The organism is Hymenobacter sp. APR13 (assembly GCF_000737515.1).
Classification (GTDB): domain Bacteria; phylum Bacteroidota; class Bacteroidia; order Cytophagales; family Hymenobacteraceae; genus Hymenobacter.
Map to the genome: position 1 here is coordinate 3,200,538 of NZ_CP006587.1, position 57,234 is coordinate 3,257,771.

Sequence of the window (57,234 nt, forward strand, 5' to 3'; positions counted from 1 at the left end):
TGAGCTGCTCGTTTTCGCGCGAAGGCGCAATGCTGCCCGCCACGCGCACCACGCGGCTGCCGTCGCGCAGCACGTCCAGGTCCACGAGGGCCTGCTTGGCGCGGTTGTCCCAATTGCTTTTGCCGGCCACGTTGCCAATCAGCACCTTATCCAGCGTCAGCGAATCGACGGTGAGCGTGGAGCTGATGGAGAGCGGGCCGTACACGCCGCTCACGGTGCCGGCGGCATTCACGCGGCCGGTCATGTTCTGGGAGGTGAGGGCCGTGAGGGTAGCCAGCTCCAGGTCGCGCACCGTGAGCTGCAGCTCCTTGGCCGGGTTCTGCGAGATGAAGCCCTGCGCACTCACGCTCTGGGCGCCGTTGCTGAGGCTCAGATTCTGGATGTCAAACTCTTTGCCCTGCTTGGAGATGATAACGGAGTTGTCCTGCGCAATCGTCCAGTCCTTGCCCAGCAAATTCACGCCCGACTGCCGGAACACCACCTGCACCGCGTCGGGCAGGAAGCTGAGCGCGCCGTTGATCTGGGCCTTATTGGTGGTGTTGGTCTGGGCCAGGGCCGTGGAGAAGTTGATGCGCTCCTGGTCCCAGACGCCTTCCACGTAGAAGCCCTCGGTGCGGCCCAGCCCCGGCAGCACCTGCCGCTCCGACGTTACGTTGGCCTGGGCCAGCACTTCGGGCCGGTAGGGCAGCTTGGAGGTGTTGAATTCGAAGGCCGTGCGGTAGGTGCGCACGCTGTCCACGATGAGCGTGTCGAAGCTGCCGCCCAGCTGCAGAATCGAGGTCTGCCCGTTGCGAAACGAGCCGTCGATGCGCGAATAGTTGGCCACCTGCAGGCCCGGCATAAACAGGCGCAGCAGCGGGTTGGGCTTCTTCAGGTACAGATCCAGGTCGATGGCGTACTCCGGAATGGCACGCTGGCGCTTGCGGCGGTAGTAGTCGGCAATGGCGGCGTCGTTGCTCTCGAAGTTGAGGCGGTACTCGGTCAGCAGCACCTCCGTGCTCCGGATAACCTCCGTGAAATCGAAGTTGCCGGTGGCCGTCAGGTTGAGTGCCTCCGAGCGAACCGCCAGGCGGCGCTGGGTTGCCGTGCGGGAGCTCACCACGTCCAGCGTGTCCACGGCCACGGTGCGGCCGGCGTAGCCCACGCGCGAGCTGCGCAGCTGAATCCGCCCAATCAACTCATCGAGGCGCAAACCCCGGAACTTTACGTCGGCGGTGGTGGCCACCACCACGCTTTGCTTGGTGAGGCCCAGGGCGCGCAGGTCGGCGCGGCGCACGCGGGCCCGCACGTCAAAGGCCTGGCGCTGCCGGTTCAGGTCGATGCTGCCGTCGGCGTCGAACTGCAGGTTGGGGTCGTTGGCGGCAATCTTGCCCGTAAACGACTCGCGGCTGAAGCGGCCGTTGGTGGTGATGTTGCGGTAGCGGTAGCCGTTCAGCCAGATGCTTTGCACGGTGGCGTTGGCCGTGAGGCGGGCGCCTTCGGGCGTGAAGCCCACGCCTTCCACCCGGCCGCTGAAGGTCACGTCGCGCACTACGTTTTCCTGCCCCAGCAGCTTGCCCAGCTGAAAGCCCGTAGTCCGGATGTCGCCTTCATAAGACGAAAACCGCGGGTCATCCTTGAACTTCAGGTTGACGTCGCTCACCACCGAGCCCAGCGCCGTCTGGAACGAGCCGTTGGCCACAAAGTCGTTGTAGAAGCCCAGAAACTGGCCTTTCAGCTTCACGACGCCCAGCCGCTGGACGTAAGGCCAGCCCGAGGCCGGAATGAACTTGCGGATGTCGCGCCCGTCCACCACCGAAGGCTGCAGGCGCATCTCCACGAAGCTCTCCTTCAGGTTGGGCAGCCCCTCGACGTTGATATTGCCCACCACCCGCGTGTTGCGGCCGTAGGTGATGTCGAGGTTTTTGGTTGTGAAGTTGCGCACGTAGCCTTTGGCCTCGCCCGCAATCAGCACCGTTTCCTTCAGCTCGCGCATGAAGGGCTGGGGCGCAAACAGGGCAATGTCGTCAGAGTAAATGCGCGAGGGCTGCAGGCGGGCCACCACCCGCACCGAGTCGTTGAAGCTGGTGAAAGCCAGGAAGCGCGGGTACTCAAACCGCAGGTAGTCGTGCAGCTGGCTGTTGCCCACGCGCAGGTTCAGGCCGCCGAATTCCCAGAACTTGCCGGCGTAGGTCATGTTGGCCGTCAGCTCGCGCAGGCGGGTTTTCGACGGCAGATCTACGGCCCGCAGCCCGTCAATCTGGGAATGGATGGTGTCGCCGCGCAACCAGATCTGCGAAAAGTCGCCGTAGATGCTGTCCACGCGCATATGGCCGTAGTCCATCGAGCGGCCGTAGTACGGCTCGCGGGGCTTGTCCTGGCGGTCCAGCACAAAGCGCCCGTTGCGCAGGCTGATGGCTTCAATCTTGAAGTCGAAGGGCTTACCGGCCTTGGTGGTGTCGGAGGGGTCCACCAGCCGTTTGATGGCGGCCAGAAACTCGGAGAGGTTGGTGGTGTCGGGCCGGTCTTTGTAGGTGACGAGGGCAAAGCGCGGCTCCTCCAGCGTGAGCTTGCCCACGTGCAGGCGGTCGGGGCTCAGCACGCTGAACAGCGTAATGTCAGCGTCGGCGCGGCCCACGCTGAACAGCTCGTCGCCGCGGCGGTCCAGCACCCGGATGCCTTCCAGCAGCACCCGCGAAAACGGGCGGATGTCCACCCGGCCCACGGTCACGCGCTGGCCTAGCTTGTCGGTGAGCACCTGGGCGGCCTTCTGGGCCAGGCGCGTTTGCACGCTGGGCACGCGCAGGGCCACCAGCGCCCCTACCACGGCCAGCACCACCACCAGCACGAGGCCCAGCAGCACTTTCAGCAGAACGGAGACGAAACGGGGCACGGCGGGCAGAGATGAAAGAGAATATCCGAGCGAAGATACAGGGTTGGCAGTTGCCCGACAGACGCCGGCGGCCGGGCAACCGTTGCCGCAACAACGAAGCAGCGCGGGTGCAGGTTAGCAGTTTTAACGAACTTTGTAGCCGGTTACGTCTGCCGAAGCGCCCGGTATCCGCTTCCGGTTGCGGCCGTACCGCCTAGTTTCTTCGTCCAACGCTTCGCTCAGCCGGCGCCTTGCGCTACCTTGTCTATATGCAGCAGCCTACCATCCTCGCCATCGAATCTTCCTGCGACGACACTTCCGCAGCCGTGCTGGTGGCCGGCGAAATCCGGGCCAACGTGGTGGCCACCCAGCAGGTACACGAGCAATACGGCGGCGTAGTGCCCGAGCTGGCCTCACGCGCCCACCAGCAGCACCTCATTCCGGTGGTGAATGCCGCTCTGCAAAAGGCCGGCATCCGCAAGCAGGACCTCGACGCCGTGGCCTTCACCCAGGGGCCGGGCCTGCTGGGCTCCTTATTAGTAGGCGGCATGTTCGCCAAAACCCTGGCCCTGGCCCTGAACAAGCCGCTGATTGCCGTCAACCACATGCGGGCCCACATTCTGGCGCACTTCATCGAGGAGCCGCGGCCGGTGTTTCCGTTTCTGTGCCTTACCGTGAGCGGCGGCCACACCCAGCTGGTGGTGGTGAAGTCGGCGCTGGAAATGGACATCATCGGCCAGACCATCGACGACGCGGCCGGCGAAGCCTTCGACAAAACCGCCAAGCTGCTGGGGCTGCCGTACCCCGGCGGCCCGCACCTCGATAAGCTGGCGCGCGAAGGCAACCCCACGCGCTTCCCGTTTCCGGTGGGCGCCATGCCCGCCTACGACTTCAGCTTCAGCGGCCTGAAAACCTCGGTGCTGTACTTCCTGCGCAAGGAAACCGCCCAGAACCCCGATTTCGTGCAGCAGAATCTGCCCGACCTCTGCGCCAGCATTCAGTACACCATCATCCAGACGCTGCTACGCCAGCTGCGCCGCGCCGCCGCCGACCAGGGCCTGACCCAGATTGCGCTGGCCGGCGGGGTGGCCGCCAACTCGGGTCTGCGCCAGGCGCTGCAGGACGAGGCCGCCGCCCAGGGCTGGCAGGTGTTCATCCCGGCCTTCCAGTTCTGCACCGACAACGCCGGCATGGTGGCCAAAACCGCCGAGTTCCAGTACCAGGCCGGCGACTTCGCCGACCAGCTTGTCAGCTCCGACCCGCGCCTGAAGCTCATGTAGCAGCCGTTCATGTAGCATACGCTTTAGCTTGTGCCGACTCAAGCTACGCGGCTTGGTACTCGCGCCAGCCTGCTGGCCCGGGCCATTCGGGTCAGCCGCTCGCCGGCTACTTTGCGTACCAGTGCGAGAAACACCTTATTCCTTTCCGGCACAGGCTAAAGCCTATGCTACATTTGCCGTTCTATGGCTTCCAAAAAAGACGACGCGCCCAAGCGCATTAACATCCAGAACCGCCGCGCCAGCCACGAATACGCTTTCCTGGTGAAGTATGATGCCGGCATCATGCTGCAGGGCACCGAAATCAAGAGCATCCGCGAGGGCAGCGTGCAGCTGCAGGACGGCTTCTGCACCTTCCACACCGACGGCAGCCTGTGGCTCAACCAGGTCACCATCGCCAAGTACACCGAGGGCACCTACAACAACCACGAGCCCATGCGCGCCCGCAAGCTGCTGCTTAACAAGCGCGAGCTGAAGCAGCTGGCCCACAAAAACCAGGAGCAGGGCCTCACCATCATCCCGCTGCGCATGTACGTCAGCGACCGGGGATTTGCCAAGGTGGAAATTGCGCTGGCCAAGGGCAAAAAGCTCTACGACAAGCGCGACGACCTCAAGGCCAAAGACCAGAAGCGCGAAATGGACCGCGCCCGCGACTACTAGCGCTGGGTATATAGAGTGTTATGCCTGATCTGACGTCCGCGAAGCCGAAGCATCTCTACTGTGAGCTAATCAAAAATTAGTTTGGCAGTAGAGATGCTTCGGCTTCGCTCAGCATGACGTTCTTTGTATTATCAAGCCACGAATCCATTAACCCACCAATCCACCACTTTGGAACACGGAATCTGCGCGCTGAGCGTTGTGCCGGTGCGCGCTGAGGCCACCGATAAAGCCGAAATCGTCACCCAGCTCATCTTCGGCGAGTGCTACTCCATTCAGCTCACCCAGGGCATGTGGATCCAGATCCGGACCGCCGCCGACCAGTACGTGGGCTGGATGGACCTCAAGCAGCACACGCCCGTGAGCCCCGAGTATCTGGCGGCGTGGCAAGCCCAGGACCACCCGCGCACGCTCGACGTGGTGCAGATGGTGAGCTGCCCCAACACGCGCATTCCGGTGCAGCTGGGCTCAAGGCTGCCGTTTTTTGATGGCATGACCCTGCGCGTGGGCGACCGGCAGATGTTTTACAACGGAGCCGCCACCAATCCGCAGAACGGCCACGGCCCGCACGGCCCCATCGACCAGCGGCTGCGGCTGCTGCAGAAAATGGCCCTCACGTACCTGAAAGCGCCCTACCTGTGGGGCGGTAAAAGCCTGTTCGGCATCGACTGCTCGGGGCTGATGCAGCAGCTCTACGGCCTGATTGGGGTGCAGCTTCCGCGCGACGCCCGCCAGCAGATCCACCTCGGCCAGCCCGTGCATTTCGTGGCCCAGACCCAGCCCGGCGACCTGGCCTTCTTCGACAACGCCGACGGCAACATCGTGCACGTAGGCCTGCTGCTGGAGGATCAGCAGATTCTGCACGCCAGCGGCGAAGTCCGCATCGACCCGCTCGACCACAACGGCATCTTCCACCGCGACCGGCAGAAGTATACTCACAAGCTGCGCCTGATTAAGCGCCTGCTGGCCGAGTAAGTGGCAAAGAGCTAAGGCATGCTTCGGAGCCAGTCTACGGCTACGTCATACTCTTCGAAGGTCAGCGTCAGCGGCCAAATATTTTTCGTCATGGCTCCATCGGCCATAGCACGTGCATGCATGTCGGGGGCATAAATCCAGGCTACGTAATGCAGGCCGTTGGTATAAAGCTGTTTAAGGCCGTTGCTACGATACCAGTCGGCGGGTGTTACGCGTAGCGCAGTGAGGTAGCGGTTGTCGTTGAGCAGCTTGGAAAGGCCGTTTTCCTGCGCGATGCGCACTATCACTTCTACCCCTTTGTATAAATCAGCTTGCGCTATTTCGCCCAGCCAACAAGCGTACAGCCACGAGTTCTGCACGTCGATGGCCACTTGCAGGTAGTGGCTGTCATACAATAGTCGAGCCGTGGCCGGCATGACGTAAGGCAAGGTTTCAGGCAAAAGAGGCATATGGCATAGTAAAGGATGGCTGCCAGTGCAAGTGCTCAACGCAGCATAAACGGGTAGTAATATCTGCCTTCGCCGGAATATTTACTAGCTCAACAGTATCCGTAGCCACTCGGGCCAGTAGGTGGCGGCTAGCTGGAGTGCCTAGCTCAGGAGTGTTGCCTGCCTGCCAATGCCGGCCGAAAACCAGTCCGTAGTGTCGGAAACTAAACTTCCGGGCTGTTGTTAATGCGCTAAGAATCATCTAGCTTTCGCTGTACCCGATGATTCCACCCCAAGCGCGTATGGATCAAAAAGTCTTAGTCCTGAATGGCGACTATACCGCCATAACGCTGTGCAGCGTACAGAAAGCCTTCGTCCTGCTGTTTCTCGACAAAGCCGAGATGATAGCCCGGTCGGAGAGTGGCGTATTGCGCACCGTGAGCACCTCGTATCCCAAGCCCAGCATCATCCGGTTGCAGCGCTACGTGCGGGTGCCTTATAAAGGTATTGCCCTGAGCCGCCACAATATTATGAAGCGCGACCATTTCGAGTGTCAGTATTGCGGTTCTACCAAAAACCTCACCCTCGACCACGTGTTGCCCCGCTCCCGAGGCGGCGACAGCAGCTGGGGCAACCTGCTTACGGCCTGCGCCCGCTGCAACCATGCCAAAGGGCACCGTACGCCGCAGGAGGCCGGCCTCACTATCAGGCAGCAGCCCAAAAAGCCCACCTTATCGGGGTTCCTCAGGCTCAGTGCCGGTACCATCGACCAGAACTGGCACGCCTATCTCACCCATTAAGCCGGTAGCAGTTGCTACCGGCTTTTTTGTGCGTTTGTGCCAGCTCATTAGTGGCCGATAGCCAGCGTACTTGCAACCGTTTTTCAGCGTGTGGGCTCCCCTGAGCGTACCTACACTATACCTAATATGAAAAACCCGTTGCTGTTTCTGAGTTTGATGCTGAGTTGCGTGGCCTGCCAAAAAGACGACGATGCCAGCCCGAAAGGCGTAACCATCCGGGTACGCAATGCCAGTCCTTACGCCTTCGAAAGCGTGCTTGTGAATACCAACGACGGAGAGCAAACCTATGGAGCGCTGGCCATGGGGCAGAGCACCACCTACAAGTCTTTCACCAGCGCCTACAGATATGCTTATGTGAAGGTGGTGACCAACGGCCAGACGGTAGAGTGGCAACCGATAGACTATGTAGGTGAGAAGAAGCTGGAAGACGGCAAATACACCTACGTACTGAACATCGAAGACCTGGCCAACCGGCGCATCAGTCTGCAGCTTGAGAAAAACTAGTGTATTGTCAACAGAAAGGCCCGGTTTCTTCGGAAACCGGGCCTTTCTGTTGACAATACGCATTTACGTAATTACTAGCTGTTCTCGCCGCTACGAACGTTGCCGCTAATGGCAAAATCAACCAAGTCGCGGTTCAGCTTGTCTTTTTCGGTGATGAACAGACCGTGTGGGGCGCCATCGTAGGTGATGTACGTAGCGTGCTTGAGGTGCTGGTTCATCCGGTCGCCGCTGTTCTTGATTGGCACCGTTTTGTCGTCGTCGCCGTGGATGACCAATGCGGGCACGCTGATGGTTTCCAGGTCGCGGCGGAAGTCGGTTTCGGCAAAGGCTTTGGCACAGCCCAGCGTGGCCTGCTGCGAACCCAAAGTCGCCATTCCAAACGACCAGTCAAGGACAGCCTGACTTACCGGGTGACTAATGGCACTTACGCCGTAGAAGTCTTTACCAAACGACTGCAGGAAGCCGAAACGGTCGTCCTTCATCTGCTTGGTCATATCCTCGAACACCGACTTGTCTACGCCGTCAGGGTTATCGTCGGTTTTGAGCAGGTAGGGCGTTACGGCCGATACGAACACTACTTTAGCCACGCGGGCACCGCCGTGGCGGCTCATATAGCGGGCTACTTCGCCGCCACCCATCGAGAAGCCCACCAGCGTTACGTTTTGCAGGTCCAGCTCGTCGAGCACGGCTTTCAGGTCGTCGGCCAGGGTGTCGTAGTCGTAGCCTTCAAACGGCTTGCTGGAGTTGCCGAAGCCGCGGCGGGTGTAGGCCACCACGCGCAGGCCGTGCTTGGGCAGCTCGCCCAGCTGGTAGTTCCAGGCTTCGTGGTTTTGGGGCCAGCCATGAATCAGCACTACCGGCTGGCCGGTGCCCTGGTCGGTGTAATGCAGTTTGATGTCGTTGCCGTTGGCATCCTGGCCGGCTTTGATGTAGCTCATAAGAGTAAGATTGAACGTGGTTGGGAGAGTAATGCTCGTACATACGCCTGATTGAGCTATTGGATAGAGGGGCGCCAAGATTTTGTACGCTGCCGCCGAATGTGTTTCCTTTGGCCCGATGCGCTATTCTTTCTCCTCTGTTTTGTCGGCTTCCCGCCTGGCGGGCCTGCTATTTGGGGCCAGTCTGGCCGCCTGCCAGTCCAACTCCTCCGACAAGGCCACTACCGCCGATAAACCCGCTGCCGAGGTTTCTGCCGCCACTACCGCTCCACCCGATTCGCCGGGCACCTGGTACCGGCAGTACCGTGGTGTGCTGCCCGGCAGCCCCACCGATACCATCACGCTGCACCTGCAGGTGTGGCCCGCCGGAACCGAGTTTGGCGGCCTGGCCGCCAGCTACGCCGGCCCCGACGGCCACCCGTTCGACCTAAGTGGCTCGGCCGGCCCCGCCGACAGCCTCATGTTGCAGGACTACGCGCCCGAGCACGGCGCTAGTGGCAGCCAGCCAATCGTGTGGCGGCTTCGGCAGCAGGGCAGCCTGCTCACGGGCACCGTCGGCGGCCGCCCCATACAGCTCCGGCAGGCCCAGCCCGTTGGGAGTATCTCGCTAGGGTCGACCTATTTTCAGGATTCTGTAGCCGCTTTTCCTGAACTACCGGGCACGCCCTACGCCCAGCAGCGCCTGCTGGCTTTGCTGCCCACTTCGGTACCCGCCTACCGAACTCTGCACGACAACCTGCTACGCGGCCTGCGCGCCGATACCGTGGATGCTCAGCCGGCCCCGACACTGCCGAAACTCTGGCAGCAGCGCCTCCGGCAATTCACCGACGACTACCGCCAGGACGCCGCCGGCAGCCGCCCCGAGCCCGGCGACACTTCCTCACCGGCCTTCGGCATCGGCCTCCGCTACGACGAGCAGCAGCTGATGCACGTACTCTGGAACCAGGCCCCGCTGCTCAGCATCGGGTATTTTGGCTACAGCTACACCGGCGGCGCCCACGGCATGTATGGCACCAGCGCCGCCACCTTCGACACCCGCACCGGCCGCCGCCTCCGCTACGACGACATCTTCCGGGCCGGCACCCAGCCCCAACTGGTGGCCCTGCTCGACCAGGCCGCCCGCCGCATGCTGGGTTTGGCGCCCGGCGCTTCGCTGGAAGGCCCGCTGTTTGTAAAACACCTGCCCGCCACCCGCAATGTCTTCCTGACCAGCGGTGGGGCCGTGTTCATCTACTCTCCTTATGAAATAGCCTCGTATGCGCAGGGCGAAATCCGGGTGTTCGTGCCGTTGGCGGAGCTGCGGCCGTTGCTGCGGCCGGGGCTGCCGGTAGCGGGTGGGGGCGAGGTGACCCGGCCGTAGTTGCCAAGCTCCAGCGTACATAATCCCGGGATATGGACCGTTCGTCGGTCGGCTCGGGTTATGAAGCGGTATATTTACCGCATTCCTATTCTCTGCTCTTCATGCACGCACCCAAATTTGCCGCTTCCCGCTCCTTTCATAAAGAGCTGAAGCTTCGCACCAACGCCTACTTCGCCGAAGCCGGCAAAGACACCACCGGCGACGCCCGCCTGTTCGCCAAAGCCATCATCCTCACGGTGGCTTTCGTGGCCGTGTATCTGCACCTCGTGTTCCTGACGCCGCCCACGTGGCTGGCGCTGGCTGAGTGCGCCTTGCTGGGCCTCATCGGCTCGGCCATTGGCTTCAACGTCATGCACGACGGCGCCCACGGCTCGTTCAGCAAGTCCAAGTGGATCAACCAGTTTGCCTCCTTCACCCTGAACGTGCTGGGCGGCAACAGCTTCATGTGGAACGTGAAGCACAACCTCATCCACCACATGTACACCAACGTCGACGGCGTAGATGACGACCTCGACGCCCAGCCCTGGCTGCGTTTGAGCAGCACCCAGACGCGCCACCGTTTCCACCGGTTCCAGCATCTGTACTTCTGGTTTTTCTACGCCCTGCTCTTCATTGCCTGGATCTTCTTCATGGACTACCAGAAGTACTTCAAAGGCAAAATCGGGGAGATGCCCATCAAGAAAATGACCGCCACCGACCAGGGCGTATTCTGGGGCTTCAAGGCGTTGCACCTGTTCCTGTTCGTGGCCCTACCCATCTACACCGTGGGCTTCGTGGCCTGGATTCTGGGCTTCCTGGTGTTTGCCACGGTAGTCGGTTTCACCATGAGCATCGTGTTCCAGCTGGCGCACACTGTCGAGCACGCGGCCTTCCCCATGCCCCACGAAATCACCAACAAGTTGGAAGACGAGTGGGCCATCCATCAGATCAAGACCACCGCCAACTTCGCTACCGATAGCAAAGTCATCAGCTGGCTGGTCGGCGGCCTCAACTTCCAGGTAGAGCACCACCTGTTCCCCACCATCTCGCACGTCCATTACCCCGCCCTCAACAAAATCATCCGCCAGGCCTGCCTGGAGTTCGGCGTGGAGTACAACGAGTACCCCAAGATGCGCTACGCTGTAGCCTCCCACGTGGCGCATTTGCGCGAGATGGGTCGGGCGTAGAGTTGACCACCTACAGCATAATCATAACAGAAAAGGCCTACTTCTATAGTAGGCCTTTTCTGTTTATTACTGAGTCGGATGAGTCCTTTTTTGCCAAGGCGCCACAAGGCCAGTCGTACCGTCTTGGATGGCTAATGTTAGCTCAGGGTGCAAAGCGTATGATTTGCCCATCAGGGTATTAAAATGACTTTCACCTATTAGTTGCTTCTCCGGAATTTTGAATATCTGAAGTCTTGTCCACGCATTATAACGCGGCGTTCCTCGTAGCGTGCCATAGCTTTTAAGCATTAGTTCGGCATGTACTATAGCTTGGTATCTACTATTTTGAAAGAACTCGTTCGCATTTTTCAAGACAGCTTCTGCTTCGCCAATGTATGTGACGCGCCAGCCAGTTGCCGTGGCGAGCTTGGTGGCTAGCTCCTTTACGAATACGGAATCAGCTTGCTGAGCAGAGACACCAGTAGGCAGCGATACCGAAGAAGTGGTCAGCGCAACGTCGGTAATACCGGTAATCGGAACAGATGCGTTGAACTTGGATTTCGAGCCTAGCGCGGCGCATCCCGACAATGTAGCAATAACAATAGGAGTGAGTAGAAAAGAGAACTTCATTTTGGAAGACAGACTGTTTTAACTAGGATTTGGTATTCAATATAGGTGGTGTTCAGTACAAACTCACTCCAAACTCCGTATCTTTGCCGCCCCGCCAGGGTGGTGGGCCGGCGCGTTTGCGCTGTGTATCAAACAAAAACGCGTTCCGGAGGCGGGCCCTGCGCCGGACGTGTACATGAGGGCCACTGCACAACACTATGGCAGAAGTAGTAGACAATTTCGACTGGGACAACGTTGGAGCCAGCGGCTTCGGTGGTAACTATACCGCTGAGCAGCGCGCCGAAATGGAGCAGATGTACAGCGACACGCTGACCACTGTCCAGGAGGAAGAAGTAATCAAAGGCACCGTGGTAGGCATCACCGACCGCGACGTAATCCTGAACATCGGCTTCAAATCCGATGGTTTGGTGCCCCTGTCGGAATTCCGCGACCTGACCGACCTCAAAATCGGTGACGAGGTAGAGGTGTTCATCGAAGACCAGGAGGATGCTAACGGCCAGCTGATCCTGAGCCGTAAGAAAGCCAAAATCAAGCAGGCCTGGAAGTCCATCTACGACGCCCTGGAGAACGACACCGTTCTGGAAGGCGTAGTAAAGCGTCGCACGAAAGGCGGCCTGATCATGGACCTGGACGGCGTAGAAGCCTTCCTGCCCGGCTCGCAGATCGACGTGAAGCCAATCCGTGACTTCGACATCTATGTGGGTCGTCGCATGGAAGTGAAAGTGGTGAAAATCAACGCCGCTTTCGACAACGTGGTAGTTTCGCACAAAGTCCTGATCGAGAAAGACCTCGAGAAGCAGCGCGAAGCCATCCTCAACAACCTGGAGAAAGGCCAGATCCTGGAGGGCGTTATCAAGAACATGACCAACTTCGGCGTGTTCATCGACCTCGGCGGCGTAGACGGCCTGCTGCACATCACCGACATTTCGTGGGGCCGTATCGCTCACCCGAGCGAAGTACTGCAACTCGATCAGAAGCTGAACATCGTAGTTCTGGACTTCGACGAAGCCAAGAAGCGTATCAGCCTCGGCCTGAAGCAGCTGACTCCTCACCCATGGGATTCGCTCGGCGCCGACATGGGCGTTGGCTCGAAAGTGAAAGGCCGCATCGTGAACGTAGCTGACTATGGCGCGTTCATGGAAATCATCCCCGGCGTAGAAGGCCTGATCCACGTTTCGGAGATGTCCTGGAGCCAGCACCTGCGCAACCCGCAGGACTTCATCAAGCAGGGCGACGTAGTAGAGGCTCAGATCCTGACCCTCGACCGCGAAGACCGCAAGATGAGCCTCGGCATCAAGCAGCTCAGCGAAGATCCATGGACTCGTGGCGACTTCTCCGAGAAGTATGCTATCGGCAGCAAGCACAACGGCTTGGTGCGCAACCTGACCAACTTCGGCCTGTTCGTAGAACTGGAAGAGGGTGTAGACGGCCTAGTGCACGTGTCGGACCTGTCGTGGACCAAGAAAGTGAAGCATCCTTCGGAAGTCGTGAAAGTTGGCGACCGTCTGGACGTAGTGGTACTGGAGCTCGACGTGAACAACCGTCGTCTGGCCCTGGGCCACAAGCAGCTGGAAGAAAACCCATGGGATACGTTCCAGACGGTGTTCACTCCCGGCTCGGTTCACAAAGCCACCATCACCGAGAAAACCGACCGTGGTGCCGTGCTCGAGCTGCCGTACGGCATCGAAGGCTTCGCGTATCCTAAGTCGCTGCAGAAGGAAGATGGCTCGCAGGCTGAAAACGGCGAATCGCTGGACTTCCGTGTGGTAGAATTCTCGAAAGAGGATCGCCGCATCGTGCTGTCGCACAACGCTGTGTACAACCAGCAGGCTGAGGAAGAAGGCCGCGCTTCGAAGTTCACGAAGAAGAAGCCAGCCGGCGCCGCTGGTGCTTCGGCCCAGGGCGAAGGCAAACTGAGCGACCTCAAGAAGCCCGCAACGGCTGAGAAGTCGACCCTCGGTGACCTGGACGCTCTGAGCGCTCTGCGCGACAAGATGATGGGCAACGAGCGTCAGGCTGGTGAGCAGAAGCTCTCGGGCAAGGCTGCTCCAAAAGCTGAGGCTGCTGAGGCTCCCGCCGAAGGTGGTATCCTGTCGGCTGTAACGGGTGCTGCTTCGGCTGCCTTCGACAAAGCCAAAGAAGTGGTAGGCGACGCCGTAGAGGCTGCCTCGCACTCCGAAGCTTTCGAGAAAGCCAAAGAAGTTGCTGGCGACGTAGTTGACTCGGTGAAAAACGCCCTGTCGAGCGACGAAGCTGCTGACAAGAAAAACGAGGAGAAAGCCTAAGCTTCTCCACCGTTAGCTTAAGAAGGGCCCCGGCGCAAGCTGGGGCCCTTTTTTTGTGGCCGGCCGCCCTGGCGCTTCGGCTGTGGCTTGGGGCGGGGCCAGGTGTTTGCCCGATTAGATAGCCGCGAAGCAGGTAGTCTGCAGAAAATTTTCCGCACGATGCCAGCCACTTACCGCGCTGACCGCGAAAACCTGGCGGCCGACCTTGGCAGAAGCCGGAATATGCCGTATGTTTGCATCCTCAAAGCCCTGGTGACGTGACCGAGCGGCTAGGTAGAGGTCTGCAAAACCTCGTACAGCGGTTCGAATCCGCTCGTCACCTCTAGTTCAGCAACCCCCGCTATAGCCTTCAGGCTGGTAGCGGGGGTTGTTTCGTTATGGCGAAAGCGCAACTTATTGTTTCCACTGAATCGTTGCGTATCCTGCCGGCTTACCCGCCCGCAGCCAGCCACTGGCGCTGGATTCAGACTTCAAGCAGACCTCAGGCATTACTTTGTATTCAATGAAAGCAGTCTTTTCTCGCTGGGCGCTGGTGGCTGCGCTGGCTACTGCCCCGCTTGCCCAAACGGTGGCCCAGGTGGCACCGGCACCGGCCGACACTACCCGCAAGTTTGAAAATCCCGGCGGCGTGCCGGCCGCTGTGAAGCAGCCCTGGTACAAAGGCAAGCTGGTGAAAGCCACTATTGTGCCGGCTGTGCTGATCGGCTATGGCGCCTACACGGCCGGGGGGGGCGGTTTCTACACCAACCAGGAAGCCCGCCGCGACATCCAACGCCTGTTCCCGACTTACCGCACCCGCCTCGATGACCTCCTGATTCTGGCGCCGTACGTGGAGCTGGGCGTGGTGGCGCTGGCCGGCGTGGAGTCGCGCAACGACCGGCTGAACGTGGGGCTGGTGGTGCTCAAGAGCGAGCTGTTCATGCTCGGAACGGTCTTCGCCGTGAAAAACCTTACCCGCAACCCCCGCCCTGATGGCTCCGACAACCAGTCGTTTCCGTCGGGGCACACGGCGCAGGCGTTTCTGGCCGCGAGCATCGTGCACACCGAGTTCCGCGACAAAAGCCAGTGGTACGGGGTAGGCGCCTACACCATTGCGACCAGCGTGGCGGCCCTGCGCATGATCAACAACAAGCACTGGCAGAGCGACGTGGTAGCGGGGGCCGGCTTCGGCATTCTGGCGGCGCACGTAGGCTACCTCACGCACCGTAACCGCTGGGGCCGCAAGCCAGGCTTGCCCAAGGGCATGAGCCTGACGCCAACGTGGCAGCCCGGGGGCGGCATGGGGATGGGCATGGTGTGGCAGCTGCAGTAGCGCCATGCGGGCCGTGGGTGCCTCCAACGAGGCATAGCACCGCCGCAGTACCTCCACTGGACTAGATGTTGGCCCGACGCCTGGCCGGTGCGCCGGCTAGGCGTCTGTGTCAGGCACAGAAAAATATCTTGGATGCCCTATTTTTTTGCCAGGCGGCAGGCAGTGAGGTCAGAGGGGAAGGTGCTGATAACCTGCTCGTAAGGCTGCTAAGACTGCGGATGGGGTAAAAAGCGGTGGCCGCTGGCATTGCAGGCTCAAATCCCTACATTTAACTCCAGCGTACAATCCGCTCGACTCTGTTTCCACCCCTTTCGTTTTTATGAAGATTATTGACCTCCGCACCATGCGCGGGCCCAGCTTTTGGTCCGTCAAGCACTACAAGCTGATTGTCCTGAAAGTAGATATGCAGGAGCTGGCCGACTCCTGGTCGAACAATTTCCCGGCCCTGGCCGAGCGCCTGCCGCAGCTGCTGCCCGAACTGGGACAGCCCCAGCCCAACGAGGTCGGCAAAGCCGCCCACAAGCACCCGCCCCTGACAGCCGAGCAGCTGCAGGACGGCGAGCCGCTGGGCCACGTGATTCAGCACGTGGCGCTGGCGCTGCAGCGCATGGCCGGCATGCCGGTGTACTGGGGTAAGTCGTACCCGGCGCATCAGGAAGGGGTGGAGTTTGTGGTGTTCAGCTACCAGGAGGAGCGCGCCGGCCGCATGGCCGCCGAGGCTGCTGTGCAACTGGTAGAAGACCTCTGCGAGGGCCGCGACGTGAACGTGAAGGCCATTGTGGATGAGTTGCACGAAATCCGGGAAGAAGAGTTTTTCGGGCCCAGCACCTGGAGCATTGTGTCGGAGGCGGCTTCGCGCAACATCCCGTATATCCAGCTCAAAAACAGCAGCATCATCCAGCTCGGCTACGGCGTCAACCAGAAGCGCATCTGGGCCACTACCACCAGCTACACCTCGCACGCCGGGGTGGAGGTGGCCGGCAACAAGAACCGCACCAAGGCCATGCTCAAGGACTCGGGCGTGCCCGTGCCCAACGGCACCACTGTGTACTCGGAGGACGGCCTGCGCGACGCCGTGGAGGAGTTGGGCTTTCCCATCGTGACCAAGCCGCTCGACGGCAACCACGGCAAGGGCGCCACCATCCGCATCATGAACTGGGACGATGCTGTGGAAGGCTTCAAGGCGGCTCAGAAATACTCCCGCGCCGTCATCGTGGAGCAGTTCATCCAGGGCGACGACTACCGCATGCTGGTGGTGGCCGGCAAGCTGATTGCAGTGGCCAAGCGCACCCCGGCTGCCGTGAAGGGCGACGGCAGCAGCACCATTCAGCAGCTGATTGATAAGGTCAACGAAGACCCGCGCCGCGGCTTCGGCCACGAAAAGGTGCTCACCAGCATCAAAGCCGACCAGCACACCATCGACCTGCTCAAAAACCAGGACCTGACGCTGGACAGCGTGCTGCCAGCCGGCCAAGAGCTGTACCTGAAAAGCACCGCCAACATCAGCACCGGCGGCACCGCCACCGACGTGACCGACCTGGTGCACCCCTACAACCTGCTGCTCGCGGAGCGCGTGGCCGGCATCGTGGGCCTCGACATCTGCGGCATCGATTTGCTGACCTCCGACATTGCCATTCCGCTCAACGAAACCCGCGGCGCCGTGATTGAAGTGAATGCGGCTCCCGGCTTCCGGATGCACATTTCGCCCACCGAAGGCCTGCCGCGCAACGTGGCCGCTCCGGTGGTGGACATGCTGTTTCCGCAGGGCAGCACCGCCCGGATTCCGATTTTCGCGGTGACCGGCACCAACGGCAAAACTACCACCACGCAGCTGCTGTCGCACATTGTGGCCTCCAAAGGCTACAAAGTGGGCCACACCACCACCAACGGCATCTACATCCAGGGCGTGCAGCTGCAAAGCGGCGACTGCACCGGCGGCCAGAGCGCCGAGTTTGTGCTGAAAGACCCGACCGTGAACTTCGCGGTGCTGGAAACGGCCCGCGGCGGTATGCTCCGCTCGGGCCTGGGCTTCCACACCTGCGACGTGGCCGTGGTAACCAACGTGGCGGCCGACCACCTGGGTATGCGCGACATCTACACGGTGGAGGAAATGGCCGCCGTGAAGGGCGTGCTGCCCCGCACGGTGCGCAAAAACGGCTGGGCCGTGCTCAACGCCGACGACGACCTGGTGTACGCTATGCGCGAGAAGCTGGAGTGCCGCGTGGCGCTGTTCAGCATGAACGAGCACAGCCCCCGCATCCGGGAGCACGCCGAAAACGGCGGGCTGGCGGCCGTGTACGAGGAAGGCTACATCACCATCTACAAGAACAGCTACAAGCTCCGCATCGACCGGGCCGCGGAGTTCCCGATTACGCTGGGCGGCCGCGCCACGTTCAACATCGAAAACTCGCTGGCGGCGGCCCTGGCCTGCTACTGCTACGGCTTCGACAAAGACGATATCAAGCTGGCCCTGCGCACGTTTGTGCCGTCGGCTACCAAAACGCCGGGCCGCATGAACGTGTACAGGTTCCCGACCTTCGAGGTGATTGTAGACTACGCCCACAACACCCACGGCATCGAGAAATTCGCCCAGTTCCTGGACGCCACCGAGGCCACCCACAAAGTGGGCGTCATCTCGGGCCTCGGCGACCGGCGCGACGAAGATACGCTGGGCTTTGCGCGCATTGCCGGCCGCATCTTCGACGAGATTGTGCTGCGCCAGGACCGCGACCTGCGCGGCAAAACGGCAGAGCAGCTGAAGGAAATCATGGAGCGCGGCCTGCGCCTCGACACGCCGGACCTGCCCATCACCTACATCGAAAACGAGATGGACGCCATCGACCACGTGCTGGCCACCGCTAAGCCGGGCTCGGTAGTCGTGATGTTCACCGAGAACATCAAGGCCACCCTGAAAAAGCTGGATGACTTTGAGGCTTCGCTGGCGCAATAATCTGCCCTGCGCATCCTGCCTCCGGCAGCATAGAAACGAGCGCCGACCATCAGGTCGGCGCTCGTTTTTATTCATGCGAATAAGTGAATTGCTTGTTGCCAAATAGCTTAAGAGCCGACCGGACGAGCTGTCCATTCTTGCTTCGTGATTGCAAACACGAAGTTCAGCTTCGCCGGCTCCCCGTAGTACGCCACTTCCTGCTCGGCGACTTTGCGGGAACCCAGGCGCTGGATGGCAATCTGTGAGCGGACGTTTTCGGCCCCGATGTGAAAGCGGACGGTATCCACGAATTGAAACGCATAGTCCAGAAGCAGCCTTTTCACGGCCAGATTGATGCCCTTGCCCCAGGACTGGGTGCCGTAGAAGGTGTAGCCGATGAGGAGGCTGTTGTCTTCGGCACTGTAGTCATAGAGCCGGGTGCTGCCCAGAGTGGCCCCAGTGGCCTTGTCCACGATTCTGAAAGCGCCTTGGCTCTGGATGGCGCCTTCGAAGAAGTTCAGGAACACCGGCCGCTGCCATCGGTCTTTGTTGGGGTGCTGCTCCCACACCTTGGGGTCGGCGGCAACGGCGTATAACTCGGCAAAATCAGCTTCCTGCAGCGGGACCAGCCGGAGGGAGTCGGTTTCCAGCGTGGGCTGCAGGGAAAAGGGGGTCGTCATGGGGCAATAGATAGGCTTGGGATGGTAGGCGAAGTGTCACGACCGGCCAGTTGTCGGCGGCCGAATACGGACGCTTCTTGAAACGAAAAAGCGCCGGCCCGTAGACCGGCGCTTTTGAAAAACGCGTGGTAGCGGCTCGTGGCTGCCTATTTCAGCGTGAAGGTCGTCTTGCCGATCATCACGCCACCTTCGTACAGCTCGATGGTGTGCAGGCCCACTTTGTAGGCGGCACCCTTGGCGTACAGGAACTGCACGGGCTGGCGGGTGTTGTCGTACACGAGGTCCTGCTTGGCGGTATAGAAAGCTTCCGAGCCGTCGATCATGAACGTGCCGCCGCCGGTGCTCAGGTTGTAGAGCGCGGCGCCGTCGGGCTCAATCAGGCGCAGCATAATCTGCTTGGTTTCCTTCGGCGACACGTCGTTGCGGCCCAGGTTGAAGCTGATCTTGATTTTCTCGACGCGCTTGGCCTTGAACTCGTTGTCGTCGTCGTCTTTCTCCTTGTTGCGCGAGTTCACTACGCCCACCCGGATGTTCTCGGCCTGCAGGCGCGAGGCCACGGCCACTTTCTCGGTCAGCTCCTGGTTGGTGCGGGCGATGGTCGTGATGGTGTCGGTGAGCTTGTTCTGGCGCTCCTTCAGCGTGGTCGCCTCAGTGTAGAGGGCCTCGTTGTCGGCTTTCAGCTGGGCGATTTCGTCGTCCTTTTTGCGCAGCTGCGACTCCAGATTCTGGGCGCGGGCCTTGAAGCGGCGCTGCTCGGCCACCGAGAAGCTGCTCGACTTGAATGAGCGCAGCTTCAGCAGGTCGGCGTTGATAGAGGCGATTTTAGCTTCCAGCGAGTCGTTCGACAAGCCCATGCTCTGCACTTCCTGGCTTTGGCGCTCGAAATCAGCCTTCAGCTTCTCATACTCGGCGATTTGCGTTTTCAGCCGATCGTCCTTTTCTGCTACCTGCGTGGTGAGCTGCTCATTCTCCGCGCTTTTCTGCCGGTTCATCCAGTACAATACGCCGTTGATGCCCAGCAAGACCAGAAACAGGGCGGCAATGAGCAGGATACGACTGTTGTTGCGGGGTTCAGGGCTTTGGGTTGGTTCCATTGCGAGCGGGGTTAAATGAAGACCGGCTGGGCCGGTGCGTGCGTTACCTTTACGCACAAACAAACGAAAATTTAAAACAAAACCGGTTTTGCTGCCGGCCAGCAGTGACCCAAAATGTACGGAACGCCTATGAAATCTGCCGTTTCCTTCGACGAAAACTACTGGCGCGGCCGCTACGCCACGGGGCGCACTGGCTGGGATGCCGGAGCCGTAACGCCGCCTTTGCGCGATTATTTCAATCAGCTGGGCCCCGATTATGCCCGCCGTATCCTCATTCCGGGGGCCGGCAACGCCTACGAGGCTGAGTACCTGCATGGTCTGGGCTTCTCGCAGGTGTTCGTGGCCGATCTGGCGCCGGAGCCGCTGGCGGCCCTGCAGCAGCGCGTGCCCGGGTTTCCGGCAGCTCACCTGCTGCAGCAGGATTTTTTTGAGTTGCCGGCCACCCCGCCCTACGACCTGATAGTGGAGCAAACTTTCTTCTGCGCCCTGGCCCCGCACCTGCGCCCCGCATACGCCCGCCAGTGCGCCCATCTGCTGCAACCCGGCGGCACGCTGGCCGGCCTGCTCTTCGATACCGACTTCGGGCCCGCTACGGAGCCGCCCTTCGGGGGCACGCGCGAGGAATACCGCACGTATTTCGAGCCGTACTTTGATTTCGTTCACTTCGATACGGCCACCAACTCGCTGCGGCCCCGGCAGGGGCGGGAGCTGTTCATCAGTTTGCGGCGCAAGCTGGTGCTGTAGCATAGGCTTCAGCCTGTGCCGGCTAGGGCGCCGAAAGCACTTGGTTGGTGCAGTCGGTGCGCAACCGGGGCTTCCGTTACCTTTGCGGCTGTTTCACCTGCTTGTGCGCTGTTTGGCACAGGCTAAAGCCTACGCTACATGATCAACCAACTCGCCAACGCGCTGCCCCACTTCCGCAACACCAACTCCGGCCAGTTTTTCCTGATGGCGGGCCCTTGCGTAATCGAAGGCGAAGACATGGCCCTGCGCATCGCCGAGAAGGTGAAGCACCTGACCGACAAGCTGCAGATTCCCTACATCTTCAAGGGCTCGTACCGCAAAGCCAACCGCAGCCGCCTCGACTCGTTCACCGGTATCGGCGACGAAACGGCACTGCGCATTCTGCAGAAGGTGGGCCGCGAAATCGGGGTGCCCACCGTGACGGACATTCACGAGTCGGACGAGGCGGCGCTGGCGGCCGAGTACGTAGACGTGCTGCAAATTCCGGCCTTCCTGTGCCGCCAGACCGATTTGCTGATTGCGGCCGCCAAAACCGGCAAAGTGGTAAACGTGAAAAAAGGCCAGTTCCTGAACGGCGAAGCCATGCAGTTTGCCGTGGACAAAGTGCGCCAGTCCGGCAACGAAAACGTCATCCTCACGGACCGCGGCAACTCGTTCGGCTACTCCGACTTGGTGGTGGACTTCCGCAACCTGCCCGCCATGCAGGCGTTTGGCGTGCCCGTGGTGATGGACGTGACCCACTCGTTGCAGCGCCCCAATCAGAGCAGCGGCGTCACGGGCGGCCAGCCGGCCCTCATCGAAACCATTGCCAAAGCCGCCATTGCCGTCGGCGCCGACGGCCTGTTCATCGAAACCCACCCCACGCCCGCCACGGCCAAATCCGACGGCGCCAACATGCTGGCCCTCGACCAGCTGGAAGACCTGCTTGTCAAGCTGACCCGCGTGCGGGAAGCCATTCGGTAGGTCCGTTTTTCGGGGTTGGGTTTTCGTTTTTGGGGTTCTGGATTGCCTTGAAAACGGCTCATAGAAAACGAACTACGAAAACCGAATCCCGGAAAACGAACTCAAGCCCCCAGCCGGCGGGTGCGTTCCAGCAGCTTGTCCAGGGCGTTGTTAAAGCGCAGGCGGAAGTGCTGGCGGGGCTGGTTGCGGCGGAAGAACACGAGGCCGATAAAGAACAGGTCGATGGTCAGGCGCACTTCGGGGTGCTTGCGGATAACGTTCCAGGCGCGCTCCATGTCCCGCGACCAGTGGATATCGTCGAGCACGAACACGCTCCGCTCGGTGCGGTGGGGCAGGCACTGCTCGAAGTAGCGCAGCGTGGGCTCGTAGCGGTGGTTGCCATCGAAGAAGGCGAAATCCAGCGGGGCCGGCAGCGCCGCCAGGGCAGGGGCGAGGGTGTCGTCGAGGTTGCCTTCCACCAGCTCGATGTTGCGCAGATCCAGCTGGGCGAAGGTTTCGCGGGCCACGGTGGCCGTGGCCGGGCAGCCCTCAAACGTGAGCACGCGGCTGCGCGAGTCGGCCGCGGCCAGGTAGGCGGTGGTGAGGCCCAGCGAGGTGCCCAGCTCCAGAATGGTGCGCGGCTGGAAGTGGTTGACCAGCCGGAACAGCAGCTGCGCCAGTGGGCGCGGCTTGGCGGCCGTGCGGGCAATGTCCTGCAGGCGGCGCTGCCGGCCCGCGCCGGTGTGGGAGCCCGCCCCAAAGTCGCGCACCTGAATGGTCTGGGGGCTGCGCTGCAGCTGCTGGCGCCGCTGTTCAATGGCCTCAAACGCCGCAAACTGCCCGCTGTGGTTGATAACGTAAGCGTAGAGCCCGAACACGAAGGGCGAGTGCAGGCCGTGGGTGTTGCCGGAGCGCGCGAGAAACCGAAGGTAGCTGAGAGCCTGAAAGACCAAAACAGAGTGTAGTTGATACCAAAGGCAAAGAACGTCATTCCGAACGGAGTGAGGAATCTGGCAGGCTGGGTAAATGATTCTACCAGACCAGCGAGAGTCCTCACTCCGTTCGGAATGACGTTCTGCTTATTCAATCAGCAAGCGCTAGTTCAGGCGGTACGGCACCACAAGCGTGAATTCGGGGATTTCCACCTCGAAGGTGCTGCCGTCGGCCAGCCGCTCCATGTCGTAGGTGCCGCGCATCTTGCCCAGCCCCGACTTGAGGTTGCAGCCCGATACGTACTGGTGGGCCTCGCCGGGCTCCAGCACGGGCTGCTGGCCTACCACGCCGTCGCCCTCCACTTCGCGCACCACGCCGTTGGCGTCGTAGATATACCAGTGGCGGCGCAGCAGCTTCACGGTGTACTCACTGTTGTTGCGAATATCAATCTTGTAGGCAAACACGTAATGCTCCTGGCTGGGGCTGGAGTAGTCGGGCAGGTAATTGGTCGTGACGCTCACGGTGACGCCCTGCGTAGTGGTCGTATTCATGGCTGCTGTGCGGGTGTGGGTGAGACTAACAGACGAGGACAGAAATTGGTTTATTTACGCAGCCGGCCACCAGGATGGCGTACTTACCCCGCAAAATAATTTTTCCAGAGGATGAATGTAAAGATAGAAGAGAGCTGGCGCAAAGTATTACAGCCCGAATTTGAGAAACCGTACTTTCCGCATCTTATTGCCTTTGTGCGAGGCGAGTACGCCACGGCCACCGTGTATCCGCCCGGCCCGCAGATCTTCCACGCCTTCGATGCCTGCCCGCTGCCGCAGGTGAAGGTGGTGATTCTGGGCCAGGATCCCTACCACGGCAAGGGCCAGGCCCACGGCCTCAGCTTCTCGGTGGCCGACGGCATCCGGACGCCGCCCTCGCTGCAGAATATTTTCAAGGAGCTGCAGGCCGACATTCCGGAAACGCCCTCGGCGCCCAACGGCAACCTCGACCGCTGGGCCGAGCAGGGCGTGCTGCTGCTCAACGCCACCCTCACGGTGCGTGCCGGCGAGCCTGCCAGCCACCAGAAGCGCGGCTGGGAGCAGTTCACCGATGCTGTTATTCAGAAGGTATCCGAGGAAAAAGAGCACGTGGTGTTCATTCTGTGGGGCGCCTACGCCCAGAAGAAGGCCGAGCTGATCGACGCCCGCAAGCACCTCATCCTCAAATCGGCCCACCCCTCGCCCTATGCCGCCGACCGCGGCTTTTTCGGCTCCCGCCCCTTCAGCAAAACCAACGCCTACCTCCAGCAGCACGGCCTGGAGCCGATAGTCTGGTAAACTGCTGTCATTGCGAGGAGGCACGACGAAGCAATCCTTCCTCTCCAAGCTCCAAGCAACTATAAGCAGAAAGCCCTCCGGCAATAGTGTAGCACACTAACGCCGGAGGGCTTTGCTGTAAGGAAAGTGTCGCGCTTAGAGAGGAAGGACTGCTTCGCTCTGCTCGCAATGACAGTTAATCGACGGTGCTGAACAGGCGGTTCCAGCGGATTTTGTGCAGGAAGTCGGCGTAGGGGTCCACCGACATCCAGATCAGCACGGCCTTGCCCACGATGTGGTCGGCGGGCACGAAGCCCCAGTAGCGCGAGTCCAGCGAGTCGTGGCGGTTGTCGCCCATCATGAAGTAGTAGTCCTGCTTGAAGGTGTAGCTCTTCAGCGGCTGGCCGTTCTGCAGCAGCACGCCGTTGGCCATCGTTACGCCCTCGTTGTGCTCGTAGCGCATGATGATCTTCTGGTACATGGGCGTGTTCTGGGGCGTCAGCTGCACGGTCTGGCCGGCTTTGGGCAGCTGCAGCGGTCCGTAGTTGTCCTTGTTCCAGAGGTTGAGGGGCTGGGGCGTGCTCTGCGGATAGTCGGGGTTGTTCGGGAACACGTCGGCTTCGGGCTGGCCGGCTTCGGCCTTGTCCTGCACCACGGCCTTCACGTAGGGCTGCTTGCGGAAGAAGTCGGCGGTGGCAGGCGTGGCGTCAATCATGAACATCGGCTCCTGCGTGCCGAAAATCGGCTCCGGCTTGCCATCGGGCCGGTTGAAATTGGTCACGTGCTGGTCCTGGAAGGCCTTGTACAGGTCGTCGTTGGGCTGAGGCACCTGCAGGAAGTAGCGGTTCTGGCTTTGCGGCGGGTTGGTCATCGGCTTGCCGTTGATGAACACCTGCGTATCCTTGATTTCGAGCACGTCGCCGGCCACGGCCACGCACCGCTTGATGTAGTTGGTGCGCAGGTCGGCGGGGTGCTGGCTCTCGAAGGGCACGTTGAACACCACCACGTCGCCGCGTTTCACTTCCGAGAAGCCCGGCAGGCGGTAGCTGGGCAGCTGAATGGCATCGGAGTAGCTCTTGATGCCGGAGCCCCACAGCGTCTGGTGCGTGAGCGGAATCTGCAGCGGCGTCTGGGGCGTGCGGGCCCCGTAGTGCAGCTTGCTCACAAACAGGTAGTCGCCCACCAGCAGCGAGTCCTCCATGGAGGGCGTCGGGATGGTGTAGGCCTCAAACGTGGCCCAGCGGATAAGCGTGGCGGCTACCACCGCAAACAGAATGGCGTCGCCCCACTCCCGGAAGAAGCCTTTTTTGCGGGCATTAACGGGTTTGCTGGAAGCGGAAGCCGCCTTCATGCGTTCTTCCCAGGACTGTTGTACGGCCATGATCGTGAAGCGAGAAATGTAGCACAAGCTGCAGCTTGTGCCGGAAAGATAAAGATAAGGACTATTGAGGGTTCCGGCAGGACTGCCCGGAAGGAGAACGACGGCACAAGCTAAAGCTTATGCTACATTTTCTACAGCCCCAGCAGATCCTTCATCCCGAACACGCCCTGGTGGCCCGGCAGCCACTCGGCCGCCAGCAACGCGCCGTCCACGAACCCGTCGCGGGTGTGGGCTTCGTGCTTGAGCTCCAGCGTATCGGCTTCGGAAGAGTACGTAACGATGTGGGTGCCTACCACCGCGCCGGTCCGCTCGCTGAGCACGGCCAGCTCCTCGGGCTGCTGGGCGGGCTCGTTGCGCCAGATGGTTTTGCTGGGGAAGTGGCGCAGAATGGCTTCAGCGGCCGTCAGGGCCGTGCCGCTGGGCTGGTCCACCTTCTGGGTGTGGTGGATTTCGCGCACCTGCACATCATAGCCGCCAAACTGGTGCATTTTGGTGGCGATGTACTCGTTGAAGTGGAAGAACAGGTTCACGCCCACGCTGTAGTTGGAGGCGTAGAACAGCGAGCCGTCGGTTTGCTGGCACAGCTCCACGGCCTCCTGGAAGTGGTGCAGCCAGCCCGTAGAGCCGCACACTACGGGAATACGCTGGCGCAGGCAGGCCTGCACGTTGGCAAAGGCCGCGTCGGGGTGCGTAAACTCGATGGCCGCATCAACGGTGGCCGGGGTGAAGTCGGAAATGCTCAGCTTGGGGTTGGAGGGGTCGATGATGCCCACCACCTCGTGGCCACAGGCTACGGCGCGGGCCTCAATAGCGCGGCCCATTTTGCCGTAGCCGATCAGCAGAAGTCTCATGTTGAATGGTTGAATGGCTTACTGGGTGGATGATTTACTGGATAGGTGAGAGGGTGAGCACAGCGGCCCCCACAATCAGCCAGTCAGTGATCCAGCCGTTTGGCCATTTATTTAAAGGTTAAAGTCAGGCTGACGCCGGGGGCGGCGGCCAGCGTAGGCATCCGCAGCACGGAGGGCTCCCACTGCACACTCAGGTCGTCGCTGATGTCAAAGTCGCGCAGGTGGGCTTCCACTACGGCGTCGAGAATCTGCACGGCGTGGGCCAGCGCAATGTAAGCCAAGAAGGTGTCGCGCTGGGTGCGAAATCGGTTCAGATTACGCTTCACCTCATCAGAAGAGCGGAGTTTGCTGGAATTAGGACCGGTGTCCACGGTGTTAGGGTCGCCGTCGGTGCGGGCGTTGAAGCCGTCGGCAAACTCAGTGTAAAGCTGTTGATAGCGGATTTCACCGTACACGGTGCCCCCCACGGCCCCTACGGCCAGCGGCACCTTCCACCAGCGCCCGTTGTACAGCTGGCCCGCCCCCGGCAGCAGCGCCGACAGCAGCCCGGCCTTGGTGGGCTTGGTCATCTTCAGCCCAAACAGCCGCGCCGTCCGCCGCACCGAATCCGGTACCACGATGGTGGTAACCTGCGCCGAATCCGACCCAGCCGTGACGGCCGTCGGGGCCACATCGGTGCCGGAGGTTTGGGCATGCGCCTCAGAGGCCAGCAGCGGCAGAAGGAGCGCAGCAGCGGCCAGGGCCAGAGTACGAAAACGCGAGGTCATGCCCGTGGGGTTAAGCCGGCTGCAGGATGTGCAGGATGCGCTGCATATCTTCCACCGAGTCGAAGGCAATCTTGATTTCGCCGCGCCCCTGGGGGCCGGGCTTCACCATAACGCGGCTGCCGAAACGCTCCGTGAGGTGGCGCTCGGTGCGGCGCAGTTCCGCTACCGGCACCTGCGGCGTGGCGTCCTGCGGGGCTTTGGCGTCGGCGGCGTCGGGCTTGGTGGCGGGGTTGAGGCCGGCGCGCACCAGCTGCTCCACGCGCCGCACCGACAGCTCCTCGGCCACGATGCGGTGGAACAGGTCCAGCTGCTGCTCGGGGTTGTCCACGCTGATCAGGGCGCGGGCGTGGCCCATGCTGATGGCCGTGTCGCGCAGCCCGATCTGGATGTCAGGCGGCAGCTTGAGCAGGCGTAGGTAGTTGGTGACGGTCGAGCGGTTTTTGCCCACCCGGTCGCCCAGCTCTTCCTGCTTGAGGTTACACTCGCTCACGAGGCGCTGGTAGCTCAACGCAATTTCAATGGCGTTGAGGTTTTCGCGCTGGATGTTCTCAATGAGGGCCATTTCCAGCATCTGCTGGTCGTCGGCCTTCCGGATGTAGGCGGGAATGGTATCGAGGCCGGCCAGCTTGGAGGCCTGCAGACGCCGCTCCCCCGAAATGAGCTGGTAGGCGTTGGTCCCGATCTGGCGCACCGTTACGGGCTGGATGATGCCCTGCACCTTAATGCTCTCGGCCAGCTCCTGCAGTGCCTCCTGGTCGAAGTGCGTGCGGGGCTGGTAGGGGTTGGCCTCAATGTGGCCCACCGGAATCAGCCCGACGGAGTTCACCGGGTGCGGCACTAGGCCCAGCCGGTCGCTCTTTTTCTCGTAGCTGCCTTCAATCAGGGCGTTGAGGCCGCGGCCTAAGCCTCCGACTTTGCGCTTTACCGCTGCGGGAAGCGCAGCCGGAACGGATTTCTCTTCTTGCTTCTCTGACATACCTGCAAAGTGCTTCCCGGCACAGGCGCCAGGCAGCGGGATTCAAAAATACACAAACGCGGGGGAAGGCGACAGAAAAATGTTCCACGCCCCGTAAAAATCGTGGAACGCTCAGCTGCTCTACAAAGTATATCTGCGGCGTGAAGCTTTTGCTTCGCGTGTTGCCAAGCGGATAGCATTACGCCAACCCAATGTTTGCTGCGCAACGATGCGCGATGCAAAGGCTTCGCGCTACAGGCAACGCGCAAACGAAAACGGCCGGTGAATTTCACCGGCCGTTTTCAAAAAAACTGTTGGAGCGCTACGCAGCCGCATCCTCCGCCGACTCAGAAGTACCGGCGGCTTCCACGTTCTTTTCCACGATTTCGCGGGCCAGGTTGAGGTAGCTGATGGAGCCTTTGCTTTCGGCGTCGTGCAGAATAACCGGGATGCCGAAGCTTGGCGACTCGCTCAGCTTCACGTTGCGCGGGATGATGGTATCGAAAACCAGCTGCTGGAAGTGCAGCTTCACTTCCTCTACCACTTGGTTGCTGAGGCGCAAACGCACGTCGTACATCGTGAGCAGGATGCCCTCGATTTCCAGGTTCTCGTTGAGGCGGCTCTGGATGATCTTGACGGTGTTGAGCAGCTTGCCCAGGCCCTCGAGGGCGAAGTACTCGCACTGCACCGGGATTATCACGGAGTGCGCGGCCGTGAGGGCATTCACCGTAATGAGGCCCAGCGACGGCGAGCAGTCGATGATGATGAAGTCGTACTGATCGGCCAGCGGACGCAGGGCGTCCTTCATCTTCTCCTCCCGGTTGGGCAGGTTGATCATCTCCACCTCAGCACCTACCAGATCGATGTGGGAGGGCATCAGGTCGAGGTGGGGCAGGATGTTGGTTTGCAGGATGATATCCTGGGCATTGATGCCATCCACCATGCACTCGTAGATGCTGTTCTGGATATCCTTCGGGTCGAAGCCCACGCCGGAAGTGGCGTTGGCCTGCGGGTCGGCATCTACCAGCAGGGTCCGATATTCCAGCGCGGCCAGCGAGGCCGCCAGGTTGATCGAAGAGGTGGTTTTGCCCACGCCGCCCTTTTGGTTGGCTACCGCAATAATTTTGCCCATTTCAAGTAGTTGTCAGTTGGGAGTTGTCAGTTGTTGGTTTGTGCGGCAGGCTGGTGCGGGGAGCGAATCCCGAACTAATAAATCTGTGCGCAGAAGCTTGCCCCTGACAACTTTACAAAGTAATGGTTTCGCCAACGCGCAGTAACACCAGCTCCTTGCCGGCCTGCTCGGCTTTGGCCCGGGCCTGTGCCTGGTCGATTGTGATGGGCGGAAACGTGTCGTAGTGCATCCCGATGACCTTGGACGCGCCAACCCAGTCGGCTGCCGTCAGCGCATCGTCGATGCCCATGGTGTAGTGGTCGCCGATGGGCAGAATGGCGAAGTCCAGCGTGTGGCGCTCGGCAATCAGCTTCATGTCGTAGGTGAGGGCCGTGTCGCCGGCGAAGTAGCAGGTTTTGCCTTCAGCTTCAATCACAAAACCGCCCGCCAAACCACCATAAGAGCCATCGGGCATGGAGCTGGAGTGGGCCGCCGCTACCATTTTCACCGTCCCGAAGGGCAGTTTCACGGTGCCACCCAGGTTCATGCCATAGGTGCCTTTCAGGCCCTTGGCCCCGAACCAGCCGACCACTTCGGCCATGCCCACGAAGTCGGCGCCAGTGCGCTTGCCGATTTCCTCGGCGTCGGCAACGTGGTCGGCGTGGCCGTGGCTGAGCAGGATGTAATCGGCCTTGATGCTGTCCACGTCCACGTCTTTGGCCAAAGGGTTCGGACGGATGAACGGGTCGAAAAGCAGGGCGCTGCCCCCGGTTTCAAGCAGAAAGCAGGAGTGGCCGTAATAGGTGAGATGCATAAAGAGCGGAAAGCGGCAAGCCGGGCGCAGGGCGCAACGGCCAGACAGGATACCTTTGTTGCAAATATACGTGATTCCGCCTTTCTCATGCTCCCGATTTCGCGCCTCGCTACTGCTGCTGTTTTCTTGTTGCTTACGGGGCTGGCCGCCTGCCAGAGCCCCGCACCAGCCACCGACGCGCGCCGCGTTTTCCGCTACAATCAGCCCGAGAGCCTGACCTCGCTGGACCCGGCCTTTGCCCGCAACCAAGCCAACACCTGGGCCGTCACCCAGCTCTACAACGGCCTCGTTGCCCTCGACGACAGCCTGCGGCCCAGCCCCAGCGTGGCCCGGCGCTACGAAATATCGCCCGACGGCAAAACCTACACGTTCTGGCTGCGGCCCGAAGTGCACTTCCACGACGACGCGGTATTTGCCGGCGGCAAGGGCCGGCGCGTGCTGGCCCAGGACTTCGTGTACAGCTTCAAGCGCCTGCTCGATGGGCCCACGGCCAGCCCCGGTGGCTGGATTTTCCGGGGCAAGGTGCTGGAAACTAGTGCCGGCGAGCCGTCGGATACGGCGTTTGTGGCCATGAATGACTCCACGCTGCGCATTCATCTGCGGGAGCCGTTCATTCCGTTTCTGGGCATCCTGACGATGCCCTACGCCTACGTGGTGCCGCGCGAAGCCGTGCAGAAGTACGGCAAGGATTTCCGGGAGCATCCGGTGGGCACCGGGCCGTTTGTGTTCAAGCAGTGGGACGAGGGCAACGCCATCATCTACCACCGCAACCCCAACTACTGGAAGAAAGACGCCCAGGGCCAGCCGCTGCCGTACCTGGATGCCGTGCAGATCAGCTTCATTCAGGACCGCAAAACCGAGTTCCTGACCTTCATGCAGGGTAAGCTGGACTTCCTGAGCGGCATCCGCAGCGGCTCCCGCGACTTGATCATGTACCCCGATGGCACGGTGCGGGAGGATTTTCAGGGCAAATTCCAGTTGCAGAAGGTGCCTTACCTGAATACCGAATACCTAGGCATGCAGCAGGACCCCGCCAACCTGCGCGGCGACAACGCCGAAACCGGCCGCGCCCTGCGCGACAAGCGCGTGCGCCAAGCCCTGAACTACGCCCTCAACAAGCCGGAGTTTCTGGCTTACTTCCTCAATAATGTGGGCAAGCCCGGCAACTCGGGCTTCGTGCCGGCCTCGCTGCCCTCGTTCAGCGCCGCGCTGGTGCCCGGCTACACCTACCAGCCCGAGAAGGCGCGGGCGCTGCTGAAGGCCGCCGGCTACGGGCCCGGCAAGCCGCTGAAGCTGCGCCTGAGCACCGTGGCCGAAACCAAGGAATACTGCGAGTACTACCAGAAAAAGTGGGCCGAAGTGGGCGTGCAGGTGGAAATCGACGTGAACCAGGGCGCGGCCCACGGCGAACTGATCGACAACGGCCGCGCCGCCTTCTTCACCCGCAGCTGGCTCGGCGACTACCCCGACGCGGAAAACTACCTGGCTCTGTTCTACAGCAAGAACTTCGCGCCCGCCGGCCCCAACAAAACGCACTTCCGCAGCCCCGCCTACGACCGCCTCTACGAGCAGGCCAAGCTGGAGCAGAACACCGAAAAACGCTACGAGCTCTACCGCCAGATGGACCGCCTCATCGTGGAGGAGTGCCCGGTGGTGGCCGTGTACTACGACGAAGTGGTGCGCCTCACCCAAAACAACGTGCGCGGCCTCACGCCCAACCCTATGAACCAGCTGGTACTGGAGCGCGTGCGCAAGCAGTAGCTGGCATTGCGAACAGAGCGAAGCAATCGAAGTGCAGCGCAGCTACTCCGCCTGAATGAATAGAAAAGCCCCCGGCACTAGGTCAACAACCTAACGCCGGGGGCTTTTCTGTAAAGGTGCTTTTAGCTGAATGCTTAAAACGAGCAGGGAAAAAGCTCGGCGACGGTAGTCTGCGGAGTGCGCACCAGGGGTGGGCGGGGCGCAACGCCCGCAGGCGGCTGCAGTGCCCGCTGCAACTGCTCGTGCAGGGCCGCCACCACCGGCGCGTGACGGGGTAGCATGTAAACAGCCCGGAGCGTACGTTGCGGGCCATGGTCGCGCCGCAAATAGTAGGCGCCGCCGTCAGTGGGGTACTCAGGTTCGTATGAGCGGAATGCCGCGTCCGGCAACGCATCGATGCGTCGCCAAAGCCGCTGCGAAGCGGTGTCGGGCAGCGCATACAAATACACGTAGCCCTTACTGGTGCAGTAGGCAACGTGCCCCGTACGGAAAAGCTTAGCCGCGAAACCGGGTATTGTTCCTGAAGCAGCATCTTGGCTTATAGTTACCCAGGCAGGTTGAAACCGCTTGGCTACAGGTGCAGCCGGTTTCCGCCGGCTCTGGCCCGGGCACCACATAGCAGGAAGCAGTAGGGCAAAAAGCGCAAGGGAGCGAAACAGGTGCCGACGCATAACGCAGGGTGCTGAAGAGGTTTCATTCAGGTCCAGAAAAAACTAGAGGAGCAGGCCACTACTGGTCGGCCGTGACGCCCAGGCCGTCGGTAATCTGCTTCTCTACGTAGCGCAGCAGGTTGGTGAGCTCGGCGGGGGCACCCGACTCGACGGATACGGCGGTGGCGGGGCCTTCGGCCTGCCGGATGCTGAGGCTGGTGGCGGGCAGGTCGGTGGCGCCGTCGGAGTAGGTTTTGGGCAGCTTGGCGAAGTTCATCTCCCGGGCCTGAAACAGGATGGTGTTCACCGTGGAAACCGAGATTTTAAACTCGCGCTTACCTTCCAGCGGGGCATGCTGGAACCCTTCGTACTGCACGCGGCCATCGGGGTAGATGGAGGCGGTGTAGTGCGGGCAGCGGCCCAGGCAGGGCGTGCGGCTGAAGATGATGGCCGGCGCCGCTTCCACCGGCGCGGCGGCTTTGGACTTCTGCTTTTTAGGCTTTTTGGCGGCCGTGGCCTTTTTGGCGGGCTTGGGTACTTGCTGGGCTTGGGCGGCGCAGCCGCAAAGCGAAGCGGCCAGCAAAAGCGTAAGGAAATGGCGCATGGAGGTAAAGAAAAGGGGAGGGTTGCTGTGGGGCAAGTTCCAAAAAGCGCACCAATTCGCCAGCCAACCTTCCTGGACAAGCAAAAAGGCCTTCTACACGGAGCAGAAGGCCTTTCAGGTTGCCGGAGTCGGGTCAGACTACGAACGGCGGGTTGGCTTTTTCGGCTTGGGGACTACCGTGGCCGAGGTGCCGGCGTCAGCATCCGGGTCGGAGCTGGCGGAGCGGTTGGTGGCGGCGTCGCGCTCCTGGGCGGCGCGCATGGCGTCCTGGAGGCGGGCACCGAAGCCGGAGGGCTTCTTGTCCTTGTTTTTCACCTTGTTGGCTTCCAGCTGCGCCCGGATCTTGGTGTCGTCCACGAAGCGGCGCGTGAGGGCCTGCTGGCCCAGCGTAGCCAAGTTGGACACCAAGTAGTACCAGGTCAGGCCCGAAGCGAAGCTGTTGAGCACGAACATGAACACCACCGGCATCAGGTAACTGTAGAACTTCATCGGGCCCTGCATGGCGGCCGGGTTCATCTGGTTGCTCTGCCAGGTCATGAGCAGCGTGGACAGCGTCATCAGCACCGTGAAGAGGCTGATGTGGTTGCCCAGGAACGGCACCTCAAACGGCAGCCGGATCAGGTCGTCGTAGGTGCTCAGGTCTTTGGCCCACAGGAAGTGCTCCTGCCGCAGCTCAATGGCGTTGGGGAAGAACTGGAACATGGCAAACAGAATCGGCATGGTGAGCAGCGTGGGTATGCAGCCGCTGAGCGGGCTCACCCCGAAGCTGGAATACAGCTTCATGGTTTCCTGCTGCACCTTCATCTGGTCGTCGCCGGCCTTCTCCTTGATGGCGTCGATTTCTGGCTTCAGCACCTTCATCTTGGCCTGCGACTCATACGTTTTGTAGGTCAAGGGCCAGGTCACGAGCTTGATCAGCACTACAAGCAGCGCGATGATAATACCGTAGGAGCTGATGAACTTCTCCAGCGTGTGGAACACGGGCAGAATCAGGAACTGGTTCACCCAGCGGAACAAGCCCCAGCCCAGAAATACGTTGCGGTCGAAGCCCGGCGTTACGTCCTGCAGAATGGGCAGCGAGTTGGGCCCGAAGTAGTAGCGGAAGCTGGCTTTGCCCTGCTGCGCGTCGGCGGCCGGGATGCTGAGCGTGGTGCTCAGGGTCTTGATGAACGTGGTATCGGCCAGGTCCACCGTGGAGTTGAACTTGCCGTTCGAGAACTTGTCCTGGGCGATGATGCCGGCCACGAAGAAGTCGTGCTTGTGGGCAGCCCACTTCAGCGGCTCCGCAATGTCCAGTTCCTCAGGTTTCTCTGAGGCTTCGGTCAGGGCGCCGTGCTCATCGTCCACGAGGTAGTGGTTGATGGTGGTGTGGTTGCGGTTCTGCTTTACGTCCTGCTCGGTCTGGCGCACGCGGTCCACGAACGTGTACGTGAGCGGCTCCTGCGACATGGTCTGCTGCAGGCCCGTAAACCGCAGGTCGTAGCCCATTTCGTAGGAGTTGTCGAACAGCGTATATACCTGCTCGATCTGGCCGCCGGCCGCGCTGGCCACGAAGCTCAGGCGCTGGCCTTTCTTGTCGCCCTCAGCAAACGGCTGGGCGGCAGTCGGCTGGAAGTACAGATCCGACAGGCGCACGGTCTGGCCCGTGGTGGTCCGGAACTTGGTGTCAATCTGGGCGCTCTGGGCGTCGAGCAAATCCAGGGGCTTGCCGAAGAACGTCTTGTACTTGTTGAGACGCACGGCTTCTACGCGGCCACCCTTCGACGAGAAGGTTACGGTGAGGTTGCCGTTCTGCAGCTGGGTCTGCTGGGCAGTACCCATGGCGGCGCCGGCAAAGGCGCCCAGCGTGCGGGCGGCAGCAGCCGAATCAAGCGGAGCGGCTACGGCGGCGGCGGCAGGGGTGCCGGGCCGGGCAGCGGCGGCAGAGGTGGGCTTGTCGGCAGGTGTTTCCTTCGGGGCCTCAGGCTTGAAGAAATACAGGTAGACAAGGAGCAAGGCCGCTATCAAAAACAGGCCGGTTGCTGAATTTCTGTCCATTCAGGTAAAGATGAGGGCAAAAAGAGGAATGCGTGAGTGGGCGCCGCCCGCAAAAATCCGGCAACGCTGCCGCAAAGGTCGGACTTGTCAGGTTAATATTTGCTGGTCGGCTTTTTTGGCAGGCAAGTTTCTGTCATTGCGAGCGGAGCGAAGCAATCTTTCCTCTAAAAGGTGTGAGCCCAAATTAAGCAACAAGCCCTCCAGCATTAGGTTGGTACACTAATGCCGGAGGGCTTGTCTGCTAGGGTTGGGGCTGCCACGAGAGGAAGGATTGCTTCGCTCTGCTCGCAATGACACTTATCCCTTTCTATACTGAATAGCCGCCTTCACAAACCGAACAAACAGCGGATGTGGGTTCTGGACGGTGCTTTTCAGCTCGGGGTGAAACTGCCCGGCCACAAACCACGGATGGTTGGCCAGCTCCACCACTTCCACCAGGCCGGTGTCGGGATTGAGGCCCGACGGAATCATGCCGGCGGCTTCGTACTGCTTCAGGTACTCATTGTTGAACTCGTAGCGGTGGCGGTGCCGCTCGCTGATGTGGTTGCGGCCGTAGGCTTTGGCCGCTTTCGAGTTGCGGCGCAGCTCGCAGTCGTAGGCGCCCAGGCGCATGGTGCCGCCTTTCAGGGTCACGGTTTTCTGCTCCTCCATCATGGCAATGACTGGGTGCGGGGTCTGCGGATTCATTTCCGTCGACGACGCCTCGGCCAAGCCCAGCACGTGGCGGCCGAATTCCACCACGGCCACCTGCATGCCCAGGCAGATGCCGAAGAATGGGATGTTGTTTTCGCGCACGTATTTCACGGCCGCAATCTTGCCCTCAAAACCCCGCTCGCCGAAGCCCGGCGCTACCAGCACGCCATCCACGCCGTGCAGCTGCTGGGCCACGTTCTCGGCGCTCAGGTGGTCCGACTGAATGCTGCGCACGGTCACCTTGCACTCGTTCTGGGCGCCGGCGTGCACAAAGGCCTCGATGATGGACTTGTAGGCATCGGGCAGTTCCACGTACTTGCCTACCAGCGCGATGGTCACTTCCTCGGTGGGGTTTTTCAGCCGGCCCAGGAAGTCCTTCCACACGTCCAGATCGGGTTGAGCCGCGCCGCCCTGCAGCTTCAGCTTCTTGATAACCCGCTCGTCGAGGTGCTCCTTGAGCATGAGTAGCGGCACCGAGTAGATACTGTCGGCGTCGAGGCTTTCGATAACGGAGTTGATGTTGACGTTGCAGAACAGCGCGATTTTGCGGCGCATCTCGGCCGGAATCGGGTATTCGGAGCGGCACACCAGGATGTCGGGCTGCAGGCCGGCGCTGCGCAAATCGCGCACCGAGTGCTGGGTGGGCTTGGTTTTTAGCTCGCCGGCCGCCTTCAGGTAGGGCAGCAGCGTGAGGTGAATCACGAGGGAGCTGTTTTCGGGCAAATCCCAGCGCAGCTGCCGCACCGATTCCACGAAGGGTAGGCTCTCAATGTCGCCAATCGAGCCCCCGATTTCGGTAATCACCACGTCGAACTGCCCGGTCTGGCCCAGCAGCAGCATGCGCCGCTTGATTTCGTCGGTGATGTGAGGCACTACCTGCACGGTCTTGCCGAGGTAGGCACCTTCGCGCTCCTTGGTGATGACGTGGTCGTAGATGCGGCCGGTGGTGACGTTGTTGGCCTGCGAGGTGGGCACGTTCAGGAACCGCTCGTAGTGGCCCAGGTCGAGGTCGGTTTCGGCGCCGTCGTCGGTTACATAACATTCGCCGTGCTCGTAGGGGTTGAGCGTGCCGGGGTCGATGTTGATGTAGGGGTCGAACTTCTGGATGGTGACCCGGAAGCCGCGGGCCTGCAGCAGCTTGGCCAGCGAGGCCGAGATGATGCCTTTGCCCAGCGAGGAAGTCACTCCACCGGTGACGAAAATGTACTTGGCCGTTGCAGCCGTGGGGGTAGGGGTTCGGTCTGGCATAACGGGAAACAAAGTTAGCAGATTCGACCGGGCCGGCGGGGTTGCAGGTTGTTTATTTTGGGGTAATGGCTCAGGCAAAAAGTGTAACACCACCCTCAACCCACGCAAGCGGCTACGTGGAGGCAGGGCGGAGGCCCGGCCCGGCCAGTCGGCAGAAAAATGCTGGCCCGGCGGCAACCGTTCTGCTGATTTCCGTGCGCATCTTGCGGCCTATGTTCGTATCCGTTTTTCGTCTGCTGGCCGGGTTGGTATTGCTACCGCTCGGGGTTTTCGCTCAATCTGAGGCTCCGGTGCCGGCACGCCGCGCCCCCAATCCGGCCTGGCTGGATGCTTTGGTGACTACCTCGCCGGCGCTGCGCCAGCACCACGTGGGCGTGAGTGTGGCCGATGCCACCACGGGCGAGAAGCTGTATGAGCTGAACGCCGACAAGTACTTCACGCCGGCCAGCGCCATGAAGCTGCTGAGCGTGTACGCCGGCCTGCACCTGCTCTCAGACTCGGTGCCCGCCCTGCGCTACGTGGTGCGCGGTGACAGCCTGATCTTCTGGGGCACCGGCGACCCTACGCTGCTGCATGGCGACGTGCCCAGCCGCCGCGCCCTCACCTTCCTGCAAAGCCGCCCCGAAAAGCTGTTTTATGCCGCCATTCCCAGCGTGGCGCCCTACGGCCCCGGCTGGACCTGGGACGACTACAACTACTACTACCAGCCCGAGCGGGGCGCCTTCCCGGTGTACGGCCACACGGTGCGCTTCTATGGCACGGCCGGCCGCGCCGTGCCACGCATCTACCCGCGCTTCTTCGGCCCGCTCACCCAGGCCGCGCCTGCTGGTACCCCCAACCCCCAGGACGACCACGTGCGCCGTGCCGAGCTGGAAAACCGGTTCACGGTGTTTCCGTCGCAGAAAAACTGGGTGGATGAAACCCCATTCCGGACCAGCCCCGCGCTGCTGCAGCAACTGCTGCAGGATACGCTGCGCCGCCCGGTAGGGGTAGTGCCGTTCCGCATCGGGCCCCAAGACAGCGTGCGCGTGGTACACGGCCTGCCCGTCGATTCGCTGTACCGCCGCCTGCTGCGCGTGAGCGACAATTTCCTGGCCGAGCAGTTGCTGCTGCTGTGTTCCAGCCGCCTCGGCCCCGACTCGCTGAGCACACGCCGGCCCATCCGGGTGATGCAGAAGCTCTACCTCGCCGACCTGCCCGACGCGCCCCGCTGGGTGGACGGCTCCGGCCTCTCGCGCCTCAACCTCATCACGCCCCGCACCATGACCGGCCTGCTGCTGAAGCTGCACCAGGAAGTGCCCGAAGCGCGCCTGCTGAGCTTGCTGGCGGCCGGTGGCGGCCAGGGCACGCTGCGCCGCCGCTACCGCCCGGTGGCCGACCGGCCGTGGCTGTGGGGCAAAACCGGCACCCTCACCAACAACCACAACCTGGTAGGTTACCTGCGCACAAACTCGGGCCGGCTGCTTGCCTTCAGCTTTATGAACAACAACATGCCCGGCGACGACGCCCCCGTGCGCGCCGAAATGGAGCGCATTCTGACGCAGGTGCGGGAACGGCTTTAGGGTGTAGCACTGGCTGAACTCGCTGGCAGCGAGAATAGGCCCAGAATGAGAAAAATCGGCTGGCAGCCAGGTGGCTGGTAAGCAGAAGGCCGGTGTTCAACCGCAAAACGATGGCGTTGGGCGAAACCGGCCAGTTGAAGGCTCATAGTGGGAATAGCTTTGTCAAAATGAAACGCCAGCTGACCTCCCGGGCAGCAGCGGCTCGGCTCTGACTTCGCTCTTTATTCCCTGCACCTATGCGCTTCGCTCTACTCTCCGGTTACTCACTGCTCACTCTGGCTTCACTGGTGCTGCCGGTCGCCGCCCTAGCCCAGGCCCCCACCATCACCAGCTTCACGCCAAATACCGACGCGGCTCCCGGCTCTACCGTGACCGTCACCGGCACCAACCTGACGAATTTTACGTCCGTGCTGCTGAACGGCCAGCGGGTGTCGGCCACGTCGGACCTGCTGCTGCCGGGCACCGTTCTGCGCTTCACGGTGCCGATTGCCGCCGGCTCGGGCAGCTTCGCCATTACCACGGCTGCCGGCACGGCCGTCAGCGCCACCAAGCTGGGCATCACGCGCACTTCGTCGTCGCAGAACTACCCCCAGGCTACTCCTGCGACAACTGGCACGACGGCTACCGGCAACTTTTCCACGCCCGTAGTCTGCGACTTGGACGCCGACGGCCGGCTGGAGCTGCTGGTCGGGCAGGGCAACGGCACCATGATAGTGTATGAGCAGACGGCCGCCAACGGCGCGTTCAGCACCACCGGGACCCTGCTCACCCTTTCCTCGAATTCGGCTACTATCGACGTGGGCAACTTCGCCAAGCCTACCGTCACGGACCTGGACGGCGACGGGCTGCAGGAAATTCTGGTAGGCGAGGAGCTGGGGAAAGTGCAGATTTATGAGCAGACCGCCCGCACCGGCGCCGGGGCTCTCACCTTCGGCGCGGGGTCCACGCTCTTTTCTAATCCTTATGGCCTGGTGACAACCGCGGGCACGGCCAATGCCAACGCCGGCTCCTATGCCCGGCCCACCATCACGGACTTCGACGGCGACGGCCGGATTGACATTCTGGTGGGCGCCAACGACGGCACCATCCGGCGCTACGAGCAGAACGCACTCCGCGCCAACACCACGGCCGGCTTCACCGACCTGGGCACCATCAAGCTTGGCGACGGCACTCCGCTGGATGGGGGCGACGTAAGCAAGCCGCTGGTGACCGACTACGACGGCGACGGCAAGCTGGACCTGGTAGTAGGCACGCAGGCCGGTGCCGTGAAGCTGTACACGCAGACGGCTGTGAACCGCGCCACGTTCACCTTCGTGCGCGACCTGAGCACGGCCGGCACGGCCGCCACGGTTATTAACATGGGCAACTCCGGTACCAATCCCAGCAATGTGAACGGCTACGCGGCCCCCGCCGTCACGGACCTGGACGGCGACGGCCTGCTGGATTTGTTTATCGGCAACGCTAATGGGTCGGTGTTCCGCTATGAGCAGAGCACCTCCGCCACCAGCCCCACCATCACGGCTCCGCTGCCTGTGGTCCTGAAAGCATTCAACGGCCAGACTACCTCTGATGGCGCTTTATTGCGCTGGAGCACGGCCCAGGAAGTGAACAGCGACAACTTCACGTTGGAGCGCTCGGCCGATGGCCGCACCTTCCAGCCGGTAGCCCAGCTGCCAGCCGCCGGCAATAGCACGGCCCCGCGCAGCTACCAGTACCTCGACGCCTCCGCCGAGGCCCGCAGCCTGGCTGTCGGCTACTATCGCCTGCGGCAGCAGGACCTGGACGGCAGCGTGCATATGTCGCCCGTGGTGGTGGTGCGCCGCTCGGGCAGCACGCCGGCAGCCGGTACGGCCTCGCCGAACCCGTTCAGCCAGCAGCTGTACGTGGCCCTGCCCGCCGGCACCGAGGCGCAGCCTACGCAGGTTACGCTGACCACGCTGACCGGGGCCACGGTGTACGCGGCCAAGCTGCCGCTGTCGGGAATTCCGCAGCTGCTGCCGGCCCTGCCGGAGCTGAAAAGCGGCCTGTATCTGCTGCAGCTCACCACGGCTACCCAGCGCACTACGCAACGGGTAGTGCGCCAATAGCAGTACTCTCTCAGACGGCAAACGGCCGCTCCGAAGCTCGGAGCGGCCGTTTGTCGTTTTTTTCAGTCTGAAGAAATGAGTCATTCGATATGAGTATTGCTTACTCGCTACCCATATCTAACAACCCAATACTCCCTAATACAGCACCCGAAACTTGATGGTGTGCTCCACGTCGCGCAGGGCCTGGATGACCTCGGGGGCGTACTGCTTGTCGATGTCGGTGATGACGTAGCCGATGTGCTCGTTGGTTTTCAGGTACTGACCCAGGATGTTAACGTGGTGCTGGGCCAGCACGTTATTGATGCGGGCCAGTACACCGGGCACGTTGTGGTGAATGTGGATGAGGCGATGGGCCTGCTGCTCGGGCAGCTGAATGTTGGGGAAGTTGACGCTCTGCTGGGTGTTACCGGTGTTCACGTACTGCATAATCCGCTCGGGCACAAACTCGGCAATGTTGCGCTGGGCCTCGGCCGTGCTGCCCCCGATGTGGGGCGTGAGCAGCACGTTGGGCAGGTCGCGCAGCTCGCTCTCGAAGCTCTCCTGGTTGGTTTTGGGCTCGTAGGGGAACACATCCACGGCGGCGCCGCCCAGGTGGCCTGAGCGGAGCACGGCGGCCAGGGCCGGCACGTCCACCACGTGGCCGCGGGCGTTATTGAGCAGCAGCGCGCCGGGCTTCATCAGGGCCAGCTCGCGGGCCCCGATGAGGTTGGTGTTTTCCTTGCGGCCGTCCACGTGCAGGGTCACGATGTCGGCCTGCTGCAGCAGCTCATCGAGGGTGCGGCACTTCACGGCGTTGCCCAGTTGCAGCTTCTCGGCCACATCGTAGTAGAGCACCTGCAGGCCGATGGCCTCAGCCACCACCGACAGCTGCGAGCCGATGTTGCCGTAGCCCACGATGCCCAGCTTCTTGCCGCGCACCTCAAACGAGCCCCCGGCCGACTTATCCCACTCGCCGCGGTGCATTTTGGGGTTTTTCTCGGGGATGCGGCGGGCCAGCATGATGATTTCGCCCAGGGCCAGCTCCACCACCGAGCGGGTGTTGCTGAAAGGGGCATTGAACACGGCAATGCCTTTCTTCATGCAGCCGGTGAGGTCAATCTGGTTGGTGCCGATGCAGAACGCGCCCACCGCAATGAGGCGGTTGGCGGCCTCCAGCACCCGCGGCGTCACCTGGGTTTTGCTCCGGATGCCCAGAATGCTCACGCCTTCGATGCGGGCGGCCAGCTCGTCCTCGTCGAGGCCCCCGGGCACGCTTTCCACCTGGTAGCCTTCCTGGCGGAACAGCTCGGCGGCGCGCGGGTCGGGGTTTTCGAGGAGCAGGACTTTGATGCGGTTCTTGGGATACGAAAGGGTCATCGGGAGCTTGTTCTGGTAGAGAAATTCGTCGAAGGAGGGCAGCACTTCATCGGCGCGGGCCACTACGGCGTCGCGGGTCACGTTTTCGGTGAAGGCGTAGAAGCGGTCGGCCAGGCCGGCTTCCCGGATCTGATAGTCGGTGTAGCCGTCGCCGAGGGCGTACACAGGGCCGTGCAAATCAAGCTGGCGCAGCTGCAGGATTTTGCCGCCGTCCTGGCTGAGGGGGTTGCTGGCGTCGAAGCCCGTAATGCGGCCCTCGGCGTCGAAGGTGAAGGTGTTGGCCAGCACGTGGTCGGCGTCGATGCCGAACTCGGCCACCACCGGCTCAATGAACTCGCGGAAGCCGCTGCTCACGATGTACACCCGGCCCGGAAACTGCTCGAAGAAGCCCCGGTTGCGCCGAATGCTCTCCGATACCTTGCCCTTCAGCCGCTCCACCAGCAGCCCGATATGCTCGCGCCGGGCCGGCAGCAAAGCCAGCCGCTCCCGCAAGGATTCCGAAAACTTCAGCTCCCCGCTCATGCCCCGGTCGGTGAGGGCGCGGATGGCGGCTACTACTTCCGCCCGGTTGGGCTGGCCGGTGAGGGCAATGTCGGCCAGCTCGTCGAGGCCTTCCACCTGGGTAAACGTGCTGTCGAAATCAATGATGAGGTAGGGGAGCGGTGCGGGGGTATCGGGCATCATGGGGGCAAGGTAGGGGGCGGCGGGCAATGGGCCAATCACCGGAACCGGGCCGTTCTACGATTTCCAACCAACCGCGGCTCGGTTTACACCTCATAAAACTCCAACGGCAGCCCGTCGGGGTCCTCAATAAAAGTGAAGCGCCGGCCCGTAAACTCGTCGGTGCGGATGGGCTCCGACGCTACGCTGTGGGTCGTGAGGTGGCGCACGGTGGCCTCAATGTCCGACACGGCAAAGGCGAGGTGGCGCAGGCCGGCGGCCTCGGGCCGGGTGGGGCGGGACGGCGGCTCGGGGAAGGAAAACAGCTCGATAACGTACTGCTCGCCCAGGGCCAGGTCCAGCTTCCACGACTGCCGGGCCTCGCGGTACACTTCCCGCATGACGCGCAGCCCCAGCACCTCGGTGTAAAACCGTTTGGAGCGGGCGTAGTCGGAGCCGATAATGGCAATGTGGTGGATGCGGAGCAGCGGCAGCATGGCAGGAAAGGAAACAAAGTGACTGGGCGGGGTAGAGACGCAATATCTTGCGTCTCGTCGTTGAACGATGCGGTGATGAACAGTCCAAACAACATCAGCAACGACGAGACGCAAAATATTGCGTCTCTACGCCGCTTACGCAATCCGCTTGGCGTCGCAGGCCGGAATCCACTCGTCGTGGCGGCAGACGGCGCAGCGGGCCAGCTCGCCTTTGGCCAGCGTCTGAACGTGGGCGCAGCAGGCGCAGGCGTGCTGGCCGGCCTGCTCCACGCGGTGGCGCTTGTCGGTTTTGCGCTCGGGCCAGATGGGCAGGCCGGGGCGCACGTCCTCGTCGGCAAAGAAGTAGATGCTGACCTCGCCGGTGGCCTCGATGTAGGCGCGGCGCACCTGCCCCAGGTGCTCTACCTGGCGCAGCCGCAGCTCCCCGAACAGCTCCTTCTGGGTGAGGTTTTGCTTGGTGAAGTTGGGCAGGTTGATTTCCCCGTCTTCTACCAGCAGCACCGGCGCGCCCTCCAGCCAGTCGGAGAATTTCGGGAACCGCTCGGTGAGGCGGTTGAACAGCAGATACAGTCCCGACACCACTCCAAACACCACGGCTGCATGTAGCAGCGGCGTATCGTGGTAGAGCATGGCGTCGCCGGCGGCCGAGCCCAGGGCCAGGATGATGCTCAGCTCGAAGATGGACAGCTGCCGCACCCCGCGCCGGCCGGTCACGCGCAGCGCCCCGATAATCATCAGGTAAGTGAGCACGCAACGTAGCGCCACCTCCAGCAGAAATAATGGCGGAGCTTCGTCAGAAAGTAAAATTCGGTTCCAGTCGAAGGGCTGGATATCGGCAGCAAGAAAAAGCATAATAGACGTACAACAGAACGATGGCCAGTAGCAGGCCCTGGTCCTAACGCAGGGAGTGCCGCTACAGTTGAGTGCCCGGTGCCGTGTGCGGGGGTGGCTGCAGCGGCAGCATCAGGTGCTGCGTGGTCACGCCGAAGCCCTGGGCCTGCCAGAACCGCAGCGCCGCCGGATTTTGTACTGCCACCTGCAGCTCCAGATGGTCGGCGCCTTCCGAAACCAGCCATTCTCTGGCTGCTGTCACCAGCGCCCGGCCAATACCCTGCCCGCGAAAGTTGGCAGCCACAATGGTTTCGGCGATGTACCCGCGCCGGAAATAGTGCATACCGCTGTTGCCGGTCTGGTAGGTAGCCAGCAGCAACCCAACCACCGGGTCAGGGCCGGCATCGGCTACGAAAATGCGGGTATGGGTTTCGCGGAGCCGCTCCCGCAACGCCTGCTTCAGCCGAAACGCCGCTGCCGGATGGTAGCCGAACACCGGATGGTAAGCCTGGTGCTGGTCCATGAGCTGGCACCATAGCTGAAAAAGCGGGTCGAGGTCGGCGGGCGTGGCGAGGCGGATTGGCATGCAGCAAGCAGAAATAAGCACAGAGGATGGCAATAACGGGCATTGCACCGGTTTGCTGGTCCGGGCTACCATCGGTAGCTGTTGCTGATAACCAGCCAGCCACTCAATGTTCCCTCCGGTTCACGCAACCGGCCCGCGTACGGCGCTGCAAGGTCTGCGCGCCACAAAACCTGCGCCCGCAGAAATTCCCGGCAGCTTCACCGGGGCAAGGAAACCTTACTCGCCAGCCCGGAACGGCGGGGCCGGCAGACCTTGTTTGTTGAAGAGTGTAGCCGGGCGGCTGTTGCCCCAGGCGTAGCGCACAGCCACCGGATTGGGCACGCCAGCCGCTCGCAGCACGATGGTGCTGCCCTGTACTTCGGCAGTTGCCCACACAAACCGCCGGTCGGGCCCGGCAATGGCGAAGCTGCTGCGGCCAGTGCCGGCGTCAGCGGCCGGCTTTAGCACCAAGCCGCTGCCAGCATTGCCGAAGCGTACCGTGAGGCTGCCGCGGCCCGGCGCGACGCCTACCACGGTGGGGCCCGAGGCCACCAGCGTGGTTTCGCCGTAGGCCAGGCGGCGGGCGGCCAACGCCAGACGGCGGCCTACGTCCAGCTTATTGAGCGGGTGAATGTCATTGACGTTGCCCAGATCCAGCGCGACGGCCATGGCTGTGTGCGGCACCGTGCGGCCAACGTAGCGCTGCGCCTCGCGCAATTCGGCCCAGGCCGAAGTGGCCGGCTGGGGCGGGTCGGGCTGATAAGCAGCCAGCTGTACAAACAGAAATGGCAGGGCCGGCTGCTGCCACCGTTGCCGCCAGTCTGCAATCAGGGCCGGAAACAGCGTGCGATACTGCGTGGCGCGGTCGGCGTTGCTTTCGCCCTGATACCAGATAACTCCCTTCAGCGCAAACGGCAGCAGCGGCGCAATCATGCCGTTGAAAAGGGCCGTGGGTGCGTTGTTGGGGCCGCCCGCCAGCGTGTTGGCGGGCCGGGTGTCGGGGTCCTGAGCCAGACGGTACTGCCAGGTGCCGGCCAACGGCACCGTGAGGCCGCCCACCACGGCTGTCATGTCGGTGGGCTGGCCCCAAAGGCCGCCGCCGCCGCCGTTGTCGGTGACGCGCACGGCCACTACGTTGCGGCCGGCCCGCACCAGCTCGGCCGGCACCGTGTAGCGCCGCAACTGGTCGTAGCCACGCGTGCCCCCAATGGCTACGCCGTTGAAGAAGGTGCTGTCCTGGTCATCGACTTTGGCCAGGGTGAGGACGAGTGGCTGGCTAGCCGCCGTGGCGGGCAGCGTCAGGTCGCGCCGAAACCATACAATGCCGTCGAGGTCGTGCAGGGCCGGTACCCGGTTTTCCCAGTAGCCTGGCAGCGGCATGGTGGGCCAGTCGATGGTAGAAAGAGTAGGGTCGGACCACGATGGGCGGCCGGGCAACAGGCCCTGGTCCTGGCCGGCGGGGCTTTGCTGCCAGGCATTCAGGCGCGCGGCGTAGGCGGCTTCCTGCTCGGCAAACGAGCTGTTTTGCTGCTGCAGCGCCGCCACCGACGCCCGAAAATCAGGAAGTTGCTGCAACGCTTCGGCGCTGACCCAAGCCTCCGCCACGGTGCCGCCCCAGTCGGCCGCAATCAGGCCCACCGGCACGTTGTAGCGCCGCAGCAGGTCGCGCCCGAAGTAGTAGGCCACTGCCGAAAACTCTGCCGCCGACTCAGGCGTGCAGGGCTGCCACTCGCCGCCAGCCAGCTCGGCCTGGGGGTGCAGCTCGGCGCGGTTGGGCACCGCAAACAGCCGCAGGTTGGGGAAGCGGGCGGCAGCAGCTTCGGTGGGGCCGTTGGCGGCGTTGCGCAGCGCCCATTCCATGTTCGACTGCCCCGAGGCCAGCCATACGTCGCCGACCAGCACATCGGTGAGGCGCAGCGTGTTGGAACCCTGCACTGTCAGTTCAAATGGCCCGCCCGGGGCCTGCGCTGGCAGCGTGAGTTGCCAGCGGCCGTCGGGGCCGGCGGTGGCCTGGGCCTGCGCTGCCCGGAACGCTACGCGTACCACTTCGCCCGGCTCGGCCCAGCCCCAGAGCGGCAGCGGTACGTTGCGCTGCAGCACCATGTGCGAGCCTACCAACCGTGGCAGCCGCACGGCGGCCCGGGCCGGCAGAGTCAGGAAAGCCAGCCACAGGCTGGGAAGTAGTAGCGAAAGCAGGCGCAGATTCACGGCAGGAGCAGAGGGGGGAACAGATGTTGAAAGTGTCAAGGTGGAGGCAGCGGGCAAGCTAAGTAAACCCAGCCAGCGACTATCACCGGATTCTTCGTTGCACTCGAAAATGAGAGAATACAGGACACAAACGCTCCGGGCCGGCTGCTTGAAAAGCCGCCAACCCGGAGCGCATACACTGAAAAAAAGCGGGCTGATATTATGCCTCCCGGGTCTTGTGGCCCGAAATGCCGTACCACAGAATATAGGCGTAGCACAGCACGGGCAGCACGAAGGCCCAGCGCAGGGTGCTGGCATCGGCTACCAAACCGAACAGCAGCGGCACCACGGCACCGCCCACAATGGCTACGTTCAGCAGGCCCGAAGCTTCCTGGGTGTGGCGGCCCAGGCCGGCCACGGCCAGCGTGAAGATGGTGGCAAACATGATGGAGTTCATCAAACCCACGGCCAGCAGGCTCCACATGGCCACTTCGCCGGTGGTGCTCACTGAAATCAGCACCAGCAGCACGGCACCCAGGGCGTTGAAGGCCAGTAGGCGGCCGGGGTTGAACTTGTTGAGCAGATAAGCCCCCAGGAAGCGGCCTACCATGGCGCCGCCCCAGTAATAGGTCACCATATCACCAGCCGATTTAGGAGACAGCCCCATTACGTCGGACAAATGCAGGTAGCTCACAATGTGCGAACCAATAGCTACTTCGCCGCCCACGTAGGCGAAAATGCCCACCATGCCCAGCACCAGGTGGCGGTAATGCCAGGCGCGGCGGCCGGGCACGTCTTCGGTGTGGGCGTGCGAAATAACGGGCAGCTTCAGTATGAAGAGTAACGCACTGATTACAAGCAGAACACCGCCAATAGCCAGATACGGCATCTGCACGGCACGCACGTCAATGGCGGCGGCAGAGGCTGCCGTGTCCAGGTCAGGCAGGTTCGACAAAATGAGGGCCGAGCCCAGCAACGGGGCAATGGTAGTGCCCAGCGAGTTGAACGCCTGCGTGAGCGTGAGGCGGGCCGGGGCCGATTTGGCCGGGCCCAGAATGGCTACGTAGGGGTTGCCGGCTACCTGCAGCAGCACCACGCCCGTGGCCAGCACAAACAGCGCGCCCAGAAACAAGCCATAGGAGCGGCTTTCGGCAGCGGGGTAAAACAAGAAAGCGCCAATGGCGGCCACCACGAAGCCCAGCAGCATGCCGCCTTTGTAGCCCAGGCGTTCCACGGCCTTACCCGCCGGAATACCCATCACGAAGTAGGCCCCAAAGAAGCACAGGTTGATGAAGTTGGCCTGGGTGTAGGAGAGGTTGAAAATGGCCTTCAGGTACGGAATCAGGATATCGTTCAGACAGGTAATAAACCCCATCATAAAAAACAGCACGGTGAGTGAGGCCAGCGCCGAGGTATAACGCGGGGCTTCCTGGCCGGGCGGCGTGTCGGTGGGGGTGGGGATGGAGGAGGTGATGGGAGCAGCCATAGAAAAACCAGGGGGAGAGGGTGCCGATAGGTGCGAAAACAGCAGTGGAAAGAATAAGCGGGGGAAAAATAGGCATTCCTGCGCTACTACTGCAAAAAACCGCCCGCCCGCCCCGGCCTTTGTCCCGGTATTGGCCCTGTGTTTGTCCAGAAACCCCGCCAGCAAAACGGCCCGCCACCTCAGGAGAGGCAGCGGGCCGTTGGCCGATGGCCGAAGCGGAAGTGCAGGACTACCACGTGTTATTTCCGCAACTACACCGTAGCAGCCACTTTCCAACTACTCATTACTCTATGCTACTACGCGCTGGCTTCGTTCAGGGCGCGCATATCCTCCGCGCTCAGCTGCAGGGCCGTGGCGCCAAGTAGCCATTACTCTATGCTACTACGCGCTGGCTTCGTTCAGGGCGCGCATATCCTCCGCGCTCAGCTGCAGGGCCGTGGCGCCAAGTAGCTCCTGCACCTGCTCGGCGGTGGTGGCGCTGGCAATGGGCGCGGTGAGGCCAGGGCGGGCCATAATCCAAGCCAGGGCTACCTGGGCGGGCGTGGCGCCGGCGTGGCGGGCCACCACGGCGTCGAGGGCGGCCAGGATGCGGCGGCCCCGGTCGTTGAGGTATTTGGGGCCGATGCTGCTGCCGCGGACGCTCTTGGCGAGGTCGGCGTCGGTGCGGTACTTGCCCGTGAGGAAGCCCGAGGCCAGCCCGAAGTACGGAATCACGCCCAAGCCGTGCTCTTGGCATAGCGGCAGCACGTCGGTTTCCAGCTTGGTGCGCTCGTAGAGGTTGTATTCGGGCTGCAGGCTTTCGTAGCGGGGCAGGCTGTGCTGGGTGCTGGCCTCCAGGGCCTCGCGCAGGCGGCTTGCCGAGAAGTTGCTGGCCCCGATGGCGCGCACCTTTCCTTCCTTTATGAGGTCGGCGTAGGCCTCCAGCGGCTCAGTTACGGGCAGCGTTTCGTCGTCCTGGTGGCTCTGGTACAAGTCGATGTAGTCGGTTTGCAGGCGCTGCAGTGAGGCTTCCACCGAGCGGCGGATGTAGTCTTTGGCCAAACCCTTCGAGCCGTCGCCCATCTGCATGCCCACCTTCGTGAAGACAAGCACGTCGTCGCGGCGGCCGCGCTGCTGCAGCCACTTGCCGATAACGGTTTCTGACTCGCCGCCCTGGTGGCCGGGCGCCCAGGCCGAGTACATATTGGCCGTGTCGATGGCGTTGCCGCCGCCGGCCACAAAGGCGTCGAGCACCCGGAAGGACGCGGCTTCGTCGGCTGTCCAGCCAAACACGTTGCCGCCCAGCACGAGCGGGGCCAGCTGCAGGCCGGAGCGGCCCAGTTCACGGTGTTGCATATTTTTCAAGTGATGAAGTGGAAAGGCGGGGTTGCGAAGAAAGGCGAATAAATAATGCCGGGTCCTATAACCGGCCGTGGCGGCCGATGGTTGCGGCCCGCGTATCTTCGGGATATGGCTCGTGCACTCGATACGCTCCCCGTGCTGGACCCCGTAACCCGCCCGGCGTGGCGGGCCTGGCTGGCGGCCCATCACACCCAGCCCACCGGCATCTGGCTCACGCTCTACAAGAAAGCCCATGGCCCGGGCTACCTCAACTACGCCGAGGCCGTGGAGGAAGCGCTGTGCTTCGGCTGGATTGACTCCTTGCCGCGCAAAGGTGACGCCGTGTGCTACCAGCTGTACTTTTCGCCGCGCAAGCCGGGCAGCGTGTGGTCGGCGCTGAACAAGCGGCGGGTAGCGGCGCTGCAAGCGGCCAACCTGCTGTACCCGGCCGGCCAGGCTAAAATCGACGCGGCCCGACAGGACGGCAGCTGGGCCGCCCTCGACGCGGTAGATGCCCTGGAGCTGCCGCCCGACCTGGCCGCCGCCTTCGCCGAAAACGAGGCCGCTCGCCAACATTTTGCGGCCTTCCCGCCCGGTGTCCGCAAGCAGATTCTGCAGCAGCTGGCCGCCGCCAAGCGCCCCGAAACGCGCCGACAGCGCATCATGCGCATCGTGGAAAAGGCGGCCCGCAACGAGCGGCTGGTCTGAGCGGGAAAGTGGCTGCCACTATCTTCGCCGCATGCATCCGATATATCTATTTCTACTGAGTCTGTGGCTGCTGGCGGCTCCTTCGGCGCCTAGGGTAGCGGAGCGCAACTTTCAGGCACACTTCGACCAATACGGCGTGCAGGGTTCGTTTCTGCTGTATGATGAGGCGGCCGGGCAGTACGTGGCCTACCAACCGGCGCGCTGCCGCCAGTCGTTTCTGCCGGCTTCCACCTTCAAAATCCCCAACACCCTCATCGGGCTGCAAACAGGCGCGCTGCCCGACACGGCCACCATCTGCCGCTGGGACGGCCAGCAGCGCAGCTTCCCGCAGTGGAACGAGGACATGACTTACGCCCGCGCCCTGCGCGTGTCGTGCGTGCCCTGCTACCAGCAGCTGGCCCAACGCATCGGCGTGAAGCGGTATCGGCAGTGGTTGCCGCGGCTGCGCTACGGCCGCATGGCCGTGGCAACCGCCACCCTCGACACCTTCTGGCTGGATGGCGAATCGCGCATTTCGCAGTTCGAGCAGGTGGCATTTCTGCGCCGCCTGCAGGCCGAAACGCTGCCTGTGGAGAAGCGCCACCAGCGTGCCGTGAAGCAGCTCTTGGTGCTGAAAAAAACGCCGGAATACACGCTCTACGGCAAAACCGGCTGGCGCTTTCGCTCCGCCACCAACCCCGACAACGGCTGGCTGGTAGGCTGGGTGGAGCGCGCCGATGGCCGCCGCGCCTTTTTCGCCCTGAACGTGGAGCCCAAGCCCGGCCCGGTTGACGACGCGCGGTTCATCGCCAGCCGCCGCGCCGTCACGGAGGCCATTCTGCAGGAGCTGAAGTGGCTGTAAGTTTATCAGGCTAGCGCTAGTTCCCCTCTTTGGAAAGGAGGGGCTAGGGGTGGTTGATGGCCGATAGAACGATTTTAGCACTAGCACTAGATGATGTTCAACGATTGTCAATCATCCCTAGCCCCTCCTTGGAAAGCAGGGGAACTAGCGCTAGCCTAATCAGCAACGATACACCGCCAAGCCAACGGTTCGCGCTACATTCGCTGCATGCGCCTCGCCTTCCTGCTTCTGCTGCTTGCCCACACCGTGCTGGCCCAAACGCCGCCCAAAGCCGACTTTCTCATCCGCAACGGCCGCCTCTACGACGGCACCGGCAACACCTGGACGCTGGCCGACGTGGCCGTGCGCAACGGCCGCATCGTGGCCGTGGGCCGCCTGCCGGCCAGCTACCCCGCTGATACCGTGCTCGACGCCCGCGGCCTGGCCGTGGCCCCCGGCTTCATCGACGTGCATACCCACATCGAAGACGACGAAATGCGCCAGCCCACCGCCGACAACTTCCTCTACGACGGCGTGACGACCGTCGTGACCGGCAACTGCGGCTCCTCCCGGCCCGACCTGCGCCGCTACTTTCACTCGCTCGACAGCGCCCGGCTATCCGTGAACGTGGCCTCGCTGATTGGGCATGGCACGGTGCGCAAGGCCGTAATGGGCCGGGCCCGGCGGGCGCCGTCGGAGGCGGAGCTGGGGCAGATGGAGGCCCTGGTAGACAGCGCCATGCGCGCCGGCGCGGTGGGCTTGTCGTCGGGGCTGATTTACGTGCCGGGCACGTACTCGCGCACACCGGAGCTGGTGCGGCTGGCGCGGGTGGCGGGCCGGGCCGGCGGCCTCTACGCCACCCATATGCGCAACGAAACCGACAGTGTCACCTATTCCATTGAAGAAGCTCTGCGCATCGGCCGCGAGGCCAATCTGCCGGTGCAGATTTCGCACCTCAAGCTGGGCGGGCAGCAGAACTGGGGCCGCACCGCCAACCTGCTCAGCCGCATCGAAACCGCCCGGCAAAGCGGCCAGGCCGTCACCATCGACCAGTACCCGTACACGGCCAGCTCCACCAGCCTCAGCACCCTGCTGCCCGACGCCGTGCAGGCGGACGGCCGCGACTCGCTGCGCGCCCGCCTGGCCCGCCCGGCTGTGCGCCGCGCCGTGGAAGCCAGCTTGCTGGAGCGCCTGAAACGCCGCCAGCTCCGGCACTTCAGCTACGCCGTAGTGGCCAGCTTCCCACCCGACACCAGCTACAACGGCCTCAGCATCGAGCAGATAAACCAGCGCCGCGGCCGCCCGCACAACGCCCGCGCTGAAGCCGCTACCGTGCTTGATCTGGTGCTGCAGCACGACGCCGGCATGGTGTTCCACGGCATGAGCGAAACCGACGTGCAGAACATCATGCGCTACCCGCAGAACATGGTGGCCTCCGACGCCAGCATCCGGGTGTGGCAGGAGGGCGTGCCGCACCCGCGTGGCTACGGCTCCAATGCCCGCGTGCTGGGCCGCTACGTGCGCGAGCTGCACGTGCTGACCCTGGAAGAAGCCATCCGGCGCATGACCAGCCTGCCCGCCCAAACCTTCGGCTTCTCGGACCGCGGCCTGCTCCGCCCCGGTTTCGTAGCCGATATCGTGGTGTTCGACCCCGCCACCGTGCAGGACCGCTCCACCTTCGAGCAGCCGCATCAGTATTCGGAGGGCATGAAATACGTGCTGGTAAACGGCCGCCTGACCGTGCGCAACGGCCGCCACACCGGCGCCCGCAGCGGCCAGGTGCTGCGCAGGTAGGGCAGTAGAGACGCAATATTTTGCGTCTCGTCGTTGCTGATGCTGTTCAGTTGGTAATACCCAGTGTACTTCCGGCCGTTCAATGTCGGTCGTTCAACGACGAGACGCAAGATATTGCGTCTCTACGGCGTTACACCCGTTCCAGCACGCGCCAGCCGTGGCCCTGCACGGTCAGCGTATCGCCTTCCTCCAGCTTCAGCTGTACCTGGCTGAATACGTCCAGCCAAGTGCCGGCGGCTTCGGCGGGCAGTTGGAGCGGCGTGGGCTCTTCGGAGATATTGATGACGCAGAGCACGGCCGCGCCGTCTTTTTCGCGCAGGAAGCCATAGAGGCTGGAGGGGCCGGGGAGGCGGCGCAGGCGGCTGAGCACGTCGCCGTTGCGCAGGGCCGGGTGGCGGCGCTTGAGCTGCAACAGTTTGGTGTAGAAGCTTTCCAGCGGCAGCTCGGTCCAGTCGATGGTGTCGCGGTCGAAGAACAGCAAGCGCCGGTTGAGGGCGGTTTCCTGGCCGGTGTAGAGCAGCGGCATGCCGGGCAGCAGCACCGTGAGCACCGCAAACGGCAACGCCAGCGGCCCCAGCCGCTCGTACTCGGTGCCGTCCCAGCTGTTCACGTCGTGGTTGCTGGTGAAGTGCATCAGGTACACCGAGGGCGGGTATTTGGCCCGCTCGGCAGCCAGGTACGCGTCGATGTCGGCCAGCGGGGCTTTGCCTTCGGCAATGTGGTCGAGCAGGTAGTGCAGGCGCAGGCCGAAGGTCATGTTGAAGGCCCGCTCCAGCAGCTTGGTATCGGAGTTGAACTGCTCCCAGGTGAGGCCGCCGCTGGGGTAGAGCTCGTCCCACTCGGCCAGCATAAACAGGGGCTTCACCTCGTCCAGCTCCAGGCGCGCCTCGTCCCAGAAATCGGTGGGCACGAGGCCGGCCACGTCGCAGCGGTAGCCGTCGATGTCGGCCTCGCGCAGCCAGTAGAGCAGCGCGTCGGTCATGTAGCGGCGCAGGCCGGGCTGGGTGTAGTCGAAGGCTACTACGTCGGTCCAGTCGGGCACGGGCGGCACGAGGCGGCCGTATTCGTCGTGCTGGTACCAGTCGGGGTGCTGCTGCACCAGCGGGTTGTCCCAGCTGGTGTGGTTGGCCACCCAGTCGAGCAGCACGCGAAGGTCCAGGGCGTGGGCGGTTTGCACGAGGTAGCGCAGATCATCGAGGGTGCCGAACTCCGGGTTCACCCCGAAATAGTCCTGCACGGCGTACTGGCTGCCCAGCGTGCCCTTGCGCTCCACGGCCCCAATCGGGTGAATCGGCATCAGCCACACGATGCTGATGCCCATGGCCGCCAGCCGCGGCAGGTGCTCCGCAAAGGCCCGAAAAGTGCCTTCGGGCGTGAAATTGCGTAGGTTGACTTCGTAGATGGTGGCATTGGCGGCCCACTCCGGGTGACGAACCTGGAACAAATGGGCATCGGGGTGAACGGCGGAATCGGGCACGGGCTACGGCAATGGTGGAAAGGCCGTGTACGGAAAAGACGTTCGGGCGGGGGCCTCACCCCCCGGCCCCCTCTCCCGTGGAGAGGGGGAGCCAGACGAATATTGCTGCGTTGTGCAGACGGCGCGCACGTTCCCCAGGGCTGAAGCCCTGGGCTATGCAGGGTGACGTGCTTGGTTGTGGAACAGCCGCGTAGCGGTGGCAGATATGTAGCTTGAACAGTGCCCGGAAGTATAAAAGCCGCATAGCGGCGACAGGTTCTGCTGGTGAACCTGCCGCCGCTATGCGGCTCCATCATCGTGTAGCATAATGTACTACATACCTGCCGCCGCTATGCGGCTGCGTCAAAAAGCGGGCTGCGCAACGGCCCGTTCGAGCCGCTGCCTAGCCCAGGGCTTCAGCCCTGGGAAACGTGCGCGCTGCTTACCACAGCCCGTTGCGGGGCAGGTCGGGGAGGCGCTCATACACGCGGTAGCCGTAGGCGGGAACCAGCAGCTTAGAGCCCGAGCCGAGCTTGAGCACCTGCCCGCTGAACAGTTCCCGGTAGATGCCCGGCCCCAGCGTGGTGGGGCGCACCTCGTGGGGCTGCCGGCCCAAGTTTGCAACGGTCAGCACAGCGGCCTCGCCCCGGCGCCGGATGAAACTGTAGACCTCGGAGCTGCTGTTTTCTACGCGCTCAAACTCACTGCACGGGTCGCCGTTGCGCAGGGCGGGGTGGCGCTTTTTCAGCTGCAGCAGCCGGGTGTAGAAGTCCTGGAGCGGGTAACCGTTCCAGTTGATGGTATCCTTATCGAAGAAGCGCAGGCGCTTTTTCAGGGCGGCTTCCTGGCCCGAATACACCATCGGAATGCCGGGCAGCAGGGCTGTCAGCACGGCCTGGGTCTGGGCGCTTTGGCCCAGCCGCTCGTACTCGGTGCCGTCCCAGCTGTTGATGTCGTGGCTGCTGGTGAAGTACATCAGGTAGCTGCTGGCGGGGTATTTGGCGCGCTCCGCCTGGAAGTACTTATCGAGGGCGGCGGTGGGCTGCTGCCGGCGGCTGATGCTGTCGAGCAGGTAGCGCAGGCGCAGGCCGTAGGTGGCGTCGAAGGCCTTTTCCAGCAGCTTAGTGTTGGGGCTGAATTCGCCTTTCTTGAGGAAGGGCGGGGCGTGCAGCTCGTCCCACTCGGCCAGCATGAACACGGGCTTCACCTGCTCCAGCAGCGGCCGGGTCTGGTTCCAGAAGTCGGTGGGCACGAGGCCGGCCACGTCGCAGCGGAAGCCGTCGAAACCGGCTTCGCGCAGCCAGAACACCATGCTTTGCTGCATGTAGCGGCGCAGCTCCGGCTTGCTATAGTCGAGGTCGATGACGTCCTGCCAGTCGGATACGGGCGGCACGAACTGGCCGCGGGCATCTTTCGTGAACCAGTCGGGGTGCTGTTGGGCCAGTTGGCTGTCCCAGCTGGTGTGGTTGGCCACCCAGTCCAGAATCACGTGCATGCCGCGCTTGTGGGCGGCCTCGGTGAGGTGGCGCAGGTCGTCTAGGGTGCCGAACTCGGGGTTGACGGCCCGATAATCCCGGATGGAATACTGGCTGCCGAGCGTGCCCTTGCGGTTTTGCTGCCCGATGGGCTGCACCGGCATCAGCCACAGAATGCCCACACCCATGCTATCCAGGCGCGGTAAGTGCTTCTCAAAAGCCCGAAACGTGCCCTCCGGCGTGTACTGCCGGATATTGACCTCGTAGATGCTGGCCGAGTCGGCCCAGGCGGGGTGGCGGACGGTGTAGGCGGCCGGGGCGTCGGGCGCGCAGACGTTGGGCGTGAGGTCGAGGACGGGCTGCTTGGGTTGGCAGCCGGCCAGCAAACTCAGCGCCAGCAGGCCAGGGGTAAAGAAACGGAGCATGCCGAAAAGTACCACTTTTCAGCATGCTCCGCCGGAAATGCTGGTTTAGCGGGCGTTGGTGCGGGCCTTATCGGGGCGGTATTGGATGCCGCCGAACAGGTACAGCATCAGCGTGCGCGAGTAGCGCAACGACAGCGGCGTGAACAGCAACGACACCACCGCCACGCTCACGATATACACCCACGTATCGGGGTCGTTGAGCAGGAAGTACACCGCAAAGCCAATCACCAGCATGATGCCCGTCGAAAACACGAAGCTGATGTACATGGCGCCCCAATAGAAGCCCGGTTCCGGCTCGTAGGCCTGGCTGCACACTGGGCACTGCGCGGGCATGCTCATGAACTTGGTGCTGAGGGCCGGATGCGTAAAAAGCGGGCCTTGGTGGCAGCGGGGGCAGCGCTGCTGCACCATAGCCAGCAGCGTGGAGTCGTGGTCGGTGTTGGGCGTGGCAGGAGGAGTGGCAGGAGTGGACATGGGAACGTGCGCGGATAAACTTCGATACAAAGCTACTCTACGCAGCCGCGCCCGGGAAGGCCCATCTGCGGGCAGATCCGGTACAAATCAACGCCGCCCGGTGGCCGCTTTCAGGCCGGCTGGCGGAAGGCCTCGGGCGTGCGGCCGGTGTGGCGGCGGAAGTAGCGCCCAAAGTAGGAGGCGTCCTCGAAGCCCAGCGCGTCGGCTACCTGGGCCACGGTGGCGGGGGTGTGGTGGAGCAGGCGGCGCGCTTCCAGCAGCACCCGCTCCTGCACCAGGGCGCTGGCGGTTTTGCCCAAGTGGCGGCGGCACAGCGCATTGAGGTGGTTCGGCGACACGTGCAGCAAATCGGCGTAGTGCTGCACTTCGCGCTGCTGCCGGAAGTGCTGGTTGAGCAGGCTCCCGAACTGCCGGAGCAGCTGCTGAGCGTGGCGGGGCTCGTCGGCGGGCGGGGCTTCGGGCGCCGCGGGCGGGTAGTGGCGGGCGGCCAGCTCCAGGCACAGGTGCAGGTAGGAGCGCACCACCTCGTCCTGGTGCGGAGCGGGGGCGGCGGCCTCCTGCCACATGCGCTGCAGCAGCGGCAGTAGCTCGGTTTCGGGGGCTGGCAGCTGCAGGGCGGGGGCGTGGCGGTGGTCGAAGAACGGGTATTCGAACAGCCGTTCGCCGGGGTAGCGGAACAGGTAGAAGTCGGCCTCAAACAGCACCACGTAGCCCTGCGCGTCGTCGGAAAGCTGCCAGTGGTGCACCTGGCCCGGGGTCATGAAAAATACGCTGCCCGGCACCAGCGGGTAACTCACTAGGTCGATAGTGTGGGTGCCCTGGCCCTGCGTGACGTAGAGTAGCAGGTAAAAATCGTGGGCGTGGGCCT

Annotated in this window: 47 protein-coding genes and 1 tRNA gene (2 of these 48 running past the window's edge); 20 read left to right on the top strand and 28 right to left on the bottom strand. The window is 62.5% G+C overall.

All coding sequences use genetic code 11. From position 1 onward, the window contains the following. A protein-coding gene (locus N008_RS13390) for a translocation/assembly module TamB domain-containing protein (RefSeq protein WP_044016673.1) crosses the window boundary here: on the bottom strand, positions 1-2,872 show its 5' portion. The gene continues 1,706 nt to the left of window position 1, outside the view; 2,872 of the gene's 4,578 nt are visible here — the first part of the coding sequence; its start codon is at positions 2,870-2,872; its stop codon lies beyond the left edge, outside the window. Between the two features lie 248 nt (positions 2,873-3,120). Between N008_RS13390 and tsaD the strand changes: the two genes are divergently transcribed. The 3 genes from tsaD to N008_RS13405 all read left to right on the top strand — a co-directional run bounded on the left by tsaD (position 3,121) and on the right by N008_RS13405 (position 5,760). Then, the gene (gene tsaD, locus N008_RS13395; RefSeq protein ID WP_044018761.1) at positions 3,121-4,131 is read left to right on the top strand and encodes a tRNA (adenosine(37)-N6)-threonylcarbamoyltransferase complex transferase subunit TsaD; all 1,011 of its coding nucleotides are present in this window, start codon (positions 3,121-3,123) and stop codon (positions 4,129-4,131) included. Between the two features lie 183 nt (positions 4,132-4,314). Continuing rightward, the gene (smpB, locus tag N008_RS13400) at positions 4,315-4,788 is read left to right on the top strand and encodes an SsrA-binding protein SmpB (RefSeq protein ID WP_044016675.1); all 474 of its coding nucleotides are present in this window, start codon (positions 4,315-4,317) and stop codon (positions 4,786-4,788) included. Between the two features lie 168 nt (positions 4,789-4,956). Further along, positions 4,957-5,760: a C40 family peptidase gene (locus tag N008_RS13405; RefSeq protein WP_044016677.1), complete on the top strand. Its 804-nt coding sequence runs from the start codon at positions 4,957-4,959 to the stop codon at positions 5,758-5,760. An 11-nt stretch (positions 5,761-5,771) separates the two neighbouring features. On the opposite strand, the gene N008_RS13410 is transcribed toward N008_RS13405, so the two are convergent. Continuing rightward, the gene (locus tag N008_RS13410) at positions 5,772-6,209 is read right to left on the bottom strand and encodes a hypothetical protein (RefSeq protein ID WP_156109316.1); all 438 of its coding nucleotides are present in this window, start codon (positions 6,207-6,209) and stop codon (positions 5,772-5,774) included. A 281-nt stretch (positions 6,210-6,490) separates the two neighbouring features. Between N008_RS13410 and N008_RS13415 the strand changes: the two genes are divergently transcribed. Both N008_RS13415 and N008_RS13420 read left to right on the top strand, forming a co-directional pair. After that, on the top strand, positions 6,491-6,988 hold the full coding sequence (locus N008_RS13415; protein WP_044016680.1) for an HNH endonuclease: 498 nt from the start codon (positions 6,491-6,493) through the stop codon (positions 6,986-6,988). Positions 6,989-7,114: 126 nt separating this feature from the next. Continuing rightward, entirely contained in the window at positions 7,115-7,492 is a 378-nt protein-coding gene (locus N008_RS13420) for a hypothetical protein (protein ID WP_044016682.1), read from the top strand. Between the two features lie 74 nt (positions 7,493-7,566). Here the strand turns inward: N008_RS13420 and N008_RS13425 are convergent, their stop codons facing one another. Then, positions 7,567-8,430, bottom strand: coding sequence for an alpha/beta fold hydrolase (locus N008_RS13425; protein WP_044016684.1), 864 nt, complete (start codon positions 8,428-8,430; stop codon positions 7,567-7,569). Between the two features lie 118 nt (positions 8,431-8,548). Between N008_RS13425 and N008_RS13430 the strand changes: the two genes are divergently transcribed. Both N008_RS13430 and N008_RS13435 read left to right on the top strand, forming a co-directional pair. Continuing rightward, positions 8,549-9,790: a DUF3298 and DUF4163 domain-containing protein gene (locus tag N008_RS13430; protein WP_156109317.1), complete on the top strand. Its 1,242-nt coding sequence runs from the start codon at positions 8,549-8,551 to the stop codon at positions 9,788-9,790. A 101-nt stretch (positions 9,791-9,891) separates the two neighbouring features. Beyond that, the gene (locus tag N008_RS13435; protein WP_044016689.1) at positions 9,892-10,956 is read left to right on the top strand and encodes a fatty acid desaturase family protein; all 1,065 of its coding nucleotides are present in this window, start codon (positions 9,892-9,894) and stop codon (positions 10,954-10,956) included. A 66-nt stretch (positions 10,957-11,022) separates the two neighbouring features. Here N008_RS13435 and N008_RS23200 read toward each other — a convergent pair whose 3' ends face one another. After that, the gene (locus N008_RS23200) at positions 11,023-11,565 is read right to left on the bottom strand and encodes a hypothetical protein (protein WP_156109318.1); all 543 of its coding nucleotides are present in this window, start codon (positions 11,563-11,565) and stop codon (positions 11,023-11,025) included. 197 nt (positions 11,566-11,762) lie between these two features. Between N008_RS23200 and rpsA the strand changes: the two genes are divergently transcribed. The 4 genes from rpsA (at position 11,763) to cphA (ending at position 18,112) form a co-directional block, all read left to right on the top strand. Beyond that, entirely contained in the window at positions 11,763-13,850 is a 2,088-nt protein-coding gene (gene rpsA / locus N008_RS13440; protein ID WP_231569710.1) for a 30S ribosomal protein S1, read from the top strand. Between the two features lie 251 nt (positions 13,851-14,101). After that, positions 14,102-14,172: transfer RNA gene (locus tag N008_RS13445), tRNA-Cys, on the top strand. 180 nt (positions 14,173-14,352) lie between these two features. Further along, the gene (locus N008_RS21700; protein WP_052381538.1) at positions 14,353-15,162 is read left to right on the top strand and encodes a phosphatase PAP2 family protein; all 810 of its coding nucleotides are present in this window, start codon (positions 14,353-14,355) and stop codon (positions 15,160-15,162) included. 319 nt (positions 15,163-15,481) lie between these two features. Beyond that, on the top strand, positions 15,482-18,112 hold the full coding sequence (gene cphA / locus N008_RS13455; protein WP_044016691.1) for a cyanophycin synthetase: 2,631 nt from the start codon (positions 15,482-15,484) through the stop codon (positions 18,110-18,112). A 107-nt stretch (positions 18,113-18,219) separates the two neighbouring features. Here the strand turns inward: cphA and N008_RS13460 are convergent, their stop codons facing one another. Beyond that, a complete protein-coding gene (locus tag N008_RS13460; RefSeq protein ID WP_044016692.1) occupies positions 18,220-18,771 on the bottom strand; it encodes a GNAT family N-acetyltransferase in 552 nt (183 codons plus the stop codon). A gap of 146 nt (positions 18,772-18,917) precedes the next feature. Continuing rightward, on the bottom strand, positions 18,918-19,865 hold the full coding sequence (locus N008_RS13465) for a hypothetical protein (protein WP_044016694.1): 948 nt from the start codon (positions 19,863-19,865) through the stop codon (positions 18,918-18,920). A gap of 129 nt (positions 19,866-19,994) precedes the next feature. Between N008_RS13465 and N008_RS13470 the strand changes: the two genes are divergently transcribed. Then, complete coding sequence (locus N008_RS13470) at positions 19,995-20,609, top strand: methyltransferase domain-containing protein (RefSeq protein ID WP_044018766.1); 615 nt, start codon at positions 19,995-19,997, stop codon at positions 20,607-20,609. Positions 20,610-20,747: 138 nt separating this feature from the next. Then, positions 20,748-21,572, top strand: a complete 825-nt coding sequence (kdsA, locus tag N008_RS13475; RefSeq protein WP_044016696.1) for a 3-deoxy-8-phosphooctulonate synthase — start codon at positions 20,748-20,750, stop codon at positions 21,570-21,572. A gap of 101 nt (positions 21,573-21,673) precedes the next feature. Here the strand turns inward: kdsA and N008_RS13480 are convergent, their stop codons facing one another. Both N008_RS13480 and apaG read right to left on the bottom strand, forming a co-directional pair. Next, positions 21,674-22,504 (bottom strand): O-methyltransferase, encoded by an 831-nt coding sequence (locus tag N008_RS13480; RefSeq protein WP_044016698.1) that lies wholly within the window; start codon positions 22,502-22,504, stop codon positions 21,674-21,676. 144 nt (positions 22,505-22,648) lie between these two features. Continuing rightward, positions 22,649-23,035 (bottom strand): Co2+/Mg2+ efflux protein ApaG, encoded by a 387-nt coding sequence (gene apaG, locus N008_RS13485; RefSeq protein WP_044016700.1) that lies wholly within the window; start codon positions 23,033-23,035, stop codon positions 22,649-22,651. Positions 23,036-23,146: 111 nt separating this feature from the next. Between apaG and N008_RS13490 the strand changes: the two genes are divergently transcribed. Then, the gene (locus N008_RS13490) at positions 23,147-23,812 is read left to right on the top strand and encodes a uracil-DNA glycosylase (RefSeq protein ID WP_044016702.1); all 666 of its coding nucleotides are present in this window, start codon (positions 23,147-23,149) and stop codon (positions 23,810-23,812) included. Positions 23,813-23,987: 175 nt separating this feature from the next. Here the strand turns inward: N008_RS13490 and lepB are convergent, their stop codons facing one another. The 6 genes from lepB to N008_RS13520 form a co-directional block, all read right to left on the bottom strand. Further along, positions 23,988-25,172, bottom strand: a complete 1,185-nt coding sequence (gene lepB, locus N008_RS13495) for a signal peptidase I (RefSeq protein ID WP_081910793.1) — start codon at positions 25,170-25,172, stop codon at positions 23,988-23,990. Positions 25,173-25,303: 131 nt separating this feature from the next. Beyond that, entirely contained in the window at positions 25,304-26,023 is a 720-nt protein-coding gene (dapB, locus tag N008_RS13500; RefSeq protein WP_044016704.1) for a 4-hydroxy-tetrahydrodipicolinate reductase, read from the bottom strand. A gap of 107 nt (positions 26,024-26,130) precedes the next feature. Next, complete coding sequence (locus N008_RS13505) at positions 26,131-26,790, bottom strand: DUF5683 domain-containing protein (RefSeq protein ID WP_044016706.1); 660 nt, start codon at positions 26,788-26,790, stop codon at positions 26,131-26,133. A gap of 10 nt (positions 26,791-26,800) precedes the next feature. After that, positions 26,801-27,766: a ParB/RepB/Spo0J family partition protein gene (locus N008_RS13510; protein ID WP_044016708.1), complete on the bottom strand. Its 966-nt coding sequence runs from the start codon at positions 27,764-27,766 to the stop codon at positions 26,801-26,803. Positions 27,767-28,067: 301 nt separating this feature from the next. Continuing rightward, positions 28,068-28,877, bottom strand: coding sequence for a ParA family protein (locus tag N008_RS13515; RefSeq protein WP_044016710.1), 810 nt, complete (start codon positions 28,875-28,877; stop codon positions 28,068-28,070). Between the two features lie 112 nt (positions 28,878-28,989). After that, positions 28,990-29,670: a metal-dependent hydrolase gene (locus tag N008_RS13520; protein WP_044016712.1), complete on the bottom strand. Its 681-nt coding sequence runs from the start codon at positions 29,668-29,670 to the stop codon at positions 28,990-28,992. 87 nt (positions 29,671-29,757) lie between these two features. Here N008_RS13520 and N008_RS13525 point away from each other — a divergent pair, with 87 nt between their 5' ends. Continuing rightward, positions 29,758-31,431: an ABC transporter substrate-binding protein gene (locus N008_RS13525; RefSeq protein WP_044016713.1), complete on the top strand. Its 1,674-nt coding sequence runs from the start codon at positions 29,758-29,760 to the stop codon at positions 31,429-31,431. A gap of 729 nt (positions 31,432-32,160) precedes the next feature. Here the strand turns inward: N008_RS13525 and N008_RS13535 are convergent. The 3 genes from N008_RS13535 to N008_RS13545 all read right to left on the bottom strand — a co-directional run bounded on the left by N008_RS13535 (position 32,161) and on the right by N008_RS13545 (position 36,663). Next, positions 32,161-32,685, bottom strand: coding sequence for a DUF6438 domain-containing protein (locus N008_RS13535; protein WP_044016717.1), 525 nt, complete (start codon positions 32,683-32,685; stop codon positions 32,161-32,163). A 138-nt stretch (positions 32,686-32,823) separates the two neighbouring features. Then, positions 32,824-34,722, bottom strand: coding sequence for a membrane protein insertase YidC (gene yidC / locus N008_RS13540; RefSeq protein ID WP_044016719.1), 1,899 nt, complete (start codon positions 34,720-34,722; stop codon positions 32,824-32,826). A 297-nt stretch (positions 34,723-35,019) separates the two neighbouring features. Then, a complete protein-coding gene (locus tag N008_RS13545; protein WP_052381539.1) occupies positions 35,020-36,663 on the bottom strand; it encodes a CTP synthase in 1,644 nt (547 codons plus the stop codon). Between the two features lie 212 nt (positions 36,664-36,875). Between N008_RS13545 and N008_RS13550 the strand changes: the two genes are divergently transcribed. Both N008_RS13550 and N008_RS13555 read left to right on the top strand, forming a co-directional pair. Next, positions 36,876-38,225: a D-alanyl-D-alanine carboxypeptidase/D-alanyl-D-alanine-endopeptidase gene (locus N008_RS13550; RefSeq protein ID WP_197062857.1), complete on the top strand. Its 1,350-nt coding sequence runs from the start codon at positions 36,876-36,878 to the stop codon at positions 38,223-38,225. Between the two features lie 236 nt (positions 38,226-38,461). Continuing rightward, positions 38,462-40,312 (top strand): FG-GAP repeat domain-containing protein, encoded by a 1,851-nt coding sequence (locus N008_RS13555; RefSeq protein WP_044016720.1) that lies wholly within the window; start codon positions 38,462-38,464, stop codon positions 40,310-40,312. 135 nt (positions 40,313-40,447) lie between these two features. On the opposite strand, the gene serA is transcribed toward N008_RS13555, so the two are convergent. The 7 genes from serA to N008_RS13590 all read right to left on the bottom strand — a co-directional run bounded on the left by serA (position 40,448) and on the right by N008_RS13590 (position 49,229). Next, on the bottom strand, positions 40,448-42,349 hold the full coding sequence (serA, locus tag N008_RS13560; RefSeq protein WP_044018773.1) for a phosphoglycerate dehydrogenase: 1,902 nt from the start codon (positions 42,347-42,349) through the stop codon (positions 40,448-40,450). 86 nt (positions 42,350-42,435) lie between these two features. Continuing rightward, positions 42,436-42,825, bottom strand: a complete 390-nt coding sequence (locus N008_RS13565) for a VOC family protein (RefSeq protein ID WP_044016722.1) — start codon at positions 42,823-42,825, stop codon at positions 42,436-42,438. 135 nt (positions 42,826-42,960) lie between these two features. Further along, positions 42,961-43,677: a DUF421 domain-containing protein gene (locus N008_RS13570; RefSeq protein WP_081910795.1), complete on the bottom strand. Its 717-nt coding sequence runs from the start codon at positions 43,675-43,677 to the stop codon at positions 42,961-42,963. Between the two features lie 61 nt (positions 43,678-43,738). Continuing rightward, complete coding sequence (locus tag N008_RS13575; RefSeq protein ID WP_044016725.1) at positions 43,739-44,242, bottom strand: GNAT family N-acetyltransferase; 504 nt, start codon at positions 44,240-44,242, stop codon at positions 43,739-43,741. Between the two features lie 216 nt (positions 44,243-44,458). Beyond that, complete coding sequence (locus tag N008_RS13580) at positions 44,459-46,429, bottom strand: sialate O-acetylesterase (protein ID WP_052381542.1); 1,971 nt, start codon at positions 46,427-46,429, stop codon at positions 44,459-44,461. Between the two features lie 199 nt (positions 46,430-46,628). Continuing rightward, the gene (locus tag N008_RS13585) at positions 46,629-47,894 is read right to left on the bottom strand and encodes a sugar MFS transporter (protein ID WP_044016726.1); all 1,266 of its coding nucleotides are present in this window, start codon (positions 47,892-47,894) and stop codon (positions 46,629-46,631) included. A gap of 381 nt (positions 47,895-48,275) precedes the next feature. Next, on the bottom strand, positions 48,276-49,229 hold the full coding sequence (locus tag N008_RS13590; protein ID WP_044018778.1) for an aldo/keto reductase: 954 nt from the start codon (positions 49,227-49,229) through the stop codon (positions 48,276-48,278). 114 nt (positions 49,230-49,343) lie between these two features. Between N008_RS13590 and N008_RS13595 the strand changes: the two genes are divergently transcribed. From N008_RS13595 to N008_RS13605, 3 genes are all read left to right on the top strand, one after another. Beyond that, a complete protein-coding gene (locus tag N008_RS13595) occupies positions 49,344-49,922 on the top strand; it encodes a YdeI/OmpD-associated family protein (protein WP_044016729.1) in 579 nt (192 codons plus the stop codon). Positions 49,923-49,953: 31 nt separating this feature from the next. Then, positions 49,954-50,763 (top strand): class D beta-lactamase, encoded by an 810-nt coding sequence (blaOXA, locus tag N008_RS13600; RefSeq protein WP_071884537.1) that lies wholly within the window; start codon positions 49,954-49,956, stop codon positions 50,761-50,763. A 207-nt stretch (positions 50,764-50,970) separates the two neighbouring features. After that, positions 50,971-52,536, top strand: coding sequence for an N-acyl-D-amino-acid deacylase family protein (locus N008_RS13605; protein WP_044016733.1), 1,566 nt, complete (start codon positions 50,971-50,973; stop codon positions 52,534-52,536). A 130-nt stretch (positions 52,537-52,666) separates the two neighbouring features. On the opposite strand, the gene N008_RS13610 is transcribed toward N008_RS13605, so the two are convergent. The 4 genes from N008_RS13610 to N008_RS13625 all read right to left on the bottom strand — a co-directional run. Then, positions 52,667-54,013: an alpha-amylase family glycosyl hydrolase gene (locus N008_RS13610; protein ID WP_071884538.1), complete on the bottom strand. Its 1,347-nt coding sequence runs from the start codon at positions 54,011-54,013 to the stop codon at positions 52,667-52,669. A gap of 421 nt (positions 54,014-54,434) precedes the next feature. After that, positions 54,435-55,892 carry an alpha-amylase family glycosyl hydrolase gene (locus N008_RS13615; RefSeq protein ID WP_044016734.1) on the bottom strand — a complete coding sequence of 486 codons (1,458 nt, stop codon included), beginning with the start codon at positions 55,890-55,892 and terminating at the stop codon, positions 54,435-54,437. A gap of 45 nt (positions 55,893-55,937) precedes the next feature. Further along, positions 55,938-56,366, bottom strand: a complete 429-nt coding sequence (locus N008_RS13620) for a DUF983 domain-containing protein (protein ID WP_231569712.1) — start codon at positions 56,364-56,366, stop codon at positions 55,938-55,940. 110 nt (positions 56,367-56,476) lie between these two features. Continuing rightward, positions 56,477-57,234, bottom strand: the 3' portion of a protein-coding gene (locus N008_RS13625) for a helix-turn-helix domain-containing protein (RefSeq protein WP_044016736.1). Its footprint extends 109 nt past the window's final position; only the last 758 of its 867 coding nucleotides appear in the window; the start codon falls outside the window, past its right edge — the gene reads right to left on this strand; it ends in the stop codon at positions 56,477-56,479.

Excerpts from the sequence above, each read along its gene's own strand:
- N008_RS13585 (WP_044016726.1), bottom strand. The coding sequence starts at position 47,894 with ATGGCTGCTCCCATCACCTCCTCCATCCCCACCCCCACCGACACGCCG.
- blaOXA (WP_071884537.1), top strand. The coding sequence starts at position 49,954 with ATGCATCCGATATATCTATTTCTACTGAGTCTGTGGCTGCTGGCGGCT.
- N008_RS13425 (WP_044016684.1), bottom strand. The coding sequence starts at position 8,430 with ATGAGCTACATCAAAGCCGGCCAGGATGCCAACGGCAACGACATCAAA.
- N008_RS13510 (WP_044016708.1), bottom strand. The coding sequence starts at position 27,766 with ATGTCAGAGAAGCAAGAAGAGAAATCCGTTCCGGCTGCGCTTCCCGCA.
- N008_RS13550 (WP_197062857.1), top strand. The coding sequence starts at position 36,876 with ATGTTCGTATCCGTTTTTCGTCTGCTGGCCGGGTTGGTATTGCTACCG.
- N008_RS13605 (WP_044016733.1), top strand. The coding sequence starts at position 50,971 with ATGCGCCTCGCCTTCCTGCTTCTGCTGCTTGCCCACACCGTGCTGGCC.
- tsaD (WP_044018761.1), top strand. The coding sequence starts at position 3,121 with ATGCAGCAGCCTACCATCCTCGCCATCGAATCTTCCTGCGACGACACT.
- N008_RS13490 (WP_044016702.1), top strand. The coding sequence starts at position 23,147 with ATGAATGTAAAGATAGAAGAGAGCTGGCGCAAAGTATTACAGCCCGAA.
- N008_RS13535 (WP_044016717.1), bottom strand. The coding sequence starts at position 32,685 with ATGCGCCATTTCCTTACGCTTTTGCTGGCCGCTTCGCTTTGCGGCTGC.
- N008_RS13430 (WP_156109317.1), top strand. The coding sequence starts at position 8,549 with ATGCGCTATTCTTTCTCCTCTGTTTTGTCGGCTTCCCGCCTGGCGGGC.
- apaG (WP_044016700.1), bottom strand. The coding sequence starts at position 23,035 with ATGAATACGACCACTACGCAGGGCGTCACCGTGAGCGTCACGACCAAT.
- N008_RS13415 (WP_044016680.1), top strand. The coding sequence starts at position 6,491 with ATGGATCAAAAAGTCTTAGTCCTGAATGGCGACTATACCGCCATAACG.
- N008_RS13595 (WP_044016729.1), top strand. The coding sequence starts at position 49,344 with ATGGCTCGTGCACTCGATACGCTCCCCGTGCTGGACCCCGTAACCCGC.
- cphA (WP_044016691.1), top strand. The coding sequence starts at position 15,482 with ATGAAGATTATTGACCTCCGCACCATGCGCGGGCCCAGCTTTTGGTCC.
- yidC (WP_044016719.1), bottom strand. The coding sequence starts at position 34,722 with ATGGACAGAAATTCAGCAACCGGCCTGTTTTTGATAGCGGCCTTGCTC.
- N008_RS13520 (WP_044016712.1), bottom strand. The coding sequence starts at position 29,670 with ATGCATCTCACCTATTACGGCCACTCCTGCTTTCTGCTTGAAACCGGG.
- kdsA (WP_044016696.1), top strand. The coding sequence starts at position 20,748 with ATGATCAACCAACTCGCCAACGCGCTGCCCCACTTCCGCAACACCAAC.
- N008_RS13565 (WP_044016722.1), bottom strand. The coding sequence starts at position 42,825 with ATGCTGCCGCTGCTCCGCATCCACCACATTGCCATTATCGGCTCCGAC.
- N008_RS13435 (WP_044016689.1), top strand. The coding sequence starts at position 9,892 with ATGCACGCACCCAAATTTGCCGCTTCCCGCTCCTTTCATAAAGAGCTG.
- N008_RS21700 (WP_052381538.1), top strand. The coding sequence starts at position 14,353 with ATGAAAGCAGTCTTTTCTCGCTGGGCGCTGGTGGCTGCGCTGGCTACT.
- N008_RS13620 (WP_231569712.1), bottom strand. The coding sequence starts at position 56,366 with ATGTCCACTCCTGCCACTCCTCCTGCCACGCCCAACACCGACCACGAC.
- N008_RS13470 (WP_044018766.1), top strand. The coding sequence starts at position 19,995 with ATGAAATCTGCCGTTTCCTTCGACGAAAACTACTGGCGCGGCCGCTAC.
- N008_RS13420 (WP_044016682.1), top strand. The coding sequence starts at position 7,115 with ATGAAAAACCCGTTGCTGTTTCTGAGTTTGATGCTGAGTTGCGTGGCC.
- N008_RS13575 (WP_044016725.1), bottom strand. The coding sequence starts at position 44,242 with ATGCCAATCCGCCTCGCCACGCCCGCCGACCTCGACCCGCTTTTTCAG.
- dapB (WP_044016704.1), bottom strand. The coding sequence starts at position 26,023 with ATGAGACTTCTGCTGATCGGCTACGGCAAAATGGGCCGCGCTATTGAG.
- N008_RS13505 (WP_044016706.1), bottom strand. The coding sequence starts at position 26,790 with ATGACCTCGCGTTTTCGTACTCTGGCCCTGGCCGCTGCTGCGCTCCTT.
- N008_RS13615 (WP_044016734.1), bottom strand. The coding sequence starts at position 55,892 with ATGCTCCGTTTCTTTACCCCTGGCCTGCTGGCGCTGAGTTTGCTGGCC.
- smpB (WP_044016675.1), top strand. The coding sequence starts at position 4,315 with ATGGCTTCCAAAAAAGACGACGCGCCCAAGCGCATTAACATCCAGAAC.
- N008_RS13545 (WP_052381539.1), bottom strand. The coding sequence starts at position 36,663 with ATGCCAGACCGAACCCCTACCCCCACGGCTGCAACGGCCAAGTACATT.
- N008_RS13515 (WP_044016710.1), bottom strand. The coding sequence starts at position 28,877 with ATGGGCAAAATTATTGCGGTAGCCAACCAAAAGGGCGGCGTGGGCAAA.
- N008_RS13570 (WP_081910795.1), bottom strand. The coding sequence starts at position 43,677 with ATGCTTTTTCTTGCTGCCGATATCCAGCCCTTCGACTGGAACCGAATT.
- N008_RS13410 (WP_156109316.1), bottom strand. The coding sequence starts at position 6,209 with ATGCCTCTTTTGCCTGAAACCTTGCCTTACGTCATGCCGGCCACGGCT.
- N008_RS13590 (WP_044018778.1), bottom strand. The coding sequence starts at position 49,229 with ATGCAACACCGTGAACTGGGCCGCTCCGGCCTGCAGCTGGCCCCGCTC.
- lepB (WP_081910793.1), bottom strand. The coding sequence starts at position 25,172 with ATGGCCGTACAACAGTCCTGGGAAGAACGCATGAAGGCGGCTTCCGCT.
- rpsA (WP_231569710.1), top strand. The coding sequence starts at position 11,763 with ATGGCAGAAGTAGTAGACAATTTCGACTGGGACAACGTTGGAGCCAGC.
- N008_RS13555 (WP_044016720.1), top strand. The coding sequence starts at position 38,462 with ATGCGCTTCGCTCTACTCTCCGGTTACTCACTGCTCACTCTGGCTTCA.
- N008_RS13460 (WP_044016692.1), bottom strand. The coding sequence starts at position 18,771 with ATGACGACCCCCTTTTCCCTGCAGCCCACGCTGGAAACCGACTCCCTC.
- N008_RS13525 (WP_044016713.1), top strand. The coding sequence starts at position 29,758 with ATGCTCCCGATTTCGCGCCTCGCTACTGCTGCTGTTTTCTTGTTGCTT.
- N008_RS13465 (WP_044016694.1), bottom strand. The coding sequence starts at position 19,865 with ATGGAACCAACCCAAAGCCCTGAACCCCGCAACAACAGTCGTATCCTG.
- serA (WP_044018773.1), bottom strand. The coding sequence starts at position 42,349 with ATGCCCGATACCCCCGCACCGCTCCCCTACCTCATCATTGATTTCGAC.
- N008_RS23200 (WP_156109318.1), bottom strand. The coding sequence starts at position 11,565 with ATGAAGTTCTCTTTTCTACTCACTCCTATTGTTATTGCTACATTGTCG.